The organism is Streptomyces himalayensis subsp. himalayensis, from assembly GCF_013778455.1.
In the GTDB taxonomy this organism is placed as follows: domain Bacteria; phylum Actinomycetota; class Actinomycetes; order Streptomycetales; family Streptomycetaceae; genus Streptomyces; species Streptomyces himalayensis.
In genome coordinates this window covers 1-45,196 of record NZ_JACEHE010000045.1, presented here as the reverse complement: position 1 = coordinate 45,196, position 45,196 = coordinate 1, and the positions used below count along the sequence as shown (strand labels likewise).

General features: G+C 68.5%; 40 protein-coding genes, 1 tRNA gene and 2 pseudogenes. 18 read left to right on the top strand and 25 right to left on the bottom strand.

What is annotated here, in order from left to right:
- The 4 genes and pseudogenes from H1D24_RS38090 to H1D24_RS43255 form a co-directional block, all read right to left on the bottom strand.
- Positions 1-970 (bottom strand): CU044_5270 family protein (locus H1D24_RS38090; protein ID WP_181662322.1); only part of this gene is annotated, 970 nt, incomplete at its 3' end.
- The gene (locus H1D24_RS38085) at positions 963-1,580 is read right to left on the bottom strand and encodes an RNA polymerase sigma factor (protein ID WP_181662321.1); all 618 of its coding nucleotides are present in this window, start codon (positions 1,578-1,580) and stop codon (positions 963-965) included. The genes H1D24_RS38085 and H1D24_RS38090, both read right to left, overlap by 8 nt.
- 241 nt (positions 1,581-1,821) lie before the next feature.
- Complete coding sequence (locus tag H1D24_RS38080) at positions 1,822-2,118, bottom strand: hypothetical protein (RefSeq protein ID WP_181662320.1); 297 nt, start codon at positions 2,116-2,118, stop codon at positions 1,822-1,824.
- 491 nt (positions 2,119-2,609) lie between these two features.
- Positions 2,610-2,821, bottom strand: a pseudogene (locus H1D24_RS43255) (transposase); the annotation flags it as partial.
- Positions 2,822-3,018: 197 nt separating this feature from the next.
- On the opposite strand from H1D24_RS43255, the gene H1D24_RS38070 reads away from it, so the two are divergent.
- On the top strand, positions 3,019-4,113 hold the full coding sequence (locus H1D24_RS38070) for a hypothetical protein (protein ID WP_181662319.1): 1,095 nt from the start codon (positions 3,019-3,021) through the stop codon (positions 4,111-4,113).
- A 388-nt stretch (positions 4,114-4,501) separates the two neighbouring features.
- On the opposite strand, the gene H1D24_RS38065 is transcribed toward H1D24_RS38070, so the two are convergent.
- From H1D24_RS38065 to H1D24_RS38050, 4 genes are all read right to left on the bottom strand, one after another.
- The gene (locus H1D24_RS38065; RefSeq protein ID WP_181662318.1) at positions 4,502-4,702 is read right to left on the bottom strand and encodes a hypothetical protein; all 201 of its coding nucleotides are present in this window, start codon (positions 4,700-4,702) and stop codon (positions 4,502-4,504) included.
- A gap of 1,098 nt (positions 4,703-5,800) precedes the next feature.
- Positions 5,801-8,068: a type I restriction-modification system subunit M/S gene (locus tag H1D24_RS38060; RefSeq protein WP_181662317.1), complete on the bottom strand. Its 2,268-nt coding sequence runs from the start codon at positions 8,066-8,068 to the stop codon at positions 5,801-5,803.
- A 799-nt stretch (positions 8,069-8,867) separates the two neighbouring features.
- Positions 8,868-9,314: a hypothetical protein gene (locus H1D24_RS38055; RefSeq protein WP_181662316.1), complete on the bottom strand. Its 447-nt coding sequence runs from the start codon at positions 9,312-9,314 to the stop codon at positions 8,868-8,870.
- Entirely contained in the window at positions 9,311-9,577 is a 267-nt protein-coding gene (locus H1D24_RS38050; RefSeq protein ID WP_181662315.1) for a ribbon-helix-helix domain-containing protein, read from the bottom strand. The genes H1D24_RS38055 and H1D24_RS38050 overlap by 4 nt, the downstream gene beginning before the upstream one ends.
- Positions 9,578-9,995: 418 nt before the next feature.
- On the opposite strand from H1D24_RS38050, the gene H1D24_RS38045 reads away from it, so the two are divergent.
- Both H1D24_RS38045 and H1D24_RS44310 read left to right on the top strand, forming a co-directional pair.
- Positions 9,996-10,673 (top strand): response regulator, encoded by a 678-nt coding sequence (locus H1D24_RS38045; RefSeq protein WP_309484599.1) that lies wholly within the window; start codon positions 9,996-9,998, stop codon positions 10,671-10,673.
- Positions 10,674-11,031: 358 nt separating this feature from the next.
- The gene (locus H1D24_RS44310) at positions 11,032-11,106 is read left to right on the top strand and encodes a 50S ribosomal protein bL37 (protein ID WP_099504217.1); all 75 of its coding nucleotides are present in this window, start codon (positions 11,032-11,034) and stop codon (positions 11,104-11,106) included.
- Positions 11,107-11,328: 222 nt separating this feature from the next.
- Here H1D24_RS44310 and H1D24_RS38040 read toward each other — a convergent pair whose 3' ends face one another.
- A complete protein-coding gene (locus tag H1D24_RS38040) occupies positions 11,329-11,625 on the bottom strand; it encodes a hypothetical protein (protein ID WP_181662314.1) in 297 nt (98 codons plus the stop codon).
- 664 nt (positions 11,626-12,289) lie between these two features.
- On the opposite strand from H1D24_RS38040, the gene H1D24_RS38035 reads away from it, so the two are divergent.
- Both H1D24_RS38035 and H1D24_RS38030 read left to right on the top strand, forming a co-directional pair.
- A complete protein-coding gene (locus H1D24_RS38035; protein WP_181662313.1) occupies positions 12,290-12,820 on the top strand; it encodes a ribonuclease FAU-1 family protein in 531 nt (176 codons plus the stop codon).
- Positions 12,821-12,879: 59 nt separating this feature from the next.
- Positions 12,880-14,031, top strand: a complete 1,152-nt coding sequence (locus tag H1D24_RS38030; RefSeq protein WP_181662324.1) for a tyrosine-type recombinase/integrase — start codon at positions 12,880-12,882, stop codon at positions 14,029-14,031.
- A 90-nt stretch (positions 14,032-14,121) separates the two neighbouring features.
- Here the strand turns inward: H1D24_RS38030 and H1D24_RS38025 are convergent.
- Together H1D24_RS38025 and H1D24_RS38020 are read right to left on the bottom strand one after the other, a co-directional pair.
- Positions 14,122-14,194, bottom strand: a tRNA-Arg gene (locus tag H1D24_RS38025).
- A gap of 653 nt (positions 14,195-14,847) precedes the next feature.
- Entirely contained in the window at positions 14,848-15,594 is a 747-nt protein-coding gene (locus H1D24_RS38020; RefSeq protein WP_181662312.1) for an SDR family NAD(P)-dependent oxidoreductase, read from the bottom strand.
- Positions 15,595-16,136: 542 nt separating this feature from the next.
- Between H1D24_RS38020 and H1D24_RS38015 the strand changes: the two genes are divergently transcribed.
- Both H1D24_RS38015 and H1D24_RS38010 read left to right on the top strand, forming a co-directional pair.
- Positions 16,137-17,768 (top strand): MFS transporter, encoded by a 1,632-nt coding sequence (locus tag H1D24_RS38015; protein ID WP_309484598.1) that lies wholly within the window; start codon positions 16,137-16,139, stop codon positions 17,766-17,768.
- A 159-nt stretch (positions 17,769-17,927) separates the two neighbouring features.
- Complete coding sequence (locus tag H1D24_RS38010; protein WP_181662310.1) at positions 17,928-18,347, top strand: nuclear transport factor 2 family protein; 420 nt, start codon at positions 17,928-17,930, stop codon at positions 18,345-18,347.
- A gap of 27 nt (positions 18,348-18,374) precedes the next feature.
- On the opposite strand, the gene H1D24_RS38005 is transcribed toward H1D24_RS38010, so the two are convergent.
- A complete protein-coding gene (locus tag H1D24_RS38005; RefSeq protein ID WP_181662309.1) occupies positions 18,375-19,154 on the bottom strand; it encodes an IclR family transcriptional regulator in 780 nt (259 codons plus the stop codon).
- A gap of 148 nt (positions 19,155-19,302) precedes the next feature.
- Here H1D24_RS38005 and H1D24_RS38000 point away from each other — a divergent pair, with 148 nt between their 5' ends.
- From H1D24_RS38000 to H1D24_RS44305, 4 genes and pseudogenes are all read left to right on the top strand, one after another.
- Positions 19,303-20,502 carry an FAD-dependent monooxygenase gene (locus H1D24_RS38000; protein WP_181662308.1) on the top strand — a complete coding sequence of 400 codons (1,200 nt, stop codon included), beginning with the start codon at positions 19,303-19,305 and terminating at the stop codon, positions 20,500-20,502.
- A 186-nt stretch (positions 20,503-20,688) separates the two neighbouring features.
- A complete protein-coding gene (locus tag H1D24_RS43250) occupies positions 20,689-21,267 on the top strand; it encodes a thiamine pyrophosphate-binding protein (RefSeq protein WP_258564653.1) in 579 nt (192 codons plus the stop codon).
- Entirely contained in the window at positions 21,156-21,866 is a 711-nt protein-coding gene (locus tag H1D24_RS43245; RefSeq protein WP_309484597.1) for a hypothetical protein, read from the top strand. The genes H1D24_RS43250 and H1D24_RS43245 overlap by 112 nt, the downstream gene beginning before the upstream one ends.
- A pseudogene (locus H1D24_RS44305) lies at positions 21,845-22,383 on the top strand (thiamine pyrophosphate-dependent enzyme). The gene H1D24_RS43245 and the pseudogene H1D24_RS44305 overlap by 22 nt, the downstream one beginning before the upstream one ends.
- A gap of 555 nt (positions 22,384-22,938) precedes the next feature.
- Here H1D24_RS44305 and H1D24_RS37990 read toward each other — a convergent pair.
- From H1D24_RS37990 to H1D24_RS37970, 5 genes are all read right to left on the bottom strand, one after another.
- Positions 22,939-23,877: a hydroxyquinol 1,2-dioxygenase gene (locus tag H1D24_RS37990; RefSeq protein ID WP_181662307.1), complete on the bottom strand. Its 939-nt coding sequence runs from the start codon at positions 23,875-23,877 to the stop codon at positions 22,939-22,941.
- Between the two features lie 11 nt (positions 23,878-23,888).
- Positions 23,889-24,956 (bottom strand): maleylacetate reductase, encoded by a 1,068-nt coding sequence (locus tag H1D24_RS37985; protein ID WP_181662306.1) that lies wholly within the window; start codon positions 24,954-24,956, stop codon positions 23,889-23,891.
- A complete protein-coding gene (locus H1D24_RS37980; RefSeq protein ID WP_181662305.1) occupies positions 24,956-25,552 on the bottom strand; it encodes a nuclear transport factor 2 family protein in 597 nt (198 codons plus the stop codon). The genes H1D24_RS37985 and H1D24_RS37980 overlap by 1 nt, the downstream gene beginning before the upstream one ends.
- A gap of 135 nt (positions 25,553-25,687) precedes the next feature.
- Entirely contained in the window at positions 25,688-27,178 is a 1,491-nt protein-coding gene (locus H1D24_RS37975) for an aldehyde dehydrogenase (protein ID WP_181662304.1), read from the bottom strand.
- Positions 27,179-27,557: 379 nt separating this feature from the next.
- On the bottom strand, positions 27,558-28,439 hold the full coding sequence (locus H1D24_RS37970) for a LysR substrate-binding domain-containing protein (protein WP_181662303.1): 882 nt from the start codon (positions 28,437-28,439) through the stop codon (positions 27,558-27,560).
- 71 nt (positions 28,440-28,510) lie between these two features.
- Between H1D24_RS37970 and H1D24_RS37965 the strand changes: the two genes are divergently transcribed.
- From H1D24_RS37965 to H1D24_RS37955, 3 genes are read left to right on the top strand one after another with little or no spacing between them, the layout of a single operon-like run.
- Positions 28,511-29,716: a thiolase family protein gene (locus tag H1D24_RS37965; protein ID WP_181662302.1), complete on the top strand. Its 1,206-nt coding sequence runs from the start codon at positions 28,511-28,513 to the stop codon at positions 29,714-29,716.
- On the top strand, positions 29,713-30,408 hold the full coding sequence (locus H1D24_RS37960; RefSeq protein WP_181662301.1) for a 3-oxoacid CoA-transferase subunit A: 696 nt from the start codon (positions 29,713-29,715) through the stop codon (positions 30,406-30,408). Before H1D24_RS37965 ends, H1D24_RS37960 begins: the two co-directional genes overlap by 4 nt.
- Entirely contained in the window at positions 30,405-31,097 is a 693-nt protein-coding gene (locus tag H1D24_RS37955) for a 3-oxoacid CoA-transferase subunit B (RefSeq protein ID WP_181662300.1), read from the top strand. Before H1D24_RS37960 ends, H1D24_RS37955 begins: the two co-directional genes overlap by 4 nt.
- A gap of 85 nt (positions 31,098-31,182) precedes the next feature.
- Here the strand turns inward: H1D24_RS37955 and H1D24_RS37950 are convergent, their stop codons facing one another.
- Positions 31,183-31,566, bottom strand: coding sequence for a nuclear transport factor 2 family protein (locus tag H1D24_RS37950; RefSeq protein WP_181662299.1), 384 nt, complete (start codon positions 31,564-31,566; stop codon positions 31,183-31,185).
- Between the two features lie 25 nt (positions 31,567-31,591).
- On the bottom strand, positions 31,592-32,764 hold the full coding sequence (locus H1D24_RS37945) for an FAD-dependent monooxygenase (RefSeq protein ID WP_181662298.1): 1,173 nt from the start codon (positions 32,762-32,764) through the stop codon (positions 31,592-31,594).
- Positions 32,765-32,846: 82 nt separating this feature from the next.
- Between H1D24_RS37945 and H1D24_RS37940 the strand changes: the two genes are divergently transcribed.
- Complete coding sequence (locus H1D24_RS37940) at positions 32,847-33,578, top strand: TetR/AcrR family transcriptional regulator (protein WP_181662297.1); 732 nt, start codon at positions 32,847-32,849, stop codon at positions 33,576-33,578.
- Between the two features lie 414 nt (positions 33,579-33,992).
- On the opposite strand, the gene H1D24_RS44455 is transcribed toward H1D24_RS37940, so the two are convergent.
- From H1D24_RS44455 to H1D24_RS37920, 4 genes are all read right to left on the bottom strand, one after another.
- Positions 33,993-36,431 carry an MFS transporter gene (locus tag H1D24_RS44455; protein WP_181662296.1) on the bottom strand — a complete coding sequence of 813 codons (2,439 nt, stop codon included), beginning with the start codon at positions 36,429-36,431 and terminating at the stop codon, positions 33,993-33,995.
- A gap of 137 nt (positions 36,432-36,568) precedes the next feature.
- Positions 36,569-37,048, bottom strand: a complete 480-nt coding sequence (locus H1D24_RS37930) for a MarR family winged helix-turn-helix transcriptional regulator (protein ID WP_181662295.1) — start codon at positions 37,046-37,048, stop codon at positions 36,569-36,571.
- 137 nt (positions 37,049-37,185) lie between these two features.
- Positions 37,186-38,196 (bottom strand): ABC transporter permease, encoded by a 1,011-nt coding sequence (locus H1D24_RS37925; RefSeq protein ID WP_181662294.1) that lies wholly within the window; start codon positions 38,194-38,196, stop codon positions 37,186-37,188.
- Positions 38,197-38,257: 61 nt separating this feature from the next.
- Positions 38,258-39,373, bottom strand: a complete 1,116-nt coding sequence (locus H1D24_RS37920) for a substrate-binding domain-containing protein (protein WP_181662293.1) — start codon at positions 39,371-39,373, stop codon at positions 38,258-38,260.
- Between the two features lie 356 nt (positions 39,374-39,729).
- Between H1D24_RS37920 and H1D24_RS37915 the strand changes: the two genes are divergently transcribed.
- Entirely contained in the window at positions 39,730-40,491 is a 762-nt protein-coding gene (locus tag H1D24_RS37915) for an ATP-binding cassette domain-containing protein (RefSeq protein WP_309484596.1), read from the top strand.
- A gap of 70 nt (positions 40,492-40,561) precedes the next feature.
- Here H1D24_RS37915 and H1D24_RS37910 read toward each other — a convergent pair whose 3' ends face one another.
- A complete protein-coding gene (locus H1D24_RS37910) occupies positions 40,562-41,845 on the bottom strand; it encodes a M6 family metalloprotease domain-containing protein (RefSeq protein WP_181662291.1) in 1,284 nt (427 codons plus the stop codon).
- A 406-nt stretch (positions 41,846-42,251) separates the two neighbouring features.
- On the opposite strand from H1D24_RS37910, the gene H1D24_RS37905 reads away from it, so the two are divergent.
- Positions 42,252-42,899, top strand: coding sequence for a TetR/AcrR family transcriptional regulator (locus H1D24_RS37905; protein ID WP_181662323.1), 648 nt, complete (start codon positions 42,252-42,254; stop codon positions 42,897-42,899).
- Positions 42,900-43,118: 219 nt separating this feature from the next.
- Positions 43,119-44,666 (top strand): MFS transporter, encoded by a 1,548-nt coding sequence (locus H1D24_RS37900; RefSeq protein ID WP_181662290.1) that lies wholly within the window; start codon positions 43,119-43,121, stop codon positions 44,664-44,666.
- 45 nt (positions 44,667-44,711) lie between these two features.
- Here H1D24_RS37900 and H1D24_RS37895 read toward each other — a convergent pair.
- Positions 44,712-45,196: MarR family winged helix-turn-helix transcriptional regulator (locus H1D24_RS37895; protein WP_181662289.1), on the bottom strand; the 485-nt coding region annotated here is incomplete at its 5' end.

The following is a 45,196-nucleotide window of genomic DNA, read 5'->3' as shown; positions in this document are numbered from 1 at the left end:
GGCGCTGCTTCAAGCGGTCGACGATCGCCCAGTCCGCCACGTGCGACAGCTGGATGTACGTCTTCTTCCCGGAACGCGAGGTCCGCTCGGCGCGGAAGCCCAGGAATTCATAGGACTCCGGGTCGAAGATGAGGTACTTGCCCTTCTCGGACGCGCGCTCAGGGTAGGAGATCCCCACCCCGGTGCGCCCGGCGGAGTCCTTCATCCCCGGGGTCGCCTTGACCCCGGGCACCAGGGCCAGCGCCTCGTACGCGGCGGGACGCAGTCCCTCGGGCAGCACCGGCCACTTCAGGAGCTCGCCGAGCATGAAGTAGGCGTCGTACCAGTCCCACGCGGTGAAGTCGTCCATCGACTTGTCGGACGTGCCGACGCCGATGATGCCCGGGATGAGCTTCTCCGGGTCGGTGGGCAGCTTCTTCAGCTTGCTCCACTCCCGAGGCGGCCACACGCCCTCGTTCTTCCCCATGGGCTCCTCCCAGATCACCCGGCCGAGCTCCATGGTCAAAGATCGCTTGGAGCCGTCCACCGAGTCCCAGTTCACATCCACATAGGTCTTGACCGCGCCGGTCTTCCGCTCCGTCTCCTTAATGATCCGCTTCCAGTAGATGAACTGGTCGTCGCGCGGCGCCACGGGCTTCTCGTGCTTACTCGCCCGCGCTGCCGCCCCGTTCAGCACCGTCACGGCGCCGGCGTTGCGCATCTGCGGGGTGTTCGTGCCCGCGCGGTCGGTGCGGCCGCCCTCGTCGGCGCCGTCCGCGGTGATCAGTACCGCCGTGCCCGTAACCGTCATGGTGACCACCCCGGCTGTCGCGAGGCGCAGCGCGTGGCGGCGGCTGGGTGCGGCGTCGGGGTGCCGCTCCGTGCGCGTAATCGTGTTGAGCAGTCGGTGGCGGGCCTGCGCTCGGGTCGCTTCGGAGAGCGGGGCCGCGTCCGCGTTCCAGGCCCGCAGGAGTTCGAGTTCGTCACTCATGGCCGGATGCCTCTCGCAGTGTCGTCGGATCGGATCCGCCCAACGCTTCGCGTAGCTTGCTGCGAGCCCGGTGCAGCCGTGATCTGACCGTGCCGATGGGGACACCGAGGGCCTGGGCCACCTCCTCGTAGCCGAGACCGCCCCACGCCACCAGCAGCAGCACGTCCCGGTGCCGCGCGGGCAGTGCGGCCAGTGCCGCCGCCAGCTGGCGGCGTACGGCCTGTGCCCCCACCCGGGCCGCAGCCCGGTCGGCCAGCGGCTCCTCGTGGTCGGCGGGAGCCGGGATACGGGCCAGGGCCCTGAACCGGCGGGCCTCGGCCCGACGGTGCCGGCTGACCAGGTTGGTCGCTATGCCGAGCAGCCAGGGCCGGGCGTCGTCGCCCATGGCCCGCGCGGGGTCGTACCGGTGCCGCTGCTGGAAAGCAGTGGTGAAGGTCTCCGCCATGAGGTCGTCGGCCGGCTCGCCGCCGAGCCTACGAGCCAGATAACGGTGTACCGCATCCGCGTGCCGGTCGAAGAGCACGGCGAATGCCTCGGGCTCATCCCGGGACCGCGCAATCACCGAGGCATCTCTCTCCGCCCCCGTGCGGACGCCTGGCTCGACGGTCATCGGGGCTCCTCTCGTCCTGGGGAACGCTTCGAAGGCTTGGGCTTTCCTCTCTCCTTCGCCCGTCGCCCCCGGCGAGTTCCCTCGGGGCCCCTGGCCGCTGGTCCCCAGGGCTGCGCCGCGGAAGTTCCGCGGGGCAGCACTAGCTGCCGAGGAGGCCCCCACTTCAGCCGGAACAATTTCGGCTGAAGTGAGGAGGCCCAGGGGATCGTGTCGCTGGTGTCGTGGCACAACTACGTCTCGGTCACAACGACGACCAGCGCGAGGCGGCCAGCCGCCAGGCGTAGTTCCGGGCGACGTGCAGCTTCAGCCCGTACACAGGGCCGTCCCCGTTGTCTGTGACCCGCAGCCTGTAGTGGTCTGCTCCGGGGATTACGTCTTCGGGACGCTCCACGGTGACCTTCGAAGCTTGCCCGCGGATGGTGTCCTGCCGGTTCTGCCAGTACACGCGAGCCGCGACACTGAATGAGGCAGTCGATCCGGAGGCAGTCGATCCGATCGCGGAGAACCAGGTGGCGGCGTTCTCCCGGTCAATTGGCATGCCCCATCTGTACCCGCAGGGGCGGGCGAGGCGCAGCGGGTTGAGGAGCTTTTGAGCCCGCTAGATCCCGCCGTGGCCACGCGCCGAGCGCGAGGGTGGCTTCCACCCTCAGCGATCGGGCCCGGACAGGAAGCTGCGTTCTCGAACGCGACCCATCGGACAAGCCCTGGTGCTGCGACCGAAACAATGACTGCGGCAGGCCGTTCTGCCAGCGGGTGACCCGGGGTGGCCCGGGTGGCCGAGGTGGGCGGTCAGGCCGCGGTGGTGAGTGGTCGGCCGCCCCGTCGGATGCGTTTCTCGCTGCCGATGCGGGCCCGTTCGCGGCGCTGGGCGACCACGGAGCTTTACTTTCACCATGCTCGACCTCGCCGGGGGCTACGACCTGCAACTCTACGTCTGCCCGAAGTCTTCGGACCATCCGCACACTGACCTGATCCAGTGAGGCACTGCGGCCACCAGGCAACTTGGTTCAGCCGTCCGGCCTGAGCCGCCCATTCAGCCGGGCGGCGCCAGCAGGTCATGCCCGACCCGAAGCCGAGTTCGTACGACAGGGGCTCCCAGGTGATCCCCGTGTGCAGCGCGATCAGGATGCCCTGGAGCACCAGCCGGTCCGGATGCTGGGTCCGGCGCTCGACCTTGGGCAGCAGCGGCTCGATCTCCGCCCGCAACTCGTTATCGACTTCCACGGCTTTGGCCGCGCCACCCCGCACCCAAGGCCATCGGATCATCAGCCCGGAGTGATCCAATCACGCCGGAGATCATTTCGTTAGGAGATCTCATACAGGCCCGGCAGGATAATGTGCCTGCGCTGGGAAGTTGGCGCAGCAGCCGCTGTGTCAGGATACGGAACGCGAGCCCTGGGGAGAGGGTCGAAACGGCTCACAAGGCAAGGAGTCCGGTGTGAACGCGGGTGGGGAGCGGAGCGGCTCGTCAGTGCCTGACGAGGAGTGGGAGCGGTTTCTCCGGGATTCGATGACCGGTGTGGCGGACGCTCCCAGGGAGCCGTCGGCGCGGGCCCGGGTCGTGGCGAGGCGGCTGCGGGAGGAGCCCGCGGGCGCGGAGGGATGGCGGACGTACTCGCCGGCCCGGCCCAGCCGGAAGAAGGGCTGGTACGTGGTCGGGTTGCTGGCTTCGGTGGCACTGCTGATCGTGGCGCTGGATCCGGGGCGGGTGGTCGGGTGGTTCGGCAACGACGAACGGGCCGAGGCGCCGCTCGCCGCGGAGTCGGAGCGCCCGGACAAGGCGCCTCCTGTGGAGAGTGCCCGACGGCCCACGCTCGACGAGCCGTTCAGGGGCTCGCCTGCGGCTCGCTGGGCGAACGGCACGGCCGGGATCACGGTGCCGGAGGCCAGGGCGACCGGCTGGATGAGTCGGGCGCAGGTGGAGCGGGCGTTGGAGCAGACCCGGGACTTCCTGGCCGCGGCAAGTCTGGATCCGGGGGTGCTGCGGGGCGGGCACCCTGGAAAGGCGATCGCGCTGATCAACCCTCACCAGCAGGACGTCCAGGCCTTCCTGAAGTCCGCGTTCCGCGCGCCGAGCAAGGAGAACGACCCGCTGCTGCTCTTCAGCCGGTTCGACACCTCGCACGCGCGTCTCGTCGGGGACGTGGTCAAGACCCGGGGCCGGATCACGTACCGGGAGGGTGAGCGCGGCGCGCTCCAGGTGACCAGTGACGTCACGTACGTGTACCCGGTCGCGCCGGCAGCGGGCGGCGACGAGGTCGTCCGCACGATCGTGCGGCGCGAGGTGGTGCTGAGCTGGGACGACCCCTCGAAGGTGATCAGCGAGCCGGGAACCTTCTCCCTCGTCTCGTACAAGGTCGACATGACCAACGGGGGCTGCGGCACCTCCACCGGTTACCTCACCCCTCCGTTCGGCACGGAAGAGTCAGAAACGGGCGCGGGTCCCGAGGTCGACCCGTACGACCGCAGCACCTCGATGAGCGAGCGGACTACGGCCTCGAACGAAGGATGCGGCACTGCGACGCGGTCGTAAGGCATCTTCTGGCAGTCCGGATCGCCGCACTCGATTGGCGCGCGGAGCGGGTACGGGGTGTATGACTCCGGCTTGATGGCCGCCGCCCGTGCCTTCGGGCACTGGCGCGGCGGCTCGTGCACCGAAGTCTTCGAACTGGATGACCCAGGCACTCGGCCAAGTCCTTGGCGGGATGCGCTGCAAAGACAACGGGAAGCAGCCGGGGGCGCCGAGCCAGGGCTGATGGCTGCGGTCCGGCTGATCGGCGACCGCATGGGTGCCGTCCTGGACGACGCCACGCTCGACAGCCCCCTGCCGACCGTGCTGCTCGGAGACGACCGTCCGCCTCGACCGCCTTCGCCCGGCGGCCGGGGCCGGGGCCGGGGGGACGACGTGCTGCGGTTCGGTTCTACGACGTCGACCCGGCCGAGGCGCGGACGATGACGCGCCGGGAGGCGGCCGAGGCTTCGGGCTGCCGGATGAGGCTGTCGGGCTGCCGGACGAGGGTGCCGCCCCATCCGTCGCCGGCCAGGACCTTCAGGGCGTAGGGGACGCCGACCCCGAGCTGGGTGGCGGTGTCGCGTAAGTGCGGGGGGATCTCGACGTTCACGGCCTGGTGCTCCGTGCTGGTCGGATGAAGGGCGGTGCCCCTCACACCGTAGGACGCCGCGCGCACCGGCGGGTGGTGCGGGCGTCCTGTCGTGCGGGGCGGGTCAGGCGGGTGTGGGGGCCTCTGGGATTCGACGGCAGCCACACGATCGGCGAGCAGGCCGAAGGCTGCCACGGCGCGGGTGACCGGGTCGTCATCCAGGTCGCCGAGCGTCCGCGTGCGGACGTATGCGGACTTGGTCGCAGGCCCGCTCAGGCGACGATCGAGCCCATCGCGTCGATGAGGGCTTTGGCTTTGTTGGCTATGGTCTCGTCGTCCGCGCTGTCCCAGTGGCCGCACATGACCTGCTCTGCCGTGCTGGTAGAGGGTTCAGAACAAGCCGAGGCCCCGCTGGCTCTGGTTCCGAGCAAGTCGCCGGCGCGGCGGGACGTCGCTCAGAAACCGGGGGAGGCCCGACGTTCCCACGGAAGGCGGAGGCGACGGGAGGCTGCTTGACCACGCGTTCCCAAGCGTTCCCATACAAGATCAAAAGGCCCCTCGGAGACCAACTCCGAGGGGCTTTTTCGATACACCGTGCCTGGTCAGGCATGGTGCCCCCGGCAGGATTCGAACCTGCGACACCCGCTTTAGGAGTGGGATCGAATCCTTGCCGGGTGGTGTCGGAGACTGTCGCGTGGGGTTGTTCCACCTGGTCAGCGCCACACGGCCTCGCGCTCAATCCCGCTCGTGGCACATCGTGCCGGACGGTCCGCTCACGCACCGCTCACGCGTCGGGGTGCCTCTCGCATACGGTGGCGCGGGCATTGGCGCACGCGAGCCCAGCAAGATCTACAAGGGCTGACTAGCCGCGCTGACGCAGCTGTTGCACTACGGGTACCACGGCCGGACAGAGCAGCGCGGTTCCTCCGAACGCTGCACCTGCCGAGAGCAGGGCTCCGGAAACCGGGGCGCCGTCGATGGCCTTGAGGAATCCGACGCATACCGCGACGAGGGCAGAGGACAACACCATGACCAGCAGCCAGGGGATCCAGGCACTGTTCGTGGGCTCGGCGGCCAACGTGGGCTGTGTCGTCGGAGCAGACGGTTGGCGCCGGGTATTCACAGCATCGCTTCTTTCTCGAATCGGTGGCGGGGGAAGGTACCAGGGGCGAGTTCCGAAGACTGGCCCAGGAGCGCACCGGCCAGGGCGATGCGGCTGTGCCGCACTGAGGCAGCGACGGCCAGATGCGCGCGGTCCAGCTCGTCAAGGCCGTTCAGCGCGGCTACGATTTCTTGCTGCTCGACCAGGTCAGGCAGCGGAATCTGCAGCGATCCGAGGGATTCGGACCGGAGAGACGGGGCTGCGGTGGCCGCGGCCCGGTCCCGCATCCAGGCGACGGACTCGTCCAGGCACAGGTAGTGGAACAGGTATTCCGGCAGCACCCGGTCCTCCTGTCCCTCGGGCACACGGAGCCGGATGACATTGGGGCTCATCAGCCAGCCGGCCTGATGCTGCTGCACCAGCGCCGGCGGAACGATCGCACCGGAGCGGACACACACGATGTCCCTGTGCCACAGCTCGAAGTTCCTCAGGCGACGGGCCGTCTCCTCCGTCACCCGCTCATCCGCCTTGTCGTTGATGCGCCGGCCCTTCAGATGACGTGGGAACACCACAGGAACCGGGCCGTTGGCGCTGCGCTGCTTCTTGCCGAGCACGGAATAGGACGGTCCGGCCTGAATCTCGCACAGTGAGTCCAGGTTGGCCGTGGATGCCGGCTGGTTCCTCCGAAGCAGCGGTCCATGGTCCCCGACGAACGGCAGCAGGGCGGCAGCATTCTGTATGTCCCTTAGGTGTTCCTCGGCGTTGGTCAGCCGCTCCTGGGCGGACACGAGCTCGTTCTCGAAGCCGTCCCTTCCGCCGCTTTGGCGTTCGACATGGTCAAGTGGGTTGAGCGAGAAGCCGTTGCGCCGCAGTTCTTCCCGAGATACCAAGGCGGCGGGCACGTGTGGTTCCGCAGTCGTCGGACTGGGGGGAGGAGCGGCCGCTCCCGTGCTTCTGTGAGCGCGGTAGGCGTCGAGTAGAGATTCGGCGTCCAGGGCGCTGAACACCCGGCGCGAGCCGTTCTTCGATCCCATGTGCCGTGCGTCGAGGAAAAGTGTGTTGTCGCACGGGTTGTCGGGGTGGCGCAGTATCCATACAGAGACGGGTACGGCGGTGCTGGTGAACAACTGGGCCGGCAGGGCGATGACACAGTCGACGACTCCGCTCTCCACCAGATTCCGCCGGATGGTCTGCTCGGCCTTGTGACCGGAGTTGCCTGCCTTGTTGGGCATGATGATCCCGGCTCGGCCCCGCTCGCGCAGCGTGGCCAGGCAGTGCTGGACCCAGGCAAGGTTGTCGTTGTCGAGCGGCGGAGCCCCGTACGCCCACTGCCCCTCGCGGCGTTCTTCGCGGCCGGGGTCGCTCATGTTGAACGGTGGGTTGGTGAGCACGATGTCGAACGACTCCAACGGGGCCCGCTCCGGGCCGTCGTGCCAGGGGGCTGTGCGCTTGAGGTCGAGAGCCGGGGAGACACCATGAAGGAGGAGATTCATGGTCGCCAGTCGCCACGTGTCGGCGCGCCGGGTCTCGCCGTACGTCAGCAACGTCTCTTTGCGCGGCAGACCGTCCTTGTCCAAGGCGCAGGCGGCCATCGCCTCGATGAGGAACCCGCCGTCGCGGGCGTAGGGGTCGTAGACGGACTCCGGTTCCCCGGGACCGAATTCTGAGCAGGCAGGCCGCGTCATCAGCCGGACCACAGGGCGAGGAGTGAAGAATTCGCCGCTGCCCAGCGCGGCTCGTTGCTCGTACTCGTCGAGGATCAGCCCGAACACGTCCTCGGTGAGGCGGCTCATCGCATCCACGACATTGCGAAGGTCACGAGCAGTTCGTGGCTCCAGGCGCCCCAATGCTTCCTGCATGCTCGAATGGACACCGAGGCCACGCATGTCCTCGTCGGCCAGGCGGCCGACGTCCCGGAGCAACTGGGCTGCTTCGTCGAGACTGCTGAGGGCGCGGGCGCGGGCGGCCAATGTGTCGAAGCGGTCCGGGGCAGCGCCGCGGAGATAGTGGAGGCGGAGAAGCAGGTTCAGATAGTCCAGCACGCTGGCCGCCCCCCGTACGCGGTCGACGAGGCTGCCCATCAGATCGGCTACGATCCGTCGGTTCTCGGGGCGGGGCTCATCGACAGCGCCGGTTGGCATGCGGTACGACGACCCGGTGCCAAGACGGTGCCGCGCGGCGTCGGCTCCTTGCCCCTTCCTGGCACGGTCCCCGTAGGTGGTGCCGACGGGCTCTCCTTCGACGAGCCGCCCGGACGGCACCGGCCGTCGGTCCAGCCAGTCCATGATTTCCGACTGCCGGAAGTAGTCCTGTCCGTTGGAGCGCCGGGGAGAGGGAAAGTCGGTCTCCTGCTTTTCCCAGGCCGTTACGGTTGGTCGGCCTACGCCTGCGAGCGTGGCAATCTGCGGCCGTCCGAGCAACGGATCCTCACCGGTCGGCGAGTACGACATGAGCTCGGGGCCCCCTCAACTGCGCAAGGGGAAATGGTTGATGGAGAGTGAGCCTAGAAGTGCGCGGCCGTGCTGAGCAATTGCGCACCTGGAGTGCGCAATCCTCTCCAAGGCTGTCAGGGCTACGGGTGTTGGTGGATCGTTGGCCCGGTGGCGGTGCTTTTAGTCGCTGTCTCAGAGGACTTGCTCGCCGCTCACTGTTTGAAGAGGGTGTTGGGGCGAGCCTGTTCGCTCACGTGCGCGTGTGCCGCCCTGCCGGGCAAGGCGCTGCCTCGTCTATGGCAGATGATCACGGACGCGCCATACTGCTGCGATGGGACTCGACGGAGCGGTCCAATGGGACGGTGACGCCTTCTGACTTCAGATCGATCCGCATCTGATCGTCTCCGTCAACAACGCGGAGCCGCCTGCGGGGTAACGGCGGCGCGACCGACTGTCCACTATCTCGGCGAGGCCGGTGACGGCTGGTTCCGGGCCGGTGTCCTCCTGTCCCCGCGGCTTGTGGAGAGCGCGTGGGCTTCTTCGTCCCGGCGGTCGGCTTGACCACAGGAAACGGAGGATCCCATCGGCGTACGGCCAGCGGTCAGTCGGGGGAGCCGGCGAGTCGTCGGAGTGAGGTGCGGGCGGCGTTTCGTCAGACCTTCTCGACGCGCACGGAGTGTCCCCCGAGGAGTTGAGCCATGTCGTCGGTGTCGGACGTGAAGACGGTTGCCTCAGCTCCCTTCACGGCTTCCCGCCCTGCCACAGCCGCCAGGATGGCGTCGATGGCGTACTTGTGACCATGTAGACCGGCTGCCTTCAGCATGTCGCGCGCCATGGCGATCACCTGGTCGTCCGTGTGCACGACGCGGATCCGGGACAGCGTCCAGTTCCACAGCGCCTGCTTCGACGTTTCGCGAGGGTCCCATGCTTCCAAGGTCGTGAGCGCCGACGTGACGATCGGGATGTCGAGCCGCGGAGCCGTTTTGATCAGCGCGGCCATCTCCCGATCGCCGCGAACCGCCTTGGAGAGGGCCTCGGAGTCGAACACGAAGACGCGATGTCGCGGCCGGTGCAGTTTCGCTCGGGCGGTGCGGTTCACGCGGCCTCGTCTGAATGCGAGTGCTGCTCGTCGTGCCAGCCGTCAATCGCGGCGATACGGTCCAGCGCTGCTTGCTGCTCGTCGTCTGTCACGGCGCCGTGCTCTTCTTCGAGGCGTTCAGCCAGCTCGCGCAGTCGGTCCATGGCGTCCTGATGAGCGGCGGCGGCCGCAATGTAACTGGACACCCCGCGCGCATCGACACGTTCCTTGATCGATTCCACCAGCTCTTCCGGCACGGTGATAGTGATCTTCCGAGTTGCCATACTTCAAGTATGCCATGTCGTGTGTGTTGTGGGTGGGTGCCCTCGGATGCCGCCATCCTCGGCAGCCGCTTCACGCTTTGCCAGGGAAGGTCGGAGCCAGGGCGTGAGGGGCGTAGAGACCTTGCGGTGCGCGTGGGTGCTTGGCGATCCGCCCGCTCACGCAAACGGCCCCGGACGAGGAGTCCGGGGCCGAGTAGGAGCCCTCCCTGGGGGAGAAACCCCAGGTCAGAGGGGTAATGCGTTGTGCCCCCGGCAGGATTCGAACCTGCGACACCCGCTTTAGGAGTACTGCCTGAGGACCGCTGCGTACCTGGTCGGCCCAGTCGCGCACCTCCTGGTCATGCTGCGGATGCGCGCTTTGATCCATGTGTGTCCGTCGCCGTTGATGTCAGTTCTGGATGTCAGTTGATGATGTTCCGTGAAGTGGCCTCACAGCGCGGGACCTGTCGCCGATGATGTCGAGATGTCCGACGCCTTATGGAGCAAGCTCATCGGAACGGTCCCCGCCATACTCTGGGTTGCCTTCGCTGCCACCGTGTACTTCACCCTGCGAGGGACGCTCATTCAACGGTTAGTGCCTCGACTAACTGCCGTACGAGCCCTCGGCGTTGAGGTGGAGCTCGCTGGCGAGCTGCTCGACCGCGCCCAGGATGAGAGCCAGACGACGGTCTCCGCAACTGCCAGACGTACGGCGCTGGGCAGGCTGGAGCATGCTGCCGATGTACTACAAGGCGGCAAGATTCTGTGGGTTGATGATCGCCCCGAGGGCAACACCCCGCTTGTCGAACTCTTCCGCGCCGCTGGTCTGCATGTCGACGTGGCCCTGTCGACCGAGGAGGCAACGCCAATGTTTCGTCGCAGGCCGTACGACGTCATCATTAGCGACATTGATCGAGATGGCGACCAGCAAGCGGGGATCAAGATGCTGCGTCTGCTGGAGCAGTACAAGATCGACGTGCCCGTGTTGATCTACACGGGGAGGTTCGATCCTGAGAGGGGCGTTGATCGCAGGATATTCGCAGCAACCACGGCACCTGTCGAACTGGTCCACTACGTCATCGATCTCATGGAGAGAGCACGGTTGAGGTCACTTTGATCCGACATCTGCTTTGTAAGGGCGGACGTGATCGTCGACAGGGGCGCCCAGGTCACTCCGGCTGTAGCGGCAGCCCAAGTCTACGGCGCATCTCGACTGCGACGAACCGTCGTTGACCGTGATTGACCGCATGAAGTGGCACGACTGTGGCACGTGCAGAGCGGCCGCGGGCTTAGAGGGCGCTTGATGGTCCGAGCCAGGCAGGGCCTCTGACCTGTGGTTGGCAGCGGTGTGATCGATCGGCCTGGGCGGCCTCGACGCGCATTCGACAAGAGCCAGTGATCGCTGATGCGGACACCCGGGGGCCGAATCTAGACTGACAAAGGCATAGAAAGCCCGTATTAGGGAGATGTGCACCATGGCTAAGCGAGGGAACAAGCGACGCGGCCGCAAGAAGAAGAAGGCCAATCACGGCAAGCGTCCCAACGCCTGAGCCAACCGAGCAGACGGCCGAGGGGGCCCTGAAGACTGGGGCACCTTTTCCAGAGTTGGGCAGAGAACATTCGAACCTGCGCGCACGGCTCCGGAGGCCCCTTGGCTCCTGAGGGTACTTGCAGGTCAAGGCTCCATTCCGTAGCGCTGAGTGCTTCCCTGTCCACAGATAGTCCACGACGTGGCAGCCGGATGACGGTGCCTTCGTCGCCCAGGTGATTCGCTACTGGATGACCTCGTAGATCTCCTTGTAGCCAGATGCCGCGTTGCTGTTAAACGTGTCGATCAGTGACTGCGCGTTCTCGTCCGGATTCACGAAGAACGCTCGCTCCATGGTGAAGTACTGATCGAGGCTATCGAATTCCCATTGGCAGATGACCGTATCCATGGGACCGGAGTAATCGACGTAGATTCGCCGGTTCGTGTACCCGGCCTCTTCAAACACCTTGGTGAGGGTCTTGAACGCCGCCACGATCTCCGGCGCCTTCCCGCGTTTAGCTTGGTAGACCTCGCGCATCATGTACATGGCGTGACGCCCTTCCTGCTAGAGCAGTAATTAACGAGCCAAGAGCGCAATTTCATGCTAAGTCGCCCACGTGTCGCTCGCATGCCAAGCGAGGCCCGGCGATCAGTCGCCTGACCTGGCGTTTCCTGCCTTGACCATGGTCTGACTGTGTGCGCTCCCTGCACCTCGATTCCCTCGTGAGTCCCCGTCCCTTCAGGAACGAGAGTGGCAGGGGCCCACGCGGTCGGCGTAGCGGCTTTGGGCTGGAGCTGCTTTGGCGCGAGTGATCATGGCCCATTACGCTGGCCCGCGGATCGGGCAGGTTTGTGAGCCTGCCCGTTAGTGCCCGATCTTGGGCCATGATCTTCGAGGCTCGCGCCAAAGTGGCTGCGTAAAGCCGCGGAGCCGACCGCCCCAGCCACAGAGGGTTTCTCCCCCTTCTGCCCGCGGCACGCAGCGCGCCGCAAAGGCGGCGCGCGCCCGCGCCGTGCGCGGGCCTTGATGAAGTAGGGAAAGTTCTACCGCGCTGGCATCAGGCAGGGTGTCCGGTCCCGGGAGATGCTTGACACTTCGGTCCCAGCTGATGGTTGACAGTGGCCGTGAGGCATCAGGCGCTTGCCGTCATGGCTCCGCACAATGGGGGCGCCTTCGGCTGCCGGACCCTGCGAGACTGCCTCGCATGGCTGATGGCTCCAGTGCTGAACTCACACCCGTGACCGTGGTCAGGAACCGGACGCTGCGTGCTGCGGGGCGCCGTCTCGGCGATGCACTGGTCTACGACTTTGGGTTCGAGTGGCACGGCCAGCGCTACGAGCAACGCGCCTTTGTGCTGCTCGATGTCGGGTTCCAGATCAATCAACCCGTGATCTTCCCACCTGAGCAGCAGGGCTGGTGGTACTGCGACCTCGTCAAGGTCACTGAACATGAGAACGAGTTCATCGTCGATGATCTGTGGATCGACGTCATCGTCGGACCTGCAGACCACCCCTACCGCGTACTGGACCTCGACGAGTATGGCGACGCAGCGCAGAACGGCACGCTCAGCGCAGCCGATGCAGTGGACGGCCTGCAACGCACTCAACGCTTCTTGGACCGGCATCTCAACAGACGCCATGACACGACGCGTTCTTGGCCGGACTTCCCGCCGAGGATCATCGCCGACCTGCGACACGTGAACTTCCCGCGAGCATGGTCCTTGATCGACAACTAGCGCCGTAACGACCTGCGGTTGATCGTCAGGGCTCCGGCCAGGCATAGCAGAGGGCCGGGATCTGGTGGTCGTGGCCGTCGCCTCAGTACAGTCAGGGCAAACGCCGCCGATTCGGCTCCATCCGGCAGCTCAAGTCCGGCCGCTGGCAGGCTCGCTACCGTGACCCCAGCACGGGCCAACTGCGCAGCGCCGAGGACACCTACGCCACCAAGAGGGATGCTGAGGTCGCGCTGACCCACATCGAGGCGGACATCACGCGCGGCCAGTGTGCAGACCCCGAAGCGGGCAAAGTCCAGTTCGGCGACTACGCCGACGCATGGCTCAAGGATCGCAAGCTCGCCGATCGCTCTCGTGAGCGCCATGAGTCGGTGATCCGGCTGCACCTGCTGCCCACCTTCGGCGGACGCCCGCTCTCCTCGATCACGACGGCTCAGGTCCGGGCCTGGCGTACAGCACGCCTCGCCGCGGGCGTTGGGGAGCCGACCGTGGTCAAGGCGTACCAGATCATGCGCGCGATCCTGAAAACGGCCGTAGATGATGAGCTGATCCGGCGTAACCCGTGCCGGGTCAAGGGGGCTGACCGCTACGACGTACCCGAGCGGCCCGTCCTCGCTGTGGCCGAGGTGTACGCCGTCGCCGACGCGATCGCCCCGCGCTACCGGCTGCTCATCCTGCTCGCCGCCTTCACCGGGCTGCGCTTCGGCGAGCTGGCATCACTCCGCCGCCGGGACATCGACACCACGAACGCCGTGCTCATGGTCCGGCGCTCTCGGGCGGAGATGCAGAACGGCGCGCTCTTCGACAAGGCGCCCAAGTCCGATGCCGGAGTCCGGCCGGTGGCGTTCCCGACCGAGCTTCTGCCGGACGTGGAACAGCACCTCGACGACTTCGCCGGGGCTGGCCGTGACGGTCACGTCTTCCTCGGCCCCCAGGGTGGGCGGCTCCGCCGAAGCAACTTCCGGGACGACTGGATCAAGGCCAGGAAGAAGGCGGGCATCGTGACAGGCGTGCACCTCCACGACCTTCGGCACACCGGGAACACCCTCGCCGCCTCCGGCGCGAGCTTGCGCGAGCTGATGACCCGGATGGGCCACAGCACGCCCCGGGCAGCGCTGATCTATCAGCACATGGTCAACGGCCGGGACCGTGAGATCGCTGACCGGCTTGGTTCGATGATCCGCGAGACGCGGGGTGGTGATGTGGCACCGTAGTGGCATTTGTGGCACGTGAGTGGCACGGCCGCGATCATGCGAAAGGGCCAGTTCGAGAGGTTCAAGCCTCTGAACTGGCCCTTAGTCGTGTGCCCCCGGCAGGATTCGAACCTGCGACACCCGCTTTAGGAGAGCGGTGCTCTATCCCCTGAGCTACGAAGGCGGGGATGTGTGGGCAAAGGTGTTGGAAATCCGCCCGTACCGGGTGGATCCCGACCTCCGTGGGCCCCAGACATCCACAGGGTGCCCCACCGAAGTGGTGCACCGCCCACAGTCTAGCGGTCCCGGTCGCCCCCCGGGGGCGTCACGTGCTTCGTGTGCGACTGCGCATCGAGCGGCCTGTGCCGCCGGTCTGCCGACAGGGGTCTGTGCCGTGGCGCTCAGGTATGTGGACCAGTCGAGCGCCTACCTGGTTCGGCGGCTGATCCGGAGGCCACGGAGTTCTTGGCCCACGCGTACCCGATGTAGATGAGCAGGGCACCGTCGGCTCCGTACGCAGGTACCCGACGGAGCCGATGCGTTTCATCCAGGGTGGAGAAAACGGATTCGCTGTCCTGGCGGAATTCGATGAGGCGATCTCCGGCTTCCGTGCCCGGCCTGGTTGATCCAGGCGTCGCGGCTGGCCTCTCGAAGTTCGTGGAGTGCGTCGAGAATTTTGGGTCTGAAGTCGTGCCAGTGGTGCCGCTGGGGACCGGTCTCGGGCAGGCTGTCCGCTACGGTGTCGCCGCGATGCTGTCGGGCGCCCTCACGGACGGTGTTCCACCACGGATTCGCCGGAACACAGCCGGCAAGGGCACGCCGTTCTGTCACGAGCTCTCAGCGGCGCGTGCTTCCGCCGTCCGCGACGATGATCTGCCCCGTGATGAACGCGGCGTCGTCGGAGGCGAGGAACGCCACGACGCCCGAGACGTCGGCCGGCATCTGCACACGCTTGATGTTCTGGATCTGCACGGTCTGCTCGAAGAAGAACTCGCTCGTCTTCTCCGCGGCCGCAGCCGTCCGGACCAGACTCGCCGCGACGCCATTGACGGTGATGTGGTGAGCGGCGAGGTTGGCGGCCAGAACCGAGGTGAGTCCGTTCAGCGCGCCCTTGGCGGAGACATAGGAGACGAAGGGAGGCGGCGGAGTCCAGTAGCTCGAGGACGTGATGTTGATGATCCGTCCTGACCCGGACTCCTTCAGGTCTGGCAGGAACGCCCTGGAGGTCAGGAAGGGGCCGTCCACGTTGACGGCGAAGGTGCGACGCCACTCGTCGAAGGTCACGTGGTCGATATCGGCCAGCAGAACAACGGCCGCGTTGTTCACCAGGATGTCGGCGGCGCCGAGCTCACTTCGGACCCGAGCGGCAAACCCGTGGATCGCGTCCTCATCCGAGACGTCGACCTTGTCACTGAAGAATCGCCGGCCGGTTTCCGTAACGAGTTCCCGCGTCTCGTCGGCCGGATCGACGTCCGCGACCGCGATGTCCGCTCCCTCCGCCGCGAGCCTACGGGCGATCTCCTGCCCGATACCGGCACTGCCCCCGGTCACGACGGCGGTCTTGCCTGTCAGTCTCCCGGCCATGGCTCATTTCTCCTTGGTCAGCGCTCGAATCTCCTTGGTCAGCGCTCGAACGGAACCGGAGCGATGCCCAGCGTCGTGGAGCGACCTCTCCATGGAAGCGATGCGCTTCGTGGCGCTACCCGAGCCCCGCCGGCCCCGGCAAGGGCGTCACCCACGGATTGTGCGCGTCGAGGCTGCGGACAAGTGGTGGCCTGTTCGTCCAACGAACATGCCCATTGAGCGTGACGGAGGCCACTCCTACCTTGTCGCTGCTCGGCGGGCTGGCCACCAGGGCCGAGCGTCCTGAATCAGGTTTGGTCGATGAGCCACGCGGAGGCGCTCCGCAAGGCCTCAGGGGCGGTACGGCAGCGATCGGGGCGGTACGGCAGCGATCTTGCCGGGATGACCGCGACAAAACACCCACAGCACGGTCCGGCGGCGAACGTCGGTTCCGACAGCAGCGCTCTGCGCGCAAGGAGTCGTCCATGGTTCAGATCGATTCACCCAGTGCTGCAAAGGGAGAGGGTGGCAGATACACCCTGAGCCCAGGCACTCTGACGGCGGTGGTTCTCGCCGTGTGCCTTGCGCAGATAGCCCTTTCCGTCCCCTCGCTCATCAACGGGCTGATCCAGCAGGATCTCGCGCCGTCCTCGGCCCAACTGACGTGGATCACCGAGGCCTTCATGCTTCCCGTCGCCGCGTTGGGACTGGGCTTCGGCGTGTTCGGTGACCTGTTCGGCCGTAAGCGCCTGCTCATCGGGGGCGCCGCGCTCATTGTCGTGGGCTCGGCTCTCGCGGTCCTGGTGCCGGCTGAGGGATCCTCGACCGACACTCGGGTGACGTTGCTGATCCTTGCCCAGGTCCTCAACGGCATCGGGGCCGCGGCCATCTTCCCGACGAGCCTCGCCATGGTGGCGGCCGGCACGCACACCACCGCCACCCGCGCGCGTGGCGTGGCGATCTGGGCCACCGCGCTCTCGGTCGGCGGCTTCCTCGGACCGCTGCTGGCAGGCGTCGCCGCCAAGATCGATCTCGGCTGGGCCGGGAACGCGAACTGGCGCTGGGCCTTCGTCGGCGTCCTTGTCATCGCTGCGGTGAGCGTGGTCCTGTCGCTGGCCCTCGCCCAGAACTCCGCCTCGCCCGAGGGCCGATCCGTCGACTGGCCGGGTCAGATCACTGCCGCGCTCGGCCTGTTCGCTCTGATGTACGCCGTGATCCAGGGCCCCGAGAGTGGCTGGGGGAACCCGCAGATCGTCATCGCGTTCATCGTCGCGGCCGTCTTCCTCGTGCTGTTCGTCTTCGCCGAGAGCCGTGCGGCCGAGCCGCTCCTTCTCCTGAGTGTGTTCAGGAACCGGGCGTTCGCCATGAACTCGGTGGTCACCCTGATCGGTATGTTCGCGTTCCTCGTGATCATGTACGGCACCAGTATCCGTCTCACCACCATCCAGGGATTCAGCCCACTGCAGAGCTCCGTCGCCTACCTCTTCTTCGGAGGCATCGGCTTCGTACTGCTGCCCCTCACCTCCAAGCTGCTCGAGCGCTACAACCCCCGGTGGGTTCTCTGCACAGCCCTGACCCTCATCGGCGCCAGCGGGCTGTGGTTCGCCGGCATTCCGACGAGCAACCGGGCCCTGGGCGCCATCGTCGGGCCTCTGATTCTCGCCGGCGTCGGCTCGGCACTCGCCTTCGCCGCCATCAGCGCGGTCGCGGTCAACACGTTGCCCAACCACTTCGCCGGTATGGCGAGTGGTGTCACGAGCACGTTCCGGGACCTCGGGTTCGCCCTCGGCCCCGCGATCGCCGGTGCTGTCGCACTGGGCCGAGCCGCCGACGAGATCGCCCGCAAGCTGGCCGGCGATCCTGAACTGAGGAGCGCCTATGAGGCCTTCCAGGCCTCTGCGGCCCATGCTCCCGCGGATCAGAGACCGCAGCTCGAGGCGGCAGTGCACGCCGTGGAATCGGGCCCGCTCGGTGCCAACTCGGTGCCGGCCAGCGTCACACTGCCGGATGGTCAGGTCGTGCCGTTCAACCCACTCAAGGACGTCGCCTTCGAAGCCCTCAGCAGCAGTTACTCCCTCGCCTACGTGCTCGGTGGTGTGGCTGCTCTCGTGGCGGCGGCACTCACGCTCGTCGGCGCGCGCGGTGGTGTGGGCGAGGCTCATCTCGAGGACGACCCGCACACCCTCGTCGGCTGACCGCCTGACGAACGCGCCGGCGCCGGGACACGGGTAGCAGGCCGGCCAGGTCAACCGGAGTGCCCGCCGCGACTCCTCCTCCTCGCGAGCAGCAGTTGCGGCGGGCCACGGCGTACAAGGCACAACGATCAACAGACGCACTCGGACAGGAGTCGAACAATGACCACCGCGCACCCAGGGCCGAGCTGTATGAACGACGTCCGCATGCCAGACACGGTCGCTCAGGCGGAAGCGGCATGGCTGGTAGCGATCACGAAGGGCGATGAGGAGCAGCGTCACCTCATGCTCCCCGACTGTGTGATCGTTCACGGCCCGGTCGGGAATGTCCATGACCGCGAGCGCTTCCTCAGTCACAACGCGTCCATGGGGGCCACCGTCGAGGCTGAGACCAGCGAAGTGACGTGTCTGGAACGAGGGGACCGGGCCATCGTGACGTGCTTTCAGAAGATGCGCATTCGGCGCTTGCCCGACCTGCCGCCGTTCCTGGTTCAGGCCGTGGCCACACGGGTGTGGTTCTCGACCGACGAGGGATGGCGGCTCGGCCACATGCAGCTCTCCCGGCGGCAACCGCCGGCATGACGCGCCCGTTTCCTCGCCCTGCGAGGGTTACGAGGTGTGGATGGGAATGCCCGGCCTCCAGCCGAGACTCCTGGACAATCCCAGTCCGCTCGTGACCAGCGTGGGAACGGCCGCTTGCAGTTTGATCGAGCCCGCAGCCACCACAACAGACAGGGCCGCGACGACTTTGCCGCGGCCGTCGACGATGCGCGTCGCGATCGACTCGGCACCTTCGGTCAACTCTTCCTTGACGACCACCGTTCCGGTTGAGCGGCAGGACGCCAGTTCGCGACGCAGTTCGGCCGGCTCCACGATCGTCTTGGGAGTGAAGCGCTGCAGCCTTCCCGCCAGCACCTCATCGATGAAGGCGGGACTGCTGTGGCTCAGAAGTACCTTGCCGACACCTGAGCAATGCAAGGGCAGAAGGCCGCCGACCTGCGATGTCAGACCGACGGCGTCGACCGCCGACAGTCGCTCGATGATCACGGCCTGGTCGCCCTGGAGGACGGCCAGTTGCACATGCTGGCGAAGCGCCGTGTACAGGTCCTCCACGAACGGCTGCGCGGCGCTGCGGAGTGTCTCGGCGCGCGGCGCGAGGGTTCCGAGGCGCCACAGGGGCAGGCCGATCGCGAACCGGTTGTCGCTGGTGCGTTCCAGCGCGCCGGCCTCCAGAAGGTCGAGCGTGAGGCGCCTTGCGGTGGCCTGTGGCATGCCGGTACGTCGGACCAGGTCGGCGAGGCTCAGCTCGGTGTGGTTGGGGTCGAAGGAGAACAGCAGATCCCACAGTCGGGAGCTGACTGAGCGTCCCGGCTCGTGCGCGCGAGGCATGGGTCTCTCCTCCATCGTTCGTGGCCCCGGTCACCCTACCTTCCATGTTCGTTGGATGGATGACGCTGTTCTAACAATGCGCGGTTTGCTGAAGTCTTGCACGCAGCCAGTCACCTACCTCGCTCGCAATCCACGGGAGTGAAAGAGCATGATGAGTACGGAAACCGGCCCGAAGATCGCGATCCTGGGTGGAGGCATCGGGGGCCTCGCTGCTGCGGCTTTCCTTCGCGACAAGGGCTTCGACAGTGACGTCTACGAGCAGGCGGCCGCCCTGACCGACGTGGGTGCCGGCCTGGTGATCGCGCCCAACGCCGCCCGCCTGCTACGACGTCTCGGCGTGCTGGACCGGTTCGTCAAGCGAGCGGTCCGGATGGAGATCGGCTGGGAGTTCCGGCGCTGGGAGAACGGCGCCGTCCTTTCCGCGGAGAACCTTCAGGAGGGGTGCAGACGCCTGTACGGCGAGCACACCTACGCCGCGCACCGTGCCGACCTGCTGGACGCTTTGAGGTCGGCTGTCCCCGAGCACTCGGTCCATCTCGGCAAGCGCTGCGTCTCGGTCGAGTTCGAAGGCGACCAGGCGGTTCTGCGGTTCGAGGACGGCGAGACGGTTCGCCCGGACATCCTCATCGGCGCCGACGGAGTCCACTCACGAGTGCGCGGCGCCGTCGGCGGGTCGACTCAGGCCAGGGAGTCAGGCATCTGCGCCTTCCGGGCCCTCGTACCGGCGGAGAAGGCACCCGACTTCGCCAGGCGGCGCGCCCAGACCCTCTGGATCGGCCCCGACCACCACCTCGTGCACTACCCGGTCTCCGGCGAGGAGTACGTCAACCTCGTCGCCTTCGCACCGGCCGGGGTGAGCAGTGTCGAGTCGTGGACGGCCACCGCGACGCTCGGGGAACTGCTCGACGAGTTCGCCGGTTGGGATCCGCGTCTGGTGGAGCTGATCAGGGCGGCCGACACGCCGGGGCGCTGGGCGTTGCTCGACCGCGAGCCCCTCGACCACTGGAACCGTGGAAACGCGACCCTGCTGGGTGACGCGGCCCACCCGATGTTCCCGTTCTTCGCCCAAGGCGCTGCCCAGGCGATCGAGGACGGCGCTGTCCTGGCCCTCTGTCTCGCGGAGGACCCGGACAACCCGATCGCGGCGCTGGGGCGCTACGAAGAGCTCCGTCGACGCCGCACGGCCCGCCTGCAGGAGGTGTCGCACGGAAGGTCGCACATCAACCACCTTCCGGACGGCCCTGAGCAGCAGGCTCGTGACCTGGCGTACTCGCAGGCCGACCCTCTCAGGGCGAACGGCTGGATCTACGAGTACGACCCCGAGGTCGCTGTCTCGGACTTGGTGTGAATCAGCGTCCGGTCGACGGGGTCTCGACCTTTCCAGGTCGAACAAGGCGTTGACCATCCAATGAACACGGTCATTGTCGTCACCCAGGCCACACCCGAGACTCCGCTACGGACGGCCCGAGATACGGCCCTGTCCCCAGCGACTTTTGTTGAAATCCTGAGTACTTCCAGAAGGGCGGATCATCGAATGGCACCCGCAACCGGTAGTGCGCTCGTGGTGCGAACACTGCAGCGAGCCGGAATCAACGTCGCCTTCGGCCTGAACGGAGCACACGTCGACGGCATCTTCCAGGATGCCCTGGACGCCAAGCTTCGCATCGTCGACGTGCGCCACGAGATGAACGCCGGCCACGCGGCCGAGGGCTATGCGCGGGTCACCGGGGATCTGGGTGTCGCCGTCGTCACGGCCGGTGGCGGCTTCACCAACGTCCTGACCTCGGTCGCCAACGCCCATCTGGACCGGACCCCCGTCCTCTATATCGCAGGCTCCGGTCCCCTCGAGACGGACCAGATCAACGACCAGCAGGCCGGATTCGACCAGGTCGCCATGGCAGCCCCGGTGACCAAGTTCGCGCACCGCGTCACCCGTGCCGAGCTGATCCCCGCCTGGTCGCCCAGGCGATCCGCATCGCTCAGTCGGAGCCCAAGGGCCCGGTGCTCCTCGACATTCCCTGGGACGTCCTCCGCCAGCCGGTCGACGTCGACGAGGTCGAGGACTACCGCCTCGACATCGACGGCACCGGCATCGCCCCCGCCGGTGGCGTAGATCGGATCCTCGATGCGCTCAGTGCCGCCCAGCGGCCGATCGCGCTGGTCGGCAAGTCCTTTGTCACCGCCGAGGCACGGGCACAGTTGCACGAGTTCGCGGCCCGTACGGGAGTGCCTCTCTTCTCCGACTGGGAAGGCCTCGGGGCGATCGCCGGCTCCGAGCAGCATGTCGGTCTCGTCCAGACCCTGGCCACCGTCCCCGAGGACGAGCGGCCCGACCTGGTCCTGCTGCTCGGGCTGCGCTTCGGACTGGCCACCCAGTTCGGCACGGGCCGACTGCTCCCGAAGAGCTCGCGGATATTCCAGATCGACCCCGACGGCCGTGAACTCGGCCGTCTGCAGGATGTCGAACTCGGCATCCAGGCCGACCCGGTCGGCACGATCGGCGTGCTGAACGAGCGCCTGGGCGACAGCCCCGTGCCCTCGGGGCGCGACGACTGGCTGGGGACCCTGCGGGACGTCTCGGCCGCCCGGCGGTCCGCACTTGCCGCCGAGACCGAGGAGCAGAGGACGACGCGATCCACCCGTACCTCGCGGTCCGCACGATCGCTGAGAGCGTCCCCGACAACGCCACCGTGGTCGTCGACGGCGCCCTGACCGAGCTGTGGCTCTCCGAGACGATCGCACTCGCACCTCTGGCCCACTACCTCGGGCACGGCTACCTCAGCTCGATGGGGAGCAACTTCGGCGTGGCCCTGGGAGCGCAGTACGCGGCCCCCGACAAGGCGACGATCCTCGTCACCGGAGACGGCGCTGTCGGCTACAGCCTCGCCGAGTTCGACGCACTCGTCCGGGCAGGGCTGCCGGTCGTTGTGATCGTCCTCAACAACCAAGCCTGGGCGCCACCCTGCACACCCAGCAGTTCCTCTTCGGACAGGACCGCGTCACCAACAACCGCCTGGCGAACGGCTCCTACAGCGGCGTGGCACGAGCTCTCGGTGCGGACGGCGTCGATATCACGGAACTCGACCAGCTCCGCCCGGCGATCGAGGCCGCCCTCGTGGCCCGCCGACCGACGTGCATCGACGTGCGCGTGAGCCTTGCGCCCGTTCCTCCGGAGGAGCGCGTCCTGAACGGCGGAGCTCCGTTCGGTGGCATCGAGATCGACGCATGAGCCGCCACTCCTGACCGACCGCGAAGGAGAAGCGCGGACGACACGACTGACGCCGGAAATCGCGACCTGGTCGTGGAGGACCGGCGTCAGCGTTTTCTCGGGAGTACCTGCCTCGTCACCGGCGGCAACAGATGACTGGGACTGGCAGTTGCACAGGCGTTCGCGCGCGAGGGCGCACGCGTGGTCGTCGTCGCGCGAAACCCGGCAGGCGGGCATCAAGCGCCTCGACACCGCGGAACGCGAGGAGCTGAAGCAATTCCGCGCAGAGCACGCCGGGTTGAAGCGGGTGACGAGATCCTGAAGGCTGCCAGTGTGTTGTCGCCCAGGAGTTCGACCGGCCCAGGATGAGGGCCGAGGTGGGCGCCCCCTCCGGGGGCGACCACCTGCTCCAGAAGGGTCTCGGGGGAGATCCCGTCTGCCGGGTGCTCCAGCTGTTGTCGTCGGAGTATTCCGCCCCAAGAAGGGGCCGAAGCCGGCTCGCCGGCTGCGTGACGAGCAGCTCACGCCGCCGATCCAACAGACTGCCGTGCCCCGGGGGATCGCGTGCCTGCACGCTCATACGCCCGCGGGGGCGAGGACGATGTCGAAGCGCACCCGGCTCCACGTGCCGTCGATGACGCGGCCGTCGGGCGTCGGCGTGCCGGCGGGCTGCCGCTCGAACCGCTTGATCAGTGAGCCCTTCACGCCGAAGACGCTGTCCTTGCGGCCGATCGGGTCGCCCTCGGGGAAGATGTGGGTCACCAGCGTGCGCGCCCCTTCGTGGCACACCAGGAAATGCAGGTGGCCGGCGCGCAGCGGCGAGCGGCCGACCGCGTCGAGCATCTTGCCGACGGGCCCGTCGTTCGGGATGGGGTACGGCGTCGGGGTGAGGCCCCAGAAGCGGTAGCCGCCGTCGGCCGCGGAGAAGAGGTGCGCCCGGCCGGCGCGCTTGCCGGGCTCGTACTGCACGTCGTAGAGCCCGTCCTCGTCGGCCTCCCACACCTCGATCCGCGCACCGGCGAGCGGGGTGCCGTCGGTGTCGGTGATGGTGCCCTCGACCCAGCAGGGCTCGCCGGGGGCACCGAAGGCCAGGTCACCGCCGAGTTCGATCGCGGGGGAGTCCTCGACGAAGAACGGCCCGAAGACGGTCGCCTCGGTGGCGCCCTCGTAGGCCTGGTTGTTGACGTTGATCGTCTGCATGCTCGCGCCGAGGGTGTCGGACAGCAGGATGAACTCCTGCCGGGCCTCGTCGGTGATATGGCCGGCCTTGGTGAGGAAGTCGATCGCCGTCCCCCACTCCTCCTCGGTCAGCCGGACCTCGCGGATGAAGGCGTGCAGGTGCTTGACCAGGGAGATCATGAGTTCCTGCAGCCGCGGGTCCTGGCAGGCGTCGAAGGAGGCCACGACGTTGTCGACGAGCCGCTGCTCGACCACCTGCTGCTCGCGCGACACCTCGCGGTAGATCGTGACGTGGGCACCGGCCTGGGCCGAGCCGGGGTTGACGTAGGTAGCCATGACGGCCTCCTTCAGTTGATCGGGTCGCCGGCCCACGCTGCCTTCAGCAGCGCGGTCAGGTTCTCTTCGGTGACAGGGGTGGGGTTGTTGGCGGGGATCGCCTGCGTGATCGGCCCCAGCGCCTTGGCGATGCCGTCCTCGGGCATGCCGTAGTCGCGCAGCGCCCTCGGCGCGTCCAGCACCTGGCGCAGGGCGGCCAGGCCGGCGCTCGCCGCCTCGGTGCGGAAGACCGTGCCGAAGGCCTGGGCGATACGCGCCTCCGCCTCGGGGGCCTGCGGGGCGTTGAAGGCCAGTACATAGGGCAGCACGACCGCGTGGGTCTGTGCGTGCGGGAGGTTGAACATGCCGCCGAGTACGTGGCAGATCTTGTGATGCATCCCGGAGCCGGCCGAGGCGAACGCGACCGCGGCGAGGTAGGCGCCGTACAGCGTCTGCTCGATGCCCTCGACGCTGGTCGAGTCGTCGGCCACCGCCGGCAGGCCGGTCGCCAGTGCGCGGATGCCCTCCTGCGCCAGCGCCCGGTCGATCGGGTCGGTCCGCGGCCCCCACATCGAGTCCACGCAGTGCGCCATCGCGTTCAGGCCGCTGGCCACGGTCATCCCGCCGGGCAGCGTGGTCAGCAGACCGGCGTCGTAGACGACCGATGCGGGCAGGACCTTGTCGTCCACGCCGGTGGTCTTGGTCTCACCCTCGGTCAGACCCCACACGTTGGTCGCCTCGGAGCCCGCGTACGTGGTGGGTACCGCGACGATCGGCAGCCCGGTGGTCAACGCCACCGCCTTGGCCAGACCCGTGGTCGAGCCGCCGCCGACGCTGACCAGGATGTCCGCACCCGCGTCGACCGCCGCCCGGAGGGCTCGCCCCGCGACCTCGACCGGCACGTGCATCACGACCTCCTCGTGACGCAGCACGACCGGGATCTCCTTGGCGATGGGGTCGGCCAGCTCCTTCTCGCGGTCCGACGCGATCAGCATGACCTTGGAACGGCCGAGCGCCTCGACCTCCGCCGCGACGGCGGCGGGCGACTCCCCGGCTGCGAACACCACGCGTTGGGGAAGGGTTTCGTGTGTGAACTTCATCAGGCCTCCGCCAGCCATTGCTTGCCTTCGCCGTAGAGCTGCTCGACTGCTGTGCCGGTGAGGCCGGGAAGCCCGTCCTTCACCGTGAAACCCGCCTTGGTCTGCAGGTACGCCAAGTGCCGGTAGCCGGTCGGGAACCGATCCAGGAGTTCGGGGTCCAACGTCAGTGAGGCAGCGGGGTCCACGACGTCGAGCCGGTCCTTCTCGTAGATCGGCTGCCGACGCACGAGGGACCAGCGCCCCTCGTGGCGGGAGAGGAAGTCGTAGAAGCGGCCGGTGCAGACGACATCGACCTCGATGCCGTCGATGCTCGCGCGCTGGTTGATCGTCATCTTCGTCTGGGCGACGGCCCGGTCGCCGACGATGTCCGCGGTGTGGCCACCCAGGAAGTGCAGGATGCTGACTCCGTTTTCGAAGCCTTCACGACTGGCCTTGATGAAGTCGGTGGCGCTTCCCTGGAACCACGTGGCGCTCATCCAGCCGTCGCGCGGATGCCAGACCGTGGCGAAGCGGCCCCAGTCCCCGGCATCGCGCCACAGCGCCCAGTTCTCGACGAGCTGCCGGATCTCGTGGTGGTCGTTGTCGGGCTGCGGCATGGTTCGATCTCCGCTCTGGTCTCGTTCTACGGGGTGCAAGTAGCCGGTGACCGGCCGACCCGATCCCGTTGCAGCCGGGAGAGTGGTGGCCCGGCACACGCCATGTCACGTGCGCCGTACGCCCTCGTCGCAACATCAGATGGGGTAGTGGCGGGATCCGGACTGGATGGTGATCCAGCGCAACTCGGTGAACTCCTCCAGCGCGGCGCGGGACCCGAACCGACCCCAGCCGCTGGCGCCGACACCGCCGAAGGGCATCTGGGGTTCGTCGTGCACGGTGGCGCCGTTGATGTGGCAGATGCCGGACCTGATCCGGCGAGCCACGTCGAGCGCGGCGGCCGCGTCCTTGCCGAAGACCGCGGCGGAGAGCCCGTACTCGGTGTCGTTGGCGACCGCGACGGCTTCGTCGGTCGAATCCACGTCGATGATCGAGACCACCGGTCCGAAGGACTCCTCGCTGTAGATGCGCATGTCCGGCGTGACACCGCGCAGCACGGTGGGCTTCACGAACAGGCCGTCGGCCGTGCCACCGGTCAGGATCTGCGCACCCTTGTCACGGGCGTCCTCGATCAGCGCGATCACGTGGTCCCGGGCGCCGGCGTGGACGAGCGGACCGATCTGTGAGGCGGGGTCGCTCGGGGGTCCGACGACGAGCTTGGCGGCACGCTCGGCCAGGCGGGAGGAGAGCTCGTCGGCGACAGTTCTGTCCACGATGACGCGCTCGGTCGACATACAGATCTCGCCCTGGTTCATGAAGGCACCGAAGCTGGCCGCCGCGGCGGCCTCCTCCAGATCCGCGTCGGGAAGGACCAGGAAAGGCGCCTTGCCACCGAGTTCGAGCACTACACGGGTGAGGTGGCGACCGCCGAGTTCGCCGATGACACGGCCGACCCGGCTGGATCCCGTGAAGTTCACGCGTGTCACGGCGCGGTGGGCAATCAGCGCCTCGACGACGCTCGGACCGTCCTCTGGCGCGTTGCTGATGAGGTTGACCGCTCCGGCGGGCACGCCCGCATCGTGCAGCACCTGGACGATGGCGGCCTGGGTGAGCGGCGTCTGCTCGGAGGACTTCAGCACCACGGTGTTGCCCCACACCAGCGGCCACACGATGGAGCGTACGCCGAGGATCAGCGGCGCGTTCCACGGTGCGATGCCGACGACGACGCCGACCGGCTGACGCACGCCGAGGGCGGTGAGGCCGGGCACGTCCGACGGGATGACCTCGCCGACGGCCGCGTACGCCTGGGCCGCCGCCTCGACGAGCATGCCCTTCGCGACGTGCACGTTGAAGCCGCACCAGGGGAGAGTGGCACCCATCTCGCGGCTCATCGTGGCGACGATCTCGTCGGTGCGCTCGCCGAGCAGGACGGCCGCACGCTCCAGAACCGACCGCCGTGCGGCCGGCGGAAGGGCCGACCACTCCGGAAGGGCGGCCGCCGCTGCGTCCACCGCGAGATTGACGTCCTCGACGGAGGCTGCCGCCACCCGTGCGATCGGTTCACCGGTCAGGGCCTCGGTCGTCTCGTAGTAGCGGCCGTCCCTGGCCGCGACGTGCTCGCCCGCGATGAGGAGGTCGCTGGTCCGGACCGCGCCGGAAGTGGGTGCCTCGGTCTCAGTGGCTGACATGTGTTGCCTCACCTCTTAACAGCGGCGATCGCCGCACGAAACCTGCATGTCGAACTCTCCGCCCCCGGCGTCAAGTCCTGAACCCTCATGTCCGTTCATCGAACAGCCGCGTGAGGGCAAGGCGGCCGGCCTTCCCGGCGCCTCCCCGCCGGTGACCTCGCATCGGGCGACCGCCTCTCCCCGGAACGTCGCCCCGGGTCGATGTGAGGACGACGCTGCCCACGCAGAGGGTTGAGCCGGAGTTAGCAGCCGAACCGCGTGTGCGTCGGAGTCACGCCGAGGCCGGATGAAGTAGTGATCACGACCCGAGGGGTGAGGGACGGCCGTTGGGGCTTGTTGGCGCGTCAAGCGGGAGCCTTGTCCGGCGTCGGTGGACGTCTCAGAACATCGCCTGGATGATCCCCACGGTGCGCACCAGGTGCGGCTCGGAGCGGTCCGCGCGGTGGGCGACGGCCAGCTCCACGCGTGCGTCGGCTCCGGCCAGCGGTAGGTAGGCGACGCCGTCGAGCGCCAGCGCGGTCACGGGCTCGGGCACGACTGCGACGCCGAGGCCGCCGGCCACGAGCGTGACCAGCGTCGAGGTCTCGCCGACCTCGTGGCGGATGTGCGGCTCGACGCCGGCGTCGCGCAGGAGGCCCAGCACGACGTCGTACATCACCGACCGGCGGTCGGCGGAGTGCACGATCAGGTCGGCACCGGCCAGGTCCGCTGCCCGCAACCGTTTCCGGCGGGCGAGGGGGTGGTCGACCGGTACGGCGACGACGAGCCGGTCCCGGCGCAGGGTGTGCACGGTGAGGGAGAGGTCGGCCGCCGGAGGGCGCAGCAGCGCGACGTCGATCGCGCCGGTGCGCAGCCCCTCGACCTGGTCGGGCGCGAGCATCTCGCCGCAGAAGGCGAAGTCGACGCCGGGAAGCTCTTCCGAGAGCCGCCGCGAGAGCGCGGGCAGGAGGCTGTACGTCGCCGAGCCCACGCACCCGATGGCGAGGTGGCCCACCGCGCCGGCGGCGACGAGCCGTGCGTGGTGGGCGGCCTCGTCGACGTCGGCGAGGAGCGCGCGCGCCCGCTCGAGGTAGGCCCGGCCGGCCTCGGTGAGGTCGACGCGGCGTGTGGTGCGGCGGAGCAGCTCGACGCCGAGCTCTGCTTCGAGCTGGCGGATCTGCGTGGAGAGCGGCGGCTGGGCCATGTGGAGCCGCTCGGCGGCGCGACCGAAGTGGCGCTCCTCGGCCACCGCCACGAAGTACCGCAGGTGACGCAGATCCATATGTTGTCCGTATCAATTGGCTCGGATATGCGTACTTCAGAATATCGTGGCCCGGGATTAGCGTCGCTGCCATGAGTGCATTCCTGTACGCCGCGACGCGAACGCCGTTCGGACGCTTCAACGGCGCGCTGGCAGGCGTCCGCCCTGACGACCTCGCTGCCGCCGCGATCACCTCGACGCTCGCCCGGGTGCCGGGGCTCGATCCTGCCGCGGTCGACGACGTGGTGTGGGGCAACGCCAACGGCGCCGGCGAGGAGAACCGCAACGTCGGCCGCATGGCGGCGCTGCTCGCCGGGCTTCCGGTGAGCGTGCCCGGCACCACGGTCAACCGGCTGTGCGGGTCGAGCCTCGATGCGGCGATGATGGCCGGCCGAATGATCGAGTCCGGCGATGCCGAGGTGGTGCTGACCGGCGGCGTGGAGTCGATGACGCGGGCGCCGTGGGTACTGCCCAAGTCGGCGAAACCGTTCCCGGCCGGCGACGTCACCGCCGTCTCGACCACGCTCGGCTGGCGGCTGGTCAACCCGCGGATGCCGAAGGAGTGGACGGTCAGCCTCGGCGAGGCCAACGAGCAGCTTCAGGAGCGCTTCGGCATCTCCCGCGAGCGGCAGGACGAGTTCGCCGCCCGTTCCCACCAACTCGCCCACGCGGCGTGGGAGTCGGGCTTCTACGACGACTTGGTGGTGCCGGTCGAAGGCGTCGACCTGACCCGCGACGAGGGCATCCGAGCCGGATCCACGCCGGAGGTGCTGGCCGGACTCAAGCCGGTGTTCCGTACACCGGAGCAGGGCGGCACCATCACCGCGGGCAACGCCAGCCCGCTCAACGACGGTGCCTCCGCGGTGTTGTTGGGCAGTGAGAAGGCCGCGGCCACGATCGGGGCCGACCCGATCGCCCGTATCGCCGGCCGCGGTGTGATGGCGCTGGAGCCGCAGGCCTTCGGCTACGCCCCGGTCGAGGCCGCGAACCGTGCGCTGGCCCGGGCCGGGATCGGCTGGGACCAGGTGGGCGCGGTCGAGCTCAACGAGGCCTTCGCCGTGCAGTCGCTCGCCTGCCTCGATGCGTGGAAGGTGGACTCCGACATCGTCAACCAGAAGGGCGGCGCCATCGCGATCGGGCACCCGCTGGGCGCCTCGGGCGGCCGCATCCTCGCCACGCTGGCCAAGGTTCTGCGCGAGACGAGGCAGCGCTACGGCGTCGCCGCGATCTGCATCGGGGTCGGGCAGGGGCTGGCCGTCGTACTCGAGAACTGCGATGTCACGGAGACGGCCCAGTGAGCCGGGCGGAGATCGTCGAGAGCGCAGATGCGGCGGTCGCCGGCATCGAGGACGGGTCCACCATTCTCGTCGGCGGCTTCGGCATGGCGGGCATGCCGTTCGATCTGATCGACGCGCTCATCCGGCAGGGTGCGAAGGACCTCACGATCGTGTCCAACAACGCCGGCAACGGCGATGTCGGGCTGGCCGCGCTGCTGGCCGCCGGCCGGGTACGCAAGGTGCTCTGCTCCTTTCCGCGCCAGGCTGACTCCTGGGTCTTCGACGGCCTCTACCGCGAGGGGAAGATCGAGCTCGAGGTGGTGCCGCAGGGCAACCTCGCCGAGCGGATGCGCGCGGCCGGTGCCGGCATCGGCGCGTTCTACTGCCCGACCGCGGTCGGCACGCCGCTGGCCGAGGGCAAGGAGGAGCGTGAGATCGACGGTCGCAAGTACCTGCTGGAGTACCCCATCAGGGGCGACTACGCACTGATCAGCGCGCACGTCGCGGACGCGATGGGCAACCTTGTCTATCGCAAGACAGCCCGCAACTTCGGGCCGGTCATGGCCACGGCCGCGACGACGACCATCGTCCAGGTCGACCAGGTCGTCGAGCCAGGGAAGCTCGACCCCGAGGCCGTCGTGACCCCGTCCATCTACGTCGACAGGGTCGTCCAGGCGAAGGCCCGTCACTACACCGTGCAGGGGGCGCGATGACCACCACGTCAACCACCACGTCGAGCGGCCAGGCGTACGCCGGGGCGCCGAGGAGCGCCGACCACCGGCTCTCGATGGACGAGCTGGCCGCCGTCATCGCACGTGACATCCCGGCCGGTTCCTTCGTCAACCTCGGTATCGGGCAGCCCACCAAGATCGCCGACCATCTGCCGGCCGACTCCGGGGTGGTGCTGCACACCGAGAACGGCATGCTCAACATGGGCCCGAAGGCCGAGGGCGACGCGGTCGACCCTGACCTGACCAACGCCGGCAAGGTCCCGGTGACCGAGCTGCCGGGGGCGGCGTACTTCCACCACGCCGACTCCTTCGCGATGATGCGCGGCGGGCACCTCGATGTCTGCGTCCTCGGTGCCTACCAGGTCGCCTTCAACGGCGACCTCGCCAACTGGCACACCGGTAAGCCCGACGACATCCCTGCCGTCGGCGGCGCCATGGACCTCGCCATCGGCGCCAAGGACGTCTACGTGATGATGACGCTCTTCACCCGCTCCGGTGAGCCGAAGCTCGTGCCGCAGTGCACCTACCCGCTCACCGGCGTCGGCTGCGTCAGCCGCGTGTACACGGACTGCGGCGTCTTCGACGTCGGCCCCGACGGCGTACGGATCCGGGAGACGTACGGCGTCAGCGCCCAAGAGCTGGCGGAGCGACTCGGCATCACGCTGTCTTAGACCGCGTCCTTGTGTGATCGTTCCCCGCTTGGGGGACGGGAACCGGCCACGACCGCCACCACAGGATCCCGTCCCACCTGGCTGGTCAGGCGCCGTCGCTCTCCAAGCTGAGCACCCGCAGCTCCCTGATCAGCCCGTCCGCGTCGACGGTCACGCGCTCGATGCCGCCCTGGGACCCGAGCTGCCCATCGGCGGTGCGCCAGGCCGCTATGAAGCGGACCTCGATCGTTCCTTCGTCGTCGAGCACCGTGGTGGTCCACACGTGCTTGCTGTCGGCCATGTCCGAGTAGAAGCGTCGGTAGAACTCCGTGATGTCGGCCAGGCCGGTCACCGGAGGGAGTTCACCGAACTGCACGGTGGCCTGCGGCGCGAACACCGACTCCAGCTCCTGCAGTGCTTCCGGCTCGTGCACCGCACGGTCAACGAGCGTGATGTAGCGATCGACTACCGTCTCGGTCGTCTGAGTCATTGCACTTCCTCTTTCCCGTGAGGTGTCAGCTCATCAGGGCTTTGCCGAGCTTGGCGCCGACCGGGGTGGAGGCGGCGCGGATCAAGGTGCTGCGGGCGATGCGGCCGAAGCGGTTGGCGGGCATGAAGAAGTGCCGCATGCGCAGGGCTTCCTTCTGGTAGCGGGTGACGAGCGGGCGCAGTCGCTGTTCCCAGCTGCCCAGGGCGGTCGGCAGGTCGCCGTGTTCGGTGAGCAGGCGGGCGAGCAGTTCGGCGCCGGCGATGCCCATGCCGGAGCCCTGTCCGGAGTGGAGGGTCATGCACCAGGCGGAGTCGCCGAGCAGGAGCACCCGGCCCTGGCTCCAGCGGCTCAGGTGGATCTGGCTGACCTGGTCGAACAGGACGGACTCGGAGCGGTCCATCGCCTCCAGCATGGCGGGCACGATGTCCCCGCCGAAGCCGGCGAAGGCCTGGCGCAGGGCGTCGGAGGGCTTCTTGCGGATCTCGGCGGCCGGCCAGTCGGTGCGGTAGAGCAGGAAGGCGACCGGGGGGTGGTCGCGGTAGCTGTTGATCCAGGCGGAGCGGCCGGGGGCGGTGGCGACCAGGGTGTCGCCGTCGCGCATGCCGGGCAGCGGGCCGTCCATGACGCAGGCGGCCACGACGTGGTCGAAGTCCTTGCGGTAGAGGTCCTCGGGGCCGAAGACCAGGGAGCGGACGGTGGAGTGGATGCCGTCGGCGCCGATGAGCAGATCCGCGCTCTCCACGGACCCGTCGGTGAGGGTCACGGTCACCTGGTCGCGGTCCTGGGTGATGGCCGCGGGCCCGGTGCCGTAGCGGATCTCCACCAGGTCCTGGACCGCCTCGTACAGGACGCGCTCGAGATCGCTGCGCAGCAGCATCCGCATCGGGGTGCCGTTGACCTGTTCGGGAAAGGTCAGGCCAGGTGTGAGGCGACCGCGGGAGTCGACTTCGAACGCGCGCCCCTCGGGGTCGCGGCGGTCCGGAAGCGAGTCCAGGATGCCCAGGCGTTCGGCGGCGGTGTAGCCGGGGCCGTTGAAGCGGACGAAGTAGCCGCCGGTGCGGCGTTCTGGCGCCCGCTCGATGATCAGGGGCTGCCAGCCGGCCCGGTGCAGGCTCAGAGCCGCGGCCAGACCGGAGATGCCGGATCCGACGATGAGGGCACGGCGGGCGCCCCGTGGGGGGAGCGACGAAGAGGTCATGCCTCGACCATACCCGTGGTCGATACCGCATGACCAGTTTTGAAATTTGGTCACACGACGAGTCGGGTGGGATGCTGTGTTCATGACCCTGGATCGCCTGGCCGCTTCCCCGCAGGCCGACGACGAACGCGCCGAGCGCATCCTGGCCGCCGCGCGCGAGCTGCTGTTGGCGTGGGGCTACAAGCGGGTCACCGTCGATGAGATCGCCCGCCGCGCCCGTATCGGCAAGGGCACCGTCTACCTGCACTGGAAGACGAAAGAGACGCTGTTCACCGAACTGCTGCGGCGCGAACTCCACAAGCAGCTCGGCATCCTCGCCGCCGGAATCGGGCAGGACGCGTCCGCCGCCCTGCCCAGCAGGCTGGTCCGGGAGGTGTTCCTGCAGCAGACCCGCAACCCCCTCGACCGGGCCCTCCACGCCGGTGACAGCGATGTCCTCGGCGCGCTCGCCATCACCGCGAACGGCCTTCCCGTCATCCAGGAACTCGGCTTCCACACCCTGCTCGCCCGCGTCGTCGACGTATGGCGCGCGCACGGGTTGGTGACTGTCACAGCACCGGCGGCGGACCAGATCCACACGATCGACGCGGTGCTGACCGGGTTCATGACGGGGGGCATCGCCGTCCCCCCGAGCGAGGAGTTCCCCCCGGACCACCGGGCGGACCTGCTCGGCCACACGATCAAAGCAGCCCTCGAAACCTCCGCCGGGCCGGACGAGGTCACCCTCCGCGCAGCCGCTCAGGACGTTCTCGCCGCCTTGGCAGCCGCCCAGGGCACGCTCGCCGAGGCCCGCTCGCGCTCGGCGGCCCGCTGAGCGGCAGGGGCCCCGCCGGTCGGGCAGACAGGACGACGAGGGCACAGGGGCTGCGGCTCATCCCCGTTACTTACGGCAGGCCCGGCCATGGAGAGACGCCTGAGGGGGCCTCCGGCGGCAGCGGCGTTGTGGCCACGCCAAGGGGGGCCGTGTCGCGTCCCCGCGTGGTCTGACCCTCCGCCGCCGGGTGCTCGGAGTGGACGATCGGGCGAGGTCGGGCGGCACAGCAGGGTGTGTGGTGTCTCCGCTGCGGGACTGTGTCGGCCATGGCCTGGCAAAGCCGACGGCCTTTCGTGGTGAATCCCGGGCCGGTGGCGGCAGGCCGTCCCCTGCCGCCACCGACCACCGGGTCCAGGCTTCTTCACCGCCGGGCCGGGCATCCTTCCGCTCTGGGTGCGTCCGGCCCGGCGTCTGTCACTCGGTCGGGTAGGAGAGCTCGATGTCGTGGCTCTTCACACCCGAGCCGTGCACGGTCAGGTGGGTGGCCTTCGGCGGGTAGCCGGCCGCCATGACCGTGTACTCGCCGCCGTCCAGGTCGGTGAAGGCATAGCCGCCGTCCTCGCCGGTGATCGCGGTGACCACCACGTTGCCGACCGCGTCGACGAGCGTGACCCGCGCGTCGTTCAGCGGCCGGCCCGCGGCCGTGACCACACCCTGCACCGGCAGGCCGGAGAACAGTTCGACCTCCGTCCTGGTGACGCCCTGCGCGGCGATCTCGACAGGCAGCGCGATCGGCCGGTACCCGGCCGCGGTCACCGCGAGGGTCAGCTGGCCGGGCACCAGCTCGGCGAAGCCGAAGGTGCCGTCCGCGTCGGTCAGCCCGGCGGCGAGCACGTCGCCACGCACGTCGGCCGCGACCACCATGGCGCCGACGACCGGCTCCTTGCGGTCGGCCGACCTGACCGTGCCGACCAGGCCGCTGGTGCCGGAGAGCAGGATGTCGTACGAGACCGGCTCGTCGCCGATCACCACCGTGGACGCCTGCGGCTGGTAGCCCTCGGCGGAGGCGATGAGCACGTAGCTGCCCGCGCCCGGCGCGTCCACCGTGTACGAACCGTCCGGGTGGGCCACCACGCGGCCCACCTGCCGCCCGCCCAGCGAGATCAGGGTGACGGCTGCCTGCGGCACGGGTGCCGACTCGGCGCCGATGACGTGGCCGCTGACCGGGATGCCGCCGGAGGACCGGACCGCGGCAGCGGCACTCGGGGTCGCTACCGAGACGGGCGAAGCGTCTGGGGCGGGCGCGGCCGGGCTCGGCACCTTCGCGTCGTTCTCGTCGTGCCCGTCCTTCCGGGCGCGAAGGCCGAACGCCGCGAGGGCGGCGCCGACGAGGGCGAGGATGCCGGTGAGCAGGACGGCGGTGTGGACGCCGTTCATGAAGGCGGTGTGGCTGCCCTCCACCACGGCGGCCCTGAGCTGTGCGGGCATCGCGTCGGAGACCGGGGCGACGCCCATCGCGACCGCGTCCTTCGCCTCCTCGAAGCGAGCGGCTGCCGAGTGGGGCACGCCGGAGTCGGTCAGTGAGTCGGTGAGTGTGGAGCCGACGCGGCTGCTGATGAGGGAGACGAGCACCGAGGTGCCGAGCGCGCCGCCGACCTGGAGCGAAGTGGCCTGGAGGCCACCCGCGATGCCACCGTCCTGGACGGGGGCGTTGCCGACGATCGCGTCGGAGGACGCGGACATCACCATGCCGACGCCGAAACCGAGCGCGACGAACGGCGGCCACATGGTGGCGTACGACGAGTCGGCGCTCCACGCGAGCATCGTGAACGCGGCGCCGGCCTGGAGCACCATCCCGAGCGGCATGGTCAGGCGCGGTCCGAACTTCTCGGTGAGCTTCGCGCCGAGCGGCGAGGCCAGCATGGAGGCGAGGCTGAGGGGCAGGGTGCGCACACCGGACTCGACGGGCGTGAAGCCACGTACGTTCTGCAGGTACAGCATCACGAAGAAGATCACGCCGAGCAGGACGAAGAAGTTCAGCGCGGTGACGATCGTACCGATGGTCAGGGCCGGGTTGCGGAACAGCCGCATGGGGAGGAGGGGGTGCGCGACGCGGGTCTCGTACCAGCCGAAGAGGACCAGGACGACGACACCGCCGACGATCGCGCCGAGCGTGCCGGCCGAAGTCCAGCCCCACGTCTCGCCCTTGACGACGCCGAAGACGACGGCGAGCAGTCCGAGGGCGAGCAGCACGACGCCGGGCACGTCGAACTTCTCGCCCGCGGCCGCCTCGTTCTTGGACTGCGGCAGCACCACGAGGCCGAAGAGGAGGGCGATGACGCCGATGGGGGCGTTGATGTAGAAGACGGACTCCCAGTTGACGTGCTCGACGAGCAGTCCGCCGACGATCGGGCCGAGCGCGGTGGAGACGGACGAGATCATCGCCCAGATGCCGACCGCCATGCCGAACTTCTTCGGCGGGAACACGGCACGCAGCAACGCGAGGGTGTTGGGCATGAGCATCGCACCGAAGAGGCCCTGCACGGCCCGGAAGGCGATGACGCCCTCGATCGAGCCGGCGAGGCCGATCGCGACGGACGCGACGGTGAACCCGACGACGCCGACGAGGTAGACCGTACGGCGCCCGAAGCGGTCGCCGAGCTTGCCGCCCAGGATGAGGGCGGCGGCGAGAGCGAGCAGGTAGGAGTTGGTGACCCACTGCAGTTCGGCGGTGGTGGCGTTCAGGTCGCGGGCGATCTCGGCGTTGGCGATCGAGACGACCGAGCCGTCGAGGCCGACCATGAACAGGCCGAGCCCGACGGCGAGCAGCGTCAGCCAGGGGTTGGCGCGAAGACCGCGGGGGTGGGGGCTGGATACGGGAGTGGGCGCTGTGGAAACAGCGGTGACAGACATGTGTGAGCTGTCCTCGGGACGTGCGGCGCGCGGCTAGGGCGCGTGGACATGTGTGGAGAGCTGCGTATGCGAGCAGCACACCCGGCCCCGTCGCAGCAGCGGCAAGGGCAGTAGGCGTACGGGGAGAGTCGGACCGGTCAGGCGGAGTGGTCGCGCAGGCGCCGGGTGAGAGCCTCGAGGGCGCCGAGCGCCGAGCCGAGGGCGTCGCGGTCGCCGTCGGTGAGGGTACGCAGCGCGGCCGCGAACTGCGCCGCTGCGATGTTTTCGACCTCGCTGAGGCGCTGACGCGCCTTGGCAGTGACGCACAGGTGCGCCACACGTTTGTCGGTGTCGTCCTGATGCCGTTCCAGCAGGCCCGCGTCGGTGAGGCGGGTGACCAGGGCGCTGACGTTGTTCGGCATCATCCGCAGCGCCTCGGCCGCCTTGTGGACGGTCGCGCCGTCGTGCTCGGCGACGTACTGAAGCAGGGCCAACTGCCGCTCGGGGAGCTTGCGGTAGGGCAGGTGCCCGTCGATGCTCTGCTTGAGGTACCGGTTCAGCACGGGCAGGCACGCCACGAGGCCTGCGGCCACATGGTCGGCGCCCTGGCTCATGTGAGCCTCACTGATTCCGGTCATGCCGCCAAGTTACCTATGAAAAGAAACCTATGTCAAAAGACTGATTGATGGCCGCGGCTGGCCCGGATCCCACGAAGGCATTGGGTGGGCGGTGAGGATTCGGCCCCTGGGAGGGCGTCGGTCCCTGGAAACCGCCGTCATCGGGTGGGGCCTCTTCGCAGGACCTTGTCGATGCCCACTGCCACGATGACGAGGGTGCCGGTCGCTACGTCCTGGTAGAGGCTGTCGATGCCTGCGTGGGTGAGGCCGGAGCGGAGCACGCTGACGATCAGTGTCCCGATGAGGGTTCCGACGACGCCTCCGCGGCCGCCGAACAGGCTTGTTCCGCCGATGACGACGGCGGTGATGCTCTCCAGGTTCGCGGTCTGGTAGGCGTTCGGGTCGGCGTTGGGGATGCGGCCGAGGGCCTGCCAGGCCGCGAAGCCGTAGAGCAGCCCGGCGGTGACGTACACCGACAGCACCGTGCGCTGCACGTTGATGCCCGTCAGGCGGGCTGACTGGGGTGCGTTGCCGACGGCGTAGACGTGGCGGCCCCAGGCGGTCTTGGCGAGCAGGTACCAGAAGAAGGCGTACAGGCCCACCAGTACGAACGTTCCCCAGGTGACGAGTGCCCCGCCGATGCGGATGCCGTTTCCCCAGAAGCGGAGCAGTTCGTCCGTCACCGGATAGCTGCGGGACTGCGAGTAGAGCCTGCTCACCGCGTAGACGACGGTCAGGATCCCCAGGGTCACGATGAACGGGGGGAGGCCGAGGCGGGTCACCAGCAGCCCGCTCACCAGTCCGATGGCCGTCGTCACGAACAGGCCGAGCAGTACTGCTGCCGCGGGATTGCCGCCCTCGAAGACGTGCCTGGCCATGATGACCGTGCCGAGGACCGCGATGGCGCCGTTGGCGAGGTCGATGCCCGCGGTGAGGATGATCAGGGACTGGCCCAGGGCCAGCGTGCCGATCACGATGGACTGCTGCAGTACCAGGGACAGGTTGGCGGGTGTCAGGAACGTTTCCGTGGCGAGTGAGAAGGCCACCACGGCGACGATCAGGGCGGCCAGGGGGCCGGCGGTCGGCGTGCGCAGGGCGTACCGGAGCAGTTCCCGGCGTGAGGCAGCCGGTTCGCTCTCGGGGGCGGGCGCGGTGGCAGGTGATCTCATGGGGTGCGGTGGTCCCTTCGAACCGCTGCACACCGGGATGCCAACCCCAGCAGCCGGGATGTCATCCCCAGCATCGGTCGAGTCCCCAGGCCGTGTTCTGTGACTTCAGCCCCTTCACCGGTTTGTCGGTGATGAGCGCCGTGCCCGTGTCCGTGAAGCCCGACGGCTTCTTCCCGCTCTTCGCGAACTCGGCGACCGCGGCCACACCGTCGTCAGCCATCCTGACCGGGAACTGCATGACAGTGGCCGCGTACTTGCCGGCCTTCACGTCGCGTACGCCCGTGCATCCGCCGTCGATGGAACCGATGGTCACCTGGTCGGCGAGCCCGGCTTCGGAGACTGCCGCGTGGGCGCCGGCGGCCACCGGTTCGTTGATGGTGTAGATGGTGTTCGCGTCGCTCGCCCGCTGCAGCAGGCTCTCCAGCGCGGCCTGCGCGGTGTTCTGGTCGGCGTTGGTGTCCGCGCGGCCGACGATCGCCGGCGAGCCCTCCTTGAGCTTGAAGCCCTTGAGGAAACCGTCGTGGCGTTGGCGGCTGACCGAGGAGCCCTGCGTACCGTCAAGCATGATCAGCTTGGGTTCCCGGTCGCCGAGCACGGCCCTGAGGTAGGCACCCTGCAGCCGCCCCGCCTCGAAGTTGTCGGTCGCGAACGTGGCGTCCACCGCGTCCGCCGGGTCGGTCGTGGTGTCGAGTGCGATCACCAGGATGCCCTGTTGGCGGGCGTCCTCGATCGCGTCCAGGATGCCCGTCGTGTTCGACGGTGTGACGAGGATGCCCTTCGCGCCGCGGGAGACGAGGCTCTCGATCGCGGCGACCTGACCTTCGTTGTCGCCGTCGAACTTGCCGGAGAGAGCGATGAGCTCAGCGTTGTGCTTCGCCGCCGCGGTCGCGGCGGCCTCCCGCATCGTCACGAAGAAGGGGTTGGTCTCGGTCTTGGTCACCAGGCCGATCGTGATCTTCTCGCCCTTCTGGCCACCCGCGGAGTCCTGACCTCCGCCGCACGCGACGCCGCCGAGCAGCAAGACTCCTGTCGCGAGGAGTGCGAACCCGTGGCCTCGGCGCCGCTGCCGGGTGCGCTCGCGGCTTGCGGGCTTACGGTCTGCGCGCTCGCGGCCTGGGGGCTTACGGTCTGCGCCCTCGCGGCCTGCGGGTTCGCGGCCTGTGCGGTCGTGGCCCATGGGTGACACCTCCTCCAGCCGGCGGCAGCGTCATGCGCGCTCTGTGTCATGCGTCATGCGCGCTTTGTGTCGTACGCGCTCTGTGTCCTGCGCGCTCTGTGGCGTACGCACTCTGTGTCATACGAACTCTCCGTGACCTACATCATGCGTCCAGAATCTTCCGCTATGTCGGCTTGTGCCCCCGGGGGCGGGCAGACGGACGGCATGCAGACCTATGGATTGCGGCCGTGGTCGTTGAGGCGAAGGATGGTGAACGGCCTGGTAGGGAGCGCCTGCGGGGCTCGTACGGCATGAGGTCCAGGTCTCCGCCGAGGCCGTGCGGCGTCACCCCGTCGAGCGGAGAAGGTGAGGTGCCCGTGACCGCCCCGCCTCTGCTGGCGCTGCGTGGAATCTCCAAGCGGTTCGGCGCCGTCCAGGCCCTCATGGACGTCGAGCTGGAGATCCACAGTGGTGAGGTCGTCGCGCTACTGGGCGACAACGGCGCCGGCAAGTCCACCCTCATCAAGGTCATCTCGGGTGTCGTACCCGCGGACAAGGGCGTCATCGAGTGGGAGGGCCGGTCTGTGCAGGTCAGGTCGCCCCGGGACGCCCAGCGTCTGGGCATCGCGACCGTCCACCAGAACCTGGCGCTGTGCGACAACCTCGACGTCGCCGAGAACCTCTTTCTCGGACGGGAGCGGCGACGCGCCGGCCCTCTGGGCAGCATCTGCCGGCTGGTCGACAGCGGCGGTATGCGGCGGGAGGCCCGCAGACAGCTCGACGAGCTGGGGATCCGCATCCCTGATGTACGTGTCCCCGTCGCCGTCCTGTCGGCAGGGCAACGGCAGAGTGTCGCGATCTCCCGTGCGCATCTCGGCGAGCCCAAGGCCGTACTCCTCGACGAGCCCACGGCCGCTCTGGGCGTCCAGCAGACCAGTCACGTCCTCGATCTCGTCGACCAGCTTCGCGAGCGCGGCATCGGGGTGCTTCTGATCAGCCACAACATGGGGGACGTCAAAGCCGTCGCGGATCGGGCGGCGGTGCTGCGGCTCGGCCGCAACAACGGCTTCTTCGATGTGCCGACCACCTCTCACGACCAGATCATCTCCTCGATCACCGGTGCCGCGAGCAGCGCCTGATCCCCGAGCAGCGCCTGATCCAGAGCAGCGCCTGATCCAGAGCAGCGCCTCGTCCATCAGCACCGCTGCGTCACGATCGCGTGACCCGTACCCGGTAGTCACCCCCACGCTCGGCCCCCGCGACCGTGATCCGTACGCCGCTCTTGGCGTCGGTGAAGGTGCTGTCTGCTCCGTACGTCGCGTCGGAGAGTTCCGCGTGGACGTTGGGGCGGCGGGTACAGCCGCCGCTGCGCGGGGTCGAGTCGACGACCGTGATCGGTCCGTGGCCCGTGTCTATGTCCGCGTCGACGCGGTAGACGAGCACGCCCGGCTTGCAGACGGCCTCGTCGTTGCCTGCCTGGGTGCGTACCTCGACGGCGTAGCCGGTCGTCTTCGTCAGGGGTATGAAGAGGAGCTTCGGGCCGCCGGACCGGGACAGGGGAGTCAGGAGGTGTTCCGATGTGCCGCGCGTGGAGGCGCAGGATATCTGGGTGTTGTCGAGCCAGCCGAGCTTCCACTTGTGCCAGCCGAGCAGGTCGTTGTTGGCACCCCAGTCCTCGCTCATGATGTCCCAGTGGCCGACGGCGCCGCCGCCCTCCTGGGTGTAGAGGTCGGGCAGTCCGAAGACGTGGCCGTTCTCATGGGGGAGGACCCGGTAGCCGGTCTCGTCGTAGGTGCCGGAGCCGTCGTCCTGGCGGCTGTAGACGAAGGACGCGTTGGCGATCGGGACGCCGTCCGCCACCGGGGCGTCGTGGTTGCCTGCGAAGGTGACGGAGAGGACGGTGTCGAGGGCGGACGGGCCGGCGTTCGGGGTTATCAGTACGTTCACCAGGTCGTACGCACGGAAGTCCACGTCCGGGTCGGCTACGGCGATGATGTCGTCCACGAGCCGGCGATAGCCGGGGTCGAAGGGGGCGCCCCGCTGTATGCCGTAATCCGTGAACCGTTTTGGCATCCGCAGCCAGTGCCGTATGGGGGCCTCGGGGCGGTAGTCGAGACGGCCGTACGAGCTGGTGCGGAACCAGTCGCGGGTCTGTGGGAAGAACTCGGCGAGGCGGTCCGCCGCGCTGCCCTCACCGGGCACGTCGGGGAAGTCGACCATCAGATTGAGGGCCCGGACCGTGCCCGTGGAGCGTGCGTAACCGGTCGCCGTGGGCATGCCCTCGGACATCTGTACGCCTATCACGCCGTTGATCATGCAGGGGCTGAGTGCGGCGTTGCGGCCTCGGCTCATGGCTCCCGAGGCGGTGGTCGAGTCGGCCATGAGCCCGCCGGTGCTGGCCGACGTGGTCACCGCCAGGGTCAGGGCGGCAAGCGACGCAAGGACGGCGGTGCGGCGCGGGCCGCGTATCCGACGACGGCTGGTCGGCTGCATGCAGTGGCCTTCCGCTCCGCGGCAGCCGGGCCGATCTGGCTGCTCCCTCTCGATCACCCTGTGCCGAGGGATGCGCGGGCGCCTGCTGGGTGCGCCGATCGTGGGTTTCCGGCGGGGGAGAGGGTGTGACTCGGTTCACAGGGAGTGCGGGAAATAACCGGGGATCGTTTCCCCGTTTAGTCAGGTGTCCGGGCGAATCGGGGAGGGAATCCCCGGATCGCCCGACGGACGACGGATGATCCGTGGATCACCCCGCCACCACGGGGAACTATCCGTGGCAATCCGGGGCCACCCGGGGGTCGTTCGTCAGCCGTAACCGAAGTCAGCCGTCAACCGAAGTCAGCCGTCCGGCGAAGTCAGCCGTCAACCGAAGTCGGCCGCCAAGAGGAGTGCACACGTGAACGCCGTGGACGCCGCCACCGTCGCGCAGCGCCGTACGTCCCGCCCGCGGGCCGACGCCCTGCGCAACCGGGAGCGGATCGTCGCCGCCGCGCGCGAGATGTTCGTCGAGTTCGGCGCCGAGGTGCCGTTCGACGAGATCGCGCGCCGCGCCGGCGTCGGAAACGCCACGTTGTACCGGCACTTTCCCGATCGCGAGGCACTCGTACGCGAGGTCGTGTGCTCGGTCATGGACGGGACGTCGGAGCTGGCCGAGGCGGCGCTCGCCGAGGAGGGCGACGCCTTCGCGGCCCTGCGCCGCTTCGTGCACGCAGCCGCCGACGAGCGGGTCGGCGCCCTGTGCCCGATGCTCTCCGGCAGCTTCGACAAGCACCACCCGGATCTGCTGGCCGCCCGCGAACGGATCGAGGCTCTCGTCGAGGCGCTCATGGAGCGGGCCCGGCGGGCCGGGCAGCTGCGCTCCGACGTCGCCGTCGGCGATCTGATGGTCGCACTCAGCCAGCTCACCAGGCCGCTGCCCGGAACCGGGTGCCTGGGCATGGACCGCTTCGTCCACCGCCATCTGCAGCTGTTCCTGGACGGTCTGCAGGCCCCCGCCCGTTCCGAACTGCCGGGCACCGCAGCCACTTTGGAGGATCTGAGGCGGCCGGACTGACACGCACCGGACCACACCGGTCCCGACCGATGGACCACACCGGTCCCGACCGACACCGACCCCGATCCACAAACGAGTTCAAGCCGAGTTCGAGCCGAGTTCCATCAGGTTCCCTGCTCGGCTGATGAGTTCTGCGCGCTTCGCCCGTCAACGTTGACGAGCTCGAGCGTTACGCCCGCCGACTCCCTGCCACGTCCACGTCCCGAAGTGGGTACCTCCATGCCTGAAACCGCCAAGGCTGCTCCGCAGGCAGCAGCCTCCGCCCCCGACGCCAACCGCTGGAAAGCGCTCGTCTTCATCGCGCTCGCCCAGCTGATGGTCGTGCTCGACGCGACCATCGTGAACATCGCACTGCCCTCCGCCCAGCAGGATTTGGGCATATCCGACGGCAACCGGCAGTGGGTCATCACGGCCTACGCCCTCGCCTTCGGCGGTCTGCTGCTGTTCGGCGGCCGTATCGCCGACCTCTGGGGCCGCAAGCGCACGTTCGTGACCGGTCTGATCGGCTTCGCCGCGGCCTCCGCGCTGGGCGGTGCGGCGCAGGGCGAGGCGACGATGCTCGGCGCCCGCGCTCTGCAGGGTGTGTTCGGCGCGCTGCTGGCGCCGGCCGCGCTGTCCCTGCTCGCGGTGATGTTCACCGAGGCCAGGGAGCGCGCCAAGGCGTTCGGCATCTACGGCGCGATCGCCGGTGGCGGCGGCGCCGTGGGCCTGATTCTCGGCGGCTTCCTCACCGAGTACCTCGACTGGCGCTGGACGTTCTTCGTGAACATCCCGTTCGCCGTGGTCGCGGCCGCGGGTGCGTACTTCGTCATCCGTGAGCCGGCCGGCTCCCGCAACCGATCGTCCCTCGACATCCCGGGCGTGATCCTCTCCACCCTGGGCCTCGTGTCCCTGGTGTACGGGTTCACGCGCGCCGAGTCCGACGGCTGGTCGGACTCCGTGACCATCGGCCTGTTCGTCGCATCGGCGGTGCTGCTGGCCGGGTTCATCCTCGTCGAGTCCAAGGTGAAGGCGCCGCTGCTGCCCTTGCGCGTGCTGACCGACCGCAACCGCGGCGGCGTCTACCTGTCGCTGGGCCTCGCCGTGATCGCGATGTTCGGGCTGTTCCTCTTCCTCACGTACTACCTGCAGATCGTGAAGGGGTACTCCCCGGTCAAGACCGGCTTCGCGTTCCTGCCGATGATCGTCGGCATGATCGCCGGTTCGACGCAGATCGGCGCCCGTCTGATGACCCGGGTCGCGCCCCGTCTCCTGATGGGCCCGGGCTTCCTCGTCGCCGCGGTCGGCATGCTGCTGCTGACGCAGATGGAGATCGACTCGTCGTACGTGGGTCTGCTGCTGCCGGCACAGCTGCTGCTCGGCCTCGGCATGGGTACGGCGTTCATGCCCGCGATGTCGCTGGCCACCCATGGTGTGGAGCCGCGGGACGCCGGTGTCGCCTCCGCGATGGTCAACACCTCGCAGCAGGTGGGCGGGGCGATCGGCACGGCGCTGCTGAACACCGTCGCCGCGTCCGCGACCACCGCGTACATCAAGGACCACATCGCCACGGCGGCCTCCAAGCCGCAGCAGCAGCTGGTGCAGCTGCAGGGCATGGTGCACGGCTACACGAACGCGATCTGGTTCGCCGTCGGCATCCTGGTCGTGTCCGCGGTGATCGCGCTGACCTTCGTCAACACGGGCCGCCCGGGCGGGGCCACGGCCTCCGGGCGGGCCGACAGCGAGGACGCGCAGGACGAGGTGCACGTGCCGGTGGTCGCGCACTAGCCCGGCGTACGGGCATCTGAGGCCCGACAACCAACGGTCGCGGGCTCAGCGGAGCCAGGGCAGGTCCGCGCCAGCGTCCTTCGGCTCCAGTCCCTCGGCGACGATCTGCATGATCTCGCCGAGGGACTTCTGCTGTTCGGGCGTGAGCCGGTCGAAGAGCGCCTGGCGGACGGCTGCCACATGGCCGGGTGCCGTCCTGCTCAGCACCTCGTACCCCGCATCGGTGAGCACGGCGAACTGGCCGCGCTTGTCCGATGGGCAGTCCTCGCGGCGCACCCAGCCGTTCTTCTCCAGCCGCGCGATCGCGTGCGAGAGGCGCGAGCGCGTGATCTTGGCGACCATGGCCAGCTCGGTCATCCGCAGCCTGCGCCGCGGGGCTTCGGAGAGCCGTACGAGCAGTCCGTAGTAAACATGCGGCATACCCGCGTCCCGCTGCAGCTGCCGGTCGAGATGGTCCTCAAGGAGCATGGTGGCGTTCAGATACGCCAGCCAGATGCGCTGTTCCTCGCTGGTCAGCCAGCGCGGCTCTG

Bases quoted from the DNA above. Each gene is read 5' to 3' on its own strand.
- H1D24_RS37980 (WP_181662305.1), bottom strand. From the start codon at position 25,552: ATGCCGCAGCCCGACAACGACCACCACGAGATCCGGCAGCTCGTCGAG.
- H1D24_RS37910 (WP_181662291.1), bottom strand. From the start codon at position 41,845: ATGCAGCCGACCAGCCGTCGTCGGATACGCGGCCCGCGCCGCACCGCC.
- H1D24_RS44455 (WP_181662296.1), bottom strand. From the start codon at position 36,431: ATGTCTGTCACCGCTGTTTCCACAGCGCCCACTCCCGTATCCAGCCCC.
- H1D24_RS37930 (WP_181662295.1), bottom strand. From the start codon at position 37,048: ATGACCGGAATCAGTGAGGCTCACATGAGCCAGGGCGCCGACCATGTG.
- H1D24_RS38020 (WP_181662312.1), bottom strand. From the start codon at position 15,594: ATGGCCGGGAGACTGACAGGCAAGACCGCCGTCGTGACCGGGGGCAGT.
- H1D24_RS37945 (WP_181662298.1), bottom strand. From the start codon at position 32,764: ATGACCTCTTCGTCGCTCCCCCCACGGGGCGCCCGCCGTGCCCTCATC.
- H1D24_RS37900 (WP_181662290.1), top strand. From the start codon at position 43,119: ATGCCTGAAACCGCCAAGGCTGCTCCGCAGGCAGCAGCCTCCGCCCCC.
- H1D24_RS37975 (WP_181662304.1), bottom strand. From the start codon at position 27,178: ATGTCAGCCACTGAGACCGAGGCACCCACTTCCGGCGCGGTCCGGACC.
- H1D24_RS37940 (WP_181662297.1), top strand. From the start codon at position 32,847: ATGACCCTGGATCGCCTGGCCGCTTCCCCGCAGGCCGACGACGAACGC.
- H1D24_RS37955 (WP_181662300.1), top strand. From the start codon at position 30,405: ATGACCACCACGTCAACCACCACGTCGAGCGGCCAGGCGTACGCCGGG.
- H1D24_RS38050 (WP_181662315.1), bottom strand. From the start codon at position 9,577: ATGGCAACTCGGAAGATCACTATCACCGTGCCGGAAGAGCTGGTGGAA.
- H1D24_RS37920 (WP_181662293.1), bottom strand. From the start codon at position 39,373: ATGGGCCACGACCGCACAGGCCGCGAACCCGCAGGCCGCGAGGGCGCA.
- H1D24_RS37990 (WP_181662307.1), bottom strand. From the start codon at position 23,877: ATGGCTACCTACGTCAACCCCGGCTCGGCCCAGGCCGGTGCCCACGTC.
- H1D24_RS38040 (WP_181662314.1), bottom strand. From the start codon at position 11,625: ATGATGCGCGAGGTCTACCAAGCTAAACGCGGGAAGGCGCCGGAGATC.
- H1D24_RS38000 (WP_181662308.1), top strand. From the start codon at position 19,303: ATGATGAGTACGGAAACCGGCCCGAAGATCGCGATCCTGGGTGGAGGC.
- H1D24_RS37925 (WP_181662294.1), bottom strand. From the start codon at position 38,196: ATGAGATCACCTGCCACCGCGCCCGCCCCCGAGAGCGAACCGGCTGCC.
- H1D24_RS37985 (WP_181662306.1), bottom strand. From the start codon at position 24,956: ATGAAGTTCACACACGAAACCCTTCCCCAACGCGTGGTGTTCGCAGCC.
- H1D24_RS43250 (WP_258564653.1), top strand. From the start codon at position 20,689: ATGGCACCCGCAACCGGTAGTGCGCTCGTGGTGCGAACACTGCAGCGA.
- H1D24_RS37965 (WP_181662302.1), top strand. From the start codon at position 28,511: ATGAGTGCATTCCTGTACGCCGCGACGCGAACGCCGTTCGGACGCTTC.
- H1D24_RS38005 (WP_181662309.1), bottom strand. From the start codon at position 19,154: ATGCCTCGCGCGCACGAGCCGGGACGCTCAGTCAGCTCCCGACTGTGG.
- H1D24_RS37970 (WP_181662303.1), bottom strand. From the start codon at position 28,439: ATGGATCTGCGTCACCTGCGGTACTTCGTGGCGGTGGCCGAGGAGCGC.
- H1D24_RS38060 (WP_181662317.1), bottom strand. From the start codon at position 8,068: ATGGACTGGCTGGACCGACGGCCGGTGCCGTCCGGGCGGCTCGTCGAA.
- H1D24_RS38035 (WP_181662313.1), top strand. From the start codon at position 12,290: ATGGCTGATGGCTCCAGTGCTGAACTCACACCCGTGACCGTGGTCAGG.
- H1D24_RS38085 (WP_181662321.1), bottom strand. From the start codon at position 1,580: ATGACCGTCGAGCCAGGCGTCCGCACGGGGGCGGAGAGAGATGCCTCG.
- H1D24_RS38010 (WP_181662310.1), top strand. From the start codon at position 17,928: ATGACCACCGCGCACCCAGGGCCGAGCTGTATGAACGACGTCCGCATG.
- H1D24_RS37950 (WP_181662299.1), bottom strand. From the start codon at position 31,566: ATGACTCAGACGACCGAGACGGTAGTCGATCGCTACATCACGCTCGTT.
- H1D24_RS38080 (WP_181662320.1), bottom strand. From the start codon at position 2,118: ATGCCAATTGACCGGGAGAACGCCGCCACCTGGTTCTCCGCGATCGGA.